Annotated in this window: 54 protein-coding genes and 1 pseudogene; 30 read left to right on the forward strand and 25 right to left on the reverse strand. The window is 66.2% G+C overall.

Annotation, left to right across the window (positions count from 1 at the left end):
- Positions 1-38: 38 nt before the first annotated feature.
- Positions 39-1217, reverse strand: a complete 1179-nt coding sequence (locus IRT45_RS37875) for an NAD(P)/FAD-dependent oxidoreductase (protein WP_194808918.1) — start codon at positions 1215-1217, stop codon at positions 39-41.
- A 485-nt stretch (positions 1218-1702) separates the two neighbouring features.
- Here IRT45_RS37875 and IRT45_RS28445 point away from each other — a divergent pair, with 485 nt between their 5' ends.
- Both IRT45_RS28445 and IRT45_RS28450 read left to right on the forward strand, forming a co-directional pair.
- Positions 1703-2020: a hypothetical protein gene (locus IRT45_RS28445; RefSeq protein ID WP_194808919.1), complete on the forward strand. Its 318-nt coding sequence runs from the start codon at positions 1703-1705 to the stop codon at positions 2018-2020.
- 365 nt (positions 2021-2385) lie between these two features.
- Positions 2386-2859 (forward strand): hypothetical protein, encoded by a 474-nt coding sequence (locus IRT45_RS28450; RefSeq protein ID WP_194808920.1) that lies wholly within the window; start codon positions 2386-2388, stop codon positions 2857-2859.
- Between the two features lie 15 nt (positions 2860-2874).
- Here the strand turns inward: IRT45_RS28450 and IRT45_RS28455 are convergent, their stop codons facing one another.
- Complete coding sequence (locus IRT45_RS28455) at positions 2875-3552, reverse strand: amidase family protein (protein WP_228535354.1); 678 nt, start codon at positions 3550-3552, stop codon at positions 2875-2877.
- 20 nt (positions 3553-3572) lie between these two features.
- Between IRT45_RS28455 and IRT45_RS37880 the strand changes: the two genes are divergently transcribed.
- The 3 genes from IRT45_RS37880 to IRT45_RS28460 all read left to right on the forward strand — a co-directional run bounded on the left by IRT45_RS37880 (position 3573) and on the right by IRT45_RS28460 (position 5695).
- Complete coding sequence (locus tag IRT45_RS37880) at positions 3573-3821, forward strand: LuxR C-terminal-related transcriptional regulator (protein WP_309241192.1); 249 nt, start codon at positions 3573-3575, stop codon at positions 3819-3821.
- A 1325-nt stretch (positions 3822-5146) separates the two neighbouring features.
- Positions 5147-5275 carry a hypothetical protein gene (locus tag IRT45_RS37585; RefSeq protein WP_255535620.1) on the forward strand — a complete coding sequence of 43 codons (129 nt, stop codon included), beginning with the start codon at positions 5147-5149 and terminating at the stop codon, positions 5273-5275.
- A 129-nt stretch (positions 5276-5404) separates the two neighbouring features.
- Positions 5405-5695, forward strand: coding sequence for an esterase-like activity of phytase family protein (locus tag IRT45_RS28460; protein ID WP_194808921.1), 291 nt, complete (start codon positions 5405-5407; stop codon positions 5693-5695).
- A 149-nt stretch (positions 5696-5844) separates the two neighbouring features.
- Here IRT45_RS28460 and IRT45_RS28465 read toward each other — a convergent pair whose 3' ends face one another.
- A complete protein-coding gene (locus IRT45_RS28465; protein ID WP_194808922.1) occupies positions 5845-6594 on the reverse strand; it encodes an OB-fold domain-containing protein in 750 nt (249 codons plus the stop codon).
- Between the two features lie 236 nt (positions 6595-6830).
- Here IRT45_RS28465 and IRT45_RS28470 point away from each other — a divergent pair, with 236 nt between their 5' ends.
- Entirely contained in the window at positions 6831-10115 is a 3285-nt protein-coding gene (locus IRT45_RS28470) for a protein kinase (protein ID WP_194808962.1), read from the forward strand.
- Between the two features lie 53 nt (positions 10116-10168).
- On the opposite strand, the gene IRT45_RS28475 is transcribed toward IRT45_RS28470, so the two are convergent.
- Positions 10169-10759, reverse strand: a complete 591-nt coding sequence (locus IRT45_RS28475) for a TetR-like C-terminal domain-containing protein (RefSeq protein WP_194808923.1) — start codon at positions 10757-10759, stop codon at positions 10169-10171.
- Between the two features lie 64 nt (positions 10760-10823).
- Here IRT45_RS28475 and IRT45_RS28480 point away from each other — a divergent pair, with 64 nt between their 5' ends.
- Complete coding sequence (locus IRT45_RS28480; RefSeq protein ID WP_194808924.1) at positions 10824-11360, forward strand: glutathione peroxidase; 537 nt, start codon at positions 10824-10826, stop codon at positions 11358-11360.
- A gap of 268 nt (positions 11361-11628) precedes the next feature.
- Here IRT45_RS28480 and IRT45_RS28485 read toward each other — a convergent pair whose 3' ends face one another.
- Entirely contained in the window at positions 11629-12195 is a 567-nt protein-coding gene (locus tag IRT45_RS28485; protein ID WP_194808925.1) for a hypothetical protein, read from the reverse strand.
- Positions 12192-12323 (reverse strand): hypothetical protein, encoded by a 132-nt coding sequence (locus IRT45_RS37590; RefSeq protein WP_255535624.1) that lies wholly within the window; start codon positions 12321-12323, stop codon positions 12192-12194. Before IRT45_RS37590 ends, IRT45_RS28485 begins: the two co-directional genes overlap by 4 nt.
- 46 nt (positions 12324-12369) lie before the next feature.
- On the opposite strand from IRT45_RS37590, the gene IRT45_RS28490 reads away from it, so the two are divergent.
- Positions 12370-12660, forward strand: coding sequence for a DUF427 domain-containing protein (locus IRT45_RS28490; RefSeq protein WP_194808926.1), 291 nt, complete (start codon positions 12370-12372; stop codon positions 12658-12660).
- 121 nt (positions 12661-12781) lie between these two features.
- On the opposite strand, the gene IRT45_RS28495 is transcribed toward IRT45_RS28490, so the two are convergent.
- Entirely contained in the window at positions 12782-13573 is a 792-nt protein-coding gene (locus IRT45_RS28495; RefSeq protein ID WP_194808927.1) for an alpha/beta fold hydrolase, read from the reverse strand.
- 313 nt (positions 13574-13886) lie between these two features.
- Between IRT45_RS28495 and IRT45_RS28500 the strand changes: the two genes are divergently transcribed.
- The 6 genes from IRT45_RS28500 (at position 13887) to xylB (ending at position 21226) form a co-directional block, all read left to right on the forward strand.
- Positions 13887-14747, forward strand: a complete 861-nt coding sequence (locus IRT45_RS28500) for a family 43 glycosylhydrolase (protein ID WP_194808928.1) — start codon at positions 13887-13889, stop codon at positions 14745-14747.
- Positions 14748-14799: 52 nt separating this feature from the next.
- Positions 14800-16212: an L-fucose/L-arabinose isomerase family protein gene (locus IRT45_RS28505; RefSeq protein WP_194808929.1), complete on the forward strand. Its 1413-nt coding sequence runs from the start codon at positions 14800-14802 to the stop codon at positions 16210-16212.
- Positions 16212-17693, forward strand: a complete 1482-nt coding sequence (locus IRT45_RS28510) for an FGGY-family carbohydrate kinase (protein ID WP_194808930.1) — start codon at positions 16212-16214, stop codon at positions 17691-17693. The genes IRT45_RS28505 and IRT45_RS28510 overlap by 1 nt, the downstream gene beginning before the upstream one ends.
- A gap of 149 nt (positions 17694-17842) precedes the next feature.
- Positions 17843-18850, forward strand: a complete 1008-nt coding sequence (locus tag IRT45_RS28515; protein WP_194808931.1) for a glycoside hydrolase family 172 protein — start codon at positions 17843-17845, stop codon at positions 18848-18850.
- Positions 18851-19831: a zinc-dependent alcohol dehydrogenase family protein gene (locus tag IRT45_RS28520; protein ID WP_194808932.1), complete on the forward strand. Its 981-nt coding sequence runs from the start codon at positions 18851-18853 to the stop codon at positions 19829-19831. It abuts the gene before it with no gap.
- Positions 19832-21226: a xylulokinase gene (xylB, locus tag IRT45_RS28525; protein WP_194808933.1), complete on the forward strand. Its 1395-nt coding sequence runs from the start codon at positions 19832-19834 to the stop codon at positions 21224-21226.
- A gap of 211 nt (positions 21227-21437) precedes the next feature.
- Here xylB and IRT45_RS28530 read toward each other — a convergent pair whose 3' ends face one another.
- Together IRT45_RS28530 and IRT45_RS28535 are read right to left on the reverse strand one after the other, a co-directional pair.
- The gene (locus tag IRT45_RS28530; protein ID WP_228535348.1) at positions 21438-22328 is read right to left on the reverse strand and encodes a phosphotransferase; all 891 of its coding nucleotides are present in this window, start codon (positions 22326-22328) and stop codon (positions 21438-21440) included.
- Positions 22325-23551, reverse strand: a complete 1227-nt coding sequence (locus IRT45_RS28535) for an XRE family transcriptional regulator (RefSeq protein ID WP_194808934.1) — start codon at positions 23549-23551, stop codon at positions 22325-22327. The genes IRT45_RS28530 and IRT45_RS28535 overlap by 4 nt, the downstream gene beginning before the upstream one ends.
- Before the next feature lie 250 nt (positions 23552-23801).
- Between IRT45_RS28535 and IRT45_RS28540 the strand changes: the two genes are divergently transcribed.
- Positions 23802-24134, forward strand: coding sequence for a hypothetical protein (locus tag IRT45_RS28540; RefSeq protein WP_194808935.1), 333 nt, complete (start codon positions 23802-23804; stop codon positions 24132-24134).
- Positions 24131-24796, forward strand: coding sequence for a hypothetical protein (locus IRT45_RS28545; RefSeq protein WP_194808936.1), 666 nt, complete (start codon positions 24131-24133; stop codon positions 24794-24796). Before IRT45_RS28540 ends, IRT45_RS28545 begins: the two co-directional genes overlap by 4 nt.
- 916 nt (positions 24797-25712) lie before the next feature.
- Here IRT45_RS28545 and IRT45_RS28550 read toward each other — a convergent pair.
- Together IRT45_RS28550 and IRT45_RS28555 are read right to left on the reverse strand one after the other, a co-directional pair.
- The gene (locus tag IRT45_RS28550) at positions 25713-25982 is read right to left on the reverse strand and encodes a hypothetical protein (protein ID WP_194808937.1); all 270 of its coding nucleotides are present in this window, start codon (positions 25980-25982) and stop codon (positions 25713-25715) included.
- A gap of 336 nt (positions 25983-26318) precedes the next feature.
- Positions 26319-27836 (reverse strand): MDR family MFS transporter, encoded by a 1518-nt coding sequence (locus IRT45_RS28555; protein WP_194808938.1) that lies wholly within the window; start codon positions 27834-27836, stop codon positions 26319-26321.
- A gap of 185 nt (positions 27837-28021) precedes the next feature.
- On the opposite strand from IRT45_RS28555, the gene IRT45_RS28560 reads away from it, so the two are divergent.
- Positions 28022-28264 carry a winged helix-turn-helix transcriptional regulator gene (locus IRT45_RS28560; protein ID WP_309241188.1) on the forward strand — a complete coding sequence of 81 codons (243 nt, stop codon included), beginning with the start codon at positions 28022-28024 and terminating at the stop codon, positions 28262-28264.
- Positions 28265-28303: 39 nt separating this feature from the next.
- Here IRT45_RS28560 and IRT45_RS28565 read toward each other — a convergent pair whose 3' ends face one another.
- Positions 28304-28711: a hypothetical protein gene (locus IRT45_RS28565; protein WP_194808939.1), complete on the reverse strand. Its 408-nt coding sequence runs from the start codon at positions 28709-28711 to the stop codon at positions 28304-28306.
- 225 nt (positions 28712-28936) lie between these two features.
- On the opposite strand from IRT45_RS28565, the gene arfB reads away from it, so the two are divergent.
- Positions 28937-29365, forward strand: a complete 429-nt coding sequence (gene arfB / locus IRT45_RS28570) for an alternative ribosome rescue aminoacyl-tRNA hydrolase ArfB (protein ID WP_194808940.1) — start codon at positions 28937-28939, stop codon at positions 29363-29365.
- Between the two features lie 182 nt (positions 29366-29547).
- On the opposite strand, the gene dhaL is transcribed toward arfB, so the two are convergent.
- Both dhaL and IRT45_RS28580 read right to left on the reverse strand, forming a co-directional pair.
- Positions 29548-30213 (reverse strand): dihydroxyacetone kinase subunit DhaL, encoded by a 666-nt coding sequence (gene dhaL, locus IRT45_RS28575; protein WP_228535350.1) that lies wholly within the window; start codon positions 30211-30213, stop codon positions 29548-29550.
- Entirely contained in the window at positions 30210-31214 is a 1005-nt protein-coding gene (locus IRT45_RS28580; protein ID WP_194808941.1) for a dihydroxyacetone kinase subunit DhaK, read from the reverse strand. The genes dhaL and IRT45_RS28580 overlap by 4 nt, the downstream gene beginning before the upstream one ends.
- A 153-nt stretch (positions 31215-31367) precedes the next feature.
- On the opposite strand from IRT45_RS28580, the gene IRT45_RS28585 reads away from it, so the two are divergent.
- Positions 31368-32132 (forward strand): group II truncated hemoglobin, encoded by a 765-nt coding sequence (locus IRT45_RS28585; RefSeq protein ID WP_194808942.1) that lies wholly within the window; start codon positions 31368-31370, stop codon positions 32130-32132.
- A gap of 424 nt (positions 32133-32556) precedes the next feature.
- On the opposite strand, the gene IRT45_RS28590 is transcribed toward IRT45_RS28585, so the two are convergent.
- Positions 32557-32856 (reverse strand): hypothetical protein, encoded by a 300-nt coding sequence (locus IRT45_RS28590; protein ID WP_194808943.1) that lies wholly within the window; start codon positions 32854-32856, stop codon positions 32557-32559.
- Between the two features lie 354 nt (positions 32857-33210).
- Here IRT45_RS28590 and IRT45_RS28595 point away from each other — a divergent pair, with 354 nt between their 5' ends.
- Entirely contained in the window at positions 33211-33465 is a 255-nt protein-coding gene (locus tag IRT45_RS28595) for a nickel-binding protein (RefSeq protein WP_194808944.1), read from the forward strand.
- Between the two features lie 54 nt (positions 33466-33519).
- A pseudogene (locus IRT45_RS28600) lies at positions 33520-33666 on the forward strand (isoprenylcysteine carboxylmethyltransferase family protein); the annotation flags it as partial.
- Positions 33667-33757: 91 nt separating this feature from the next.
- On the opposite strand, the gene IRT45_RS28605 reads toward IRT45_RS28600, so the two are convergent.
- Entirely contained in the window at positions 33758-34411 is a 654-nt protein-coding gene (locus IRT45_RS28605; protein ID WP_194808945.1) for a hypothetical protein, read from the reverse strand.
- A gap of 19 nt (positions 34412-34430) precedes the next feature.
- On the opposite strand from IRT45_RS28605, the gene IRT45_RS28610 reads away from it, so the two are divergent.
- On the forward strand, positions 34431-34601 hold the full coding sequence (locus IRT45_RS28610) for a hypothetical protein (protein ID WP_194808946.1): 171 nt from the start codon (positions 34431-34433) through the stop codon (positions 34599-34601).
- Positions 34602-34740: 139 nt separating this feature from the next.
- Here the strand turns inward: IRT45_RS28610 and IRT45_RS28615 are convergent, their stop codons facing one another.
- The 7 genes from IRT45_RS28615 to IRT45_RS28645 form a co-directional block, all read right to left on the reverse strand.
- The gene (locus IRT45_RS28615; protein WP_194808947.1) at positions 34741-35160 is read right to left on the reverse strand and encodes a type II toxin-antitoxin system VapC family toxin; all 420 of its coding nucleotides are present in this window, start codon (positions 35158-35160) and stop codon (positions 34741-34743) included.
- Positions 35153-35407: a type II toxin-antitoxin system Phd/YefM family antitoxin gene (locus IRT45_RS28620; RefSeq protein WP_194808948.1), complete on the reverse strand. Its 255-nt coding sequence runs from the start codon at positions 35405-35407 to the stop codon at positions 35153-35155. The genes IRT45_RS28615 and IRT45_RS28620 overlap by 8 nt, the downstream gene beginning before the upstream one ends.
- 281 nt (positions 35408-35688) lie before the next feature.
- Entirely contained in the window at positions 35689-35868 is a 180-nt protein-coding gene (locus IRT45_RS28625; RefSeq protein ID WP_063002072.1) for a hypothetical protein, read from the reverse strand.
- A gap of 100 nt (positions 35869-35968) precedes the next feature.
- The gene (locus IRT45_RS28630; RefSeq protein ID WP_228535369.1) at positions 35969-36577 is read right to left on the reverse strand and encodes a maleylpyruvate isomerase family mycothiol-dependent enzyme; all 609 of its coding nucleotides are present in this window, start codon (positions 36575-36577) and stop codon (positions 35969-35971) included.
- A 218-nt stretch (positions 36578-36795) separates the two neighbouring features.
- Positions 36796-37596, reverse strand: coding sequence for a carbohydrate ABC transporter permease (locus IRT45_RS28635; RefSeq protein ID WP_194808965.1), 801 nt, complete (start codon positions 37594-37596; stop codon positions 36796-36798).
- 51 nt (positions 37597-37647) lie between these two features.
- Positions 37648-38565, reverse strand: a complete 918-nt coding sequence (locus IRT45_RS28640) for a carbohydrate ABC transporter permease (protein ID WP_194808950.1) — start codon at positions 38563-38565, stop codon at positions 37648-37650.
- A 112-nt stretch (positions 38566-38677) separates the two neighbouring features.
- The gene (locus tag IRT45_RS28645) at positions 38678-40036 is read right to left on the reverse strand and encodes a sugar ABC transporter substrate-binding protein (RefSeq protein WP_194808951.1); all 1359 of its coding nucleotides are present in this window, start codon (positions 40034-40036) and stop codon (positions 38678-38680) included.
- A 239-nt stretch (positions 40037-40275) separates the two neighbouring features.
- Here IRT45_RS28645 and IRT45_RS28650 point away from each other — a divergent pair, with 239 nt between their 5' ends.
- Complete coding sequence (locus IRT45_RS28650) at positions 40276-40659, forward strand: hypothetical protein (protein ID WP_194808952.1); 384 nt, start codon at positions 40276-40278, stop codon at positions 40657-40659.
- A 181-nt stretch (positions 40660-40840) separates the two neighbouring features.
- Here IRT45_RS28650 and IRT45_RS28655 read toward each other — a convergent pair whose 3' ends face one another.
- Positions 40841-41839: an SRPBCC domain-containing protein gene (locus tag IRT45_RS28655; protein ID WP_194808953.1), complete on the reverse strand. Its 999-nt coding sequence runs from the start codon at positions 41837-41839 to the stop codon at positions 40841-40843.
- 23 nt (positions 41840-41862) lie between these two features.
- On the opposite strand from IRT45_RS28655, the gene IRT45_RS28660 reads away from it, so the two are divergent.
- Complete coding sequence (locus tag IRT45_RS28660; RefSeq protein WP_194808954.1) at positions 41863-42501, forward strand: metalloregulator ArsR/SmtB family transcription factor; 639 nt, start codon at positions 41863-41865, stop codon at positions 42499-42501.
- Here IRT45_RS28660 and IRT45_RS28665 read toward each other — a convergent pair.
- Entirely contained in the window at positions 42470-42931 is a 462-nt protein-coding gene (locus IRT45_RS28665) for an SRPBCC family protein (protein ID WP_194808955.1), read from the reverse strand. The genes IRT45_RS28660 and IRT45_RS28665 overlap by 32 nt on opposite strands.
- Positions 42932-43026: 95 nt before the next feature.
- Here IRT45_RS28665 and IRT45_RS28670 point away from each other — a divergent pair, with 95 nt between their 5' ends.
- The 6 genes from IRT45_RS28670 (at position 43027) to galE (ending at position 48976) form a co-directional block, all read left to right on the forward strand.
- A complete protein-coding gene (locus IRT45_RS28670) occupies positions 43027-43683 on the forward strand; it encodes a TetR/AcrR family transcriptional regulator (protein ID WP_194808956.1) in 657 nt (218 codons plus the stop codon).
- 193 nt (positions 43684-43876) lie between these two features.
- The gene (locus tag IRT45_RS28675) at positions 43877-45004 is read left to right on the forward strand and encodes a DegT/DnrJ/EryC1/StrS aminotransferase family protein (protein ID WP_194808957.1); all 1128 of its coding nucleotides are present in this window, start codon (positions 43877-43879) and stop codon (positions 45002-45004) included.
- A gap of 18 nt (positions 45005-45022) precedes the next feature.
- Positions 45023-45961: an NAD-dependent epimerase/dehydratase family protein gene (locus IRT45_RS28680; protein WP_309241190.1), complete on the forward strand. Its 939-nt coding sequence runs from the start codon at positions 45023-45025 to the stop codon at positions 45959-45961.
- A 2-nt stretch (positions 45962-45963) separates the two neighbouring features.
- Positions 45964-47079, forward strand: a complete 1116-nt coding sequence (locus IRT45_RS28685) for a hypothetical protein (RefSeq protein WP_309241191.1) — start codon at positions 45964-45966, stop codon at positions 47077-47079.
- Positions 47076-47993: a DMT family transporter gene (locus tag IRT45_RS28690; protein ID WP_194808960.1), complete on the forward strand. Its 918-nt coding sequence runs from the start codon at positions 47076-47078 to the stop codon at positions 47991-47993. The genes IRT45_RS28685 and IRT45_RS28690 overlap by 4 nt, the downstream gene beginning before the upstream one ends.
- The gene (gene galE / locus IRT45_RS28695; protein WP_194808961.1) at positions 47990-48976 is read left to right on the forward strand and encodes a UDP-glucose 4-epimerase GalE; all 987 of its coding nucleotides are present in this window, start codon (positions 47990-47992) and stop codon (positions 48974-48976) included. The genes IRT45_RS28690 and galE overlap by 4 nt, the downstream gene beginning before the upstream one ends.
- Positions 48977-49100: the final 124 nt, after the last annotated feature.

Raw genomic sequence — 49100 nt, forward strand, 5'->3', positions numbered from 1 at the left:
CACAATTTTTTGCCGCATCGCCTCCACTGCCGGTTGGGTCAGTGTTGGCCGACGCGTGCGCGGCCGACTCGTTGTGAGGCGGTGACCAGGGGTTGGGCGTAGGCGAGCATGCGTCGTTGGTAGTCGGTGACGGCGTCGTTGAGGCGCCGGCCGGTGGTGCGGGCGGTGGCGATGGCGGTGGTGAGTTCGCCGGCGTCGCGCAGGGCGGTGTTGGCGCCCATGGCCAGGACCGGGCTCATGGCGTGTATCGCGTCGCCGAGCAGGGTGACCGCGCTGCCGGACCACGGCTGTACCGGTGCGGCGGTGGAGATGCGCAGTGGGAACAGGGTGGTGGTGTCCCAGTGGTCCAGGATGCGGTACAGGTCGGGATGCCAGCTGTCGCCGATCAACCGGCGTGCGAGTTCGGCCAGCGCTCGGCTGTCGAGCCGGCGCAGTTCGGGGAACGGGGGCATCGCGGGATGGTCGATGCGGGCGCCGACCATCGTGGCCAGGTAGTCGGCGACCGGGGTGGGGCGGTCGGTGATAGCGGTGGTGCGGGAGTGGTCGAACAGGACCGGACCGAGGCCGATGTGGGTGCGCTCGGGTCCGGTGGCGACGGTAAACATGGTCTCGAATACCCAGTCGGGCAACAGGTTTCGGTCGGGCAGTGGGACGAGGCCGTAGATCAGGCGCAGTCCGGCGTCGTCGACGCGGGCATGGGGCAGCAGCGCCGCGCGCACAGCCGAGCCGACACCGTCGGCGCCGACGAGCAGGTCGGCGGTGTCGGTATGGCCGTCGGAGAATCGGACGGTGATTCTGCCGTCACCGTGTTCGTCGAAACCGGTGCATTCGCGGCCGAAATCGACTGCGGCGGGCAGGGTCGACAGCAGAATCTCACGCAGGGTGGCGCGGTGGAACGGGTACGCCTGGGTCTGCCGGTTGTAGGCCGCGGGTGCGCCCGCCTGTTCGGTGATGGGGCGTAGCCGGTGGTCGAGTACCCGCGGGGGCGCCAGAGGCGTGCCGGCGGTGGCCAGGCACAACTGCAGCACTTCCGGGGGCAGGCACTGACGGAGACCGATCAGGCCGGGGGGATCGAGCTGGATCCGGTAGCCCTGAGGGCGGGCGGTCGGTGACGGATCCCGTTCGTACACGGCAACTTCGGCGCCCAGCCGCGCCAGGCCGTGTGCGCAGGCCAGGCCACTGAGACCGGCACCGATGATGACAACACGAAAATTCACGGTTCACTGCCTTCGTCAAAGGTACGAAGGAAACACCGGAACCCATGGGTTGCACACGCGGGGAACGCGTGCTGCCGGGAACACCATCCTCGGCAGATTTTTCGTGTGTCCTACAACAACGACTGCGACCGTACCGCACAACCGGACGCTCCGGGAAATACCGTCCTCGTCCGCACGGTGGTAACTGGCGGCGGCGGTATGTAGCGAGGGAGGACCCGGCGGCTCGGACCGCCGGGGCCCTGTTGTCGACCGTAGAAGAAGGGCCTCGATCGTGTGGCCGAAACGGGGAGTTGTGTCGCCGGACCGTCACTGCAGGACCAGTCGTTGGCCGAGTCTCCGGCCGGCCCGTGGTGGTGAGGTTTCGCATCATTCAGCAGTACTCGAGCTACTGAGCAGCCACTGGAAGGGGCAGTGCGCGGGTGAATGTGAGTAACATCCGCGAATATTCAGCGATCTTCAAGGCAACAACGTCAGGGAGAGTCGACATGAAATCTGTGAAGCGATTGGCTGCGGGTGCCGTCATTGTTACTGCGACTGCTGCTGCCGCGCTGGCCGGTAGCGGTGTGGCCCAGGCTGATGTCCCGGTGTGGCAGGCCAACTGTCACGTCTACAACATATTCAACACCGGCGGTATGTCCAATTGCGAGTTGCCGACCTGGCAGCAAGTGAAACTGACGTGCGTCGCGTGGCCCGTTCCCTTCACCTATTGGAAGTACGGCCCGGTCCAATACGGGCAAAATCAGTCGTGGGCCAGTTGCGACTCGCCGGGTGCGCTGGTGCGCGTCGAGGTCATCCAGGCCTGAAAGCCGAAAGCGGCCGGGGCTTTTCGTAGTCTGCGTCTGTGGGGAGGACGTGTATGTCCGGTCGATGGTCTGTCTGACCAATGACAGCGTGCGCAGTCGTGCCGTCGCCGGACCGCCGCGATGTGGTGTCGGTGGAGGAGTTGATGCAGAGGCTCGCGCGGCCTACCCACGATGCTCGTCTACGAATGACCGCCGATCGGGGTCGCGCGAGTGGAGGCGGTCTGCCGGGATCGATCCGGCAACAACCCATCTCGGAGTGGACCGGTGAGGCACCTCGATCGTCGCTGGAACCGGTGACGAACACTGTCTCTCCAGCTCTCGCCACCGCGAGGTAGTCTCACCTGAAACGATGAGGGGGCGGTGGTGTGAGAGATTCGCAGGCCAATCCGGAGTCGTTCGGGCCACATGGTGCGACCGCCGTCACCGCAGCCGTCACAGCGCTGATCGCAGGACTGCTCAGCGGCATCGCCGGAATCCTGTGGCTTCTCTACGTGGTCGTCGGAATCGAGGATCAGGCCCGCGAATCACCAACCGAGATCAGCCGATTCTCGGACCTGATCGCCATGGGCATCGTCGCACCTGTCATCGGGCTGGCCTGGCTTGTCGGAGGATTCCTCCTGCTGATGTACATGAAGACGGGCCGCGTCCTGTTGATCCTCGCATCAGGAGTGGCGCTGGTCGCGAGCGTGGTGCAACTCGTCAACAGAGGCTTCGCCGTCTTGTACATTCCTCTCGCTGTGAGCCTGCTGATCCTCAGCCTGTGTGTGGTTCCGGCAACCGGTCGCTGGATCGGGTCCGAGCGATTGGAGCCGAATCCCGGTGTGGAACATGACGTATGACCCGCACGGTGATCCCTACCGCCCGGCGTGCACGGCCGGACGGCGGTCCGCCCACGGCATGGCGCGCTCGAGATCCCCGGCGAGCGCCAGCAGCGTGGCCTCGTCGCCGTGGCGTCCGGCGAACTGGATGCCGATGGGCAGCCCCGCCGCGGATTCGGCCGGCGGCAGGGAGATAGCGGGCATACCGGTGACGTTGAACAGCGCGGTGAAGCTGCCGTAGTCGAAGATCCGGTCGTACCACTCGCGGGCGCTCAGCGAGGCGTCGTCGGCGTCGAGGTGACCCAGCGGGATCGGTGGCGTGCTGGTCGTGGGCGTCAGCAGCACGTCGTAGCGGGTCAGGAAGCCCGCGACCGCGCGGGTGGTCTGGTTGAACACCCGGTCGGCGGCGTAGATGTCGAAGGCGGACAGTGTCTTTCCGTATTCGACGCACGCCAGGGTGGTCGCCTCCAGGTGCTCCCGGCTAGCCTGCACGCCCAGCTGCGCCGAGGCGCCCAGGACGGCGTCGGCGAGGAAACTGCACCACGCGTCGAGGTTGGCCTTGTCGAAGGCCGCCACATCGAGCTCGGGCGCGGCCTCCTCGACGATGTGCCCCATCTCGGCCAACCGCTCGGCCATGTGGTTCACCGCGGCCACGCACTCCGGGTCGACGGCGCGAACGGTGTCCATCGGGGTCGCGGTGACGGCGATCCGCAGGGTCGGGAACCGGCGGCGGCGTGCTCGGCGTAGCTGGGCACCGGGCCGGGCAGCAGGTAGCGGTCGCCGGGCTCGGCGCCGTGCACCGCGTCGAGCAGCCGCGCGGTGTCGCGCACGGTGCGGGTGACGGCGAGATCGCCCGCACCCTGCGGATCGGCGCGTCCACGGTCGCCACCCACGTGGAGGCGATCCTGCGCCGCAGGGGGCCGTCCAACCGGACCGCCGCGGCCGTCTACGCGACGCGCATCGGGCTGTGCCGGTCCGCGTGACGTCAACAGGCAAGTTTCCGCCTGCAGCGGTTGTAAGCGAATCCAATCGTTCGCGCTGCATCGAAATCTCGTCGAACCGCGGATTTTTTGCCCGATGAAACTGGGCTGAACGGGTTGAACGAGTAACTGCCCCAGCGTATTTGGGTATCGACCATATGGATCCGGCGCTACTGATGACCGGCCGGTTTGTCCGGTGAAGCGGCGTGACCAGTGGGTTGATCGCTATCGGTGAGTTGTCGCCGGTTGCTGTTTGTCAGCCTGCGACGTCCTGCCTGCTCACGAAACCGATGACGTGGCGAAATTTCCGCATCACAGGTTTGCTTGACTGCAGTGGAATCGGGCACCAGGCTTGAACGCAGAGTATATAATCCAGCGCTCTACTCGAGGAGACGATGGAGCTATGTCCAGCGAACATCTGTCCGAAGAGCCTCAATCGCAGCGAGGAGCCGAAGGCTCGCGAGACACCGGGTCGAATACAGCGGGCGGCGGCCCGACCGATCGCCCGGCCGGCACATTCGACCAGGAAGAAGTTACTTCAGCCCGGGATCAGAACCAATCCGAAGACGACGTCGCCACGACCGGGACGCTTCCACCCGCCGACGTCGAATCGGCCGTGCCGCCCTACGAAGGCCGGCGAACAAGCGCGGACGAGGTAGGCGGCACCACGGGAGAAGAGGGCGGCGCCAGAACAGCGGGCGCGACACATCCGGTGACCGATTCGGAATTCAAGTCTCCGCCCCCTGGCCAGACTCCCGGCGGGACCACCGCCTCCCCGGCCGAAGAGCAACCCGCGTCACAGGCGCCCGAAACCGAGGCCACCGACGAAGGAGCCGAGGGAGGGCATCACGGTGGCGTGCGCAGAGCCGAGGACCAGCCTCGGGAATCGCGGCCGCAGTAATCGCACTACGGCGAGTGCGCGAGACGACGACCCGACCGTGGCGAGCCGCTGAGTTCGGGTGAGTCGATGTAACAGGTGATGCGGGCGACGACGCGCTCCGCGCTGCCGGAACCTTGTCCGAAGCGCTGGAGACGATCGAACAGGCGCGTGGGAATCTGTATGCGTTTCACGTCTGACCGGTCGGGCCGGTCTGCTGTTGGACAGCGTTGCCGATCAGCTCGTCGTCGCGGGCCGCCCGCAGTTGGCCGAGCGAGTGCGAAGCGAGTTGATCGGTCGCAACGTCTTGCACCCACGGGCGGCCGGACCACACCGCGCGACCGTGACCGAAACGACGCGAACGCCAACTGCGGCTGCCGGGACATGTCACGCCGGCAGAGCGGAGTCAGGATGCTGAAAAAGGCCCGGTAGGGAGCGGAATGGTCCTGGCGTGAGAACAGCCTGGGACGATGCCGAGGCGTCGCCGATCAACACGTTCGGTACCGAGAGCCCTGGCGCGACGAAGCGACTCGGCGCGGGCGAATCCCGGAGAGGCACCCCGGCACTGTCCGGTGAGTGAGATGCGGTGCGGCCGTTGTCTGTTGCTCCGCTGATGCTGGCGACCGATACCCCTTCCGAGTGAGAGGTCGCCGGTTCGATGGCCTTGTTGCGGTCCGTGAGTGCTGTGTTGATGACGGACGGTGTTGCCGTGGTTTCGTTGCCGTCGTCGGTAGCGGGCACGGCGCGCGCCGATAACGCGCCGCTGGCGGTGCGTTATGTGAATTCGGTGATCGTGTCCGACGAGACGATGTTCGGTGGGCAGAAAGTCGGCGGGCTGTCGGGGATCGATTACGACAGCGCGAAGAAGTCCTCTGTGGCGATCAGCGACAATCGCGGGGAAGAAGGGCCGGTACGGGCCTACACCCTGCAACTGCCGATCGATGCGACCGGCAGGGTGGGGCAACCGCAGTTCGAGTTGCTGTCGGTCACCGGCCACTGAGCGGTGCGCCGCACGCACACGCCGGGCTCGTACCGATCAGGACAGTGCCGTGGCGCTCGTGTCCCAAATGTTCTCTCTCGACGTGAGTGGGTGGACGGCACTGCGTAGCCGCCGTGCCACCCACCGGCATATTCGATCGAAACCGGTTGCTACTGCGCCTCCTGCGGGTGATGTCCCACCTGCCATGCTCGGGTCAGAGCTTCGTGCAGGAGCTGCTTGCGGTGACGCACCACGACGCTGTCCGTCCGTCGCGGGCGTAGGGCTTCGGTCACCAGATGGAGAAATCTGCGCCGGTCGGTGCCGAATGCCACGAGCAACTCGTCCGCGCTGGAGCCGCCGAACGGCGCCCATCGAACGGCGAAGGCGACCAGTGTCTTCTCCGCAGGATCGAGCAGGCCCGCCCGCACCATGAGATCGCATTGGCGCAGCGCCGACCGCACCCAGGAAGCATCGCACTCTGTGGGAGGGTCGTCCCGATCGCTCGGCGGTACCGGCGATCGACGCACCCGGTGGGCGGGCGCGGCATCGATCGCGAAGACCGGGAAGCGGTCGTACTTCGGGCGAGCCTCGAAGCGCACCCGCACCGGGACGTCGGAGTACGGCGGGAGATCGCCTTCGACCGTGGCGTAGATGCGTGGTCCCTCGTCGAGTTCGACGATGGCGATCGTCAACGGGACGACCTCGGAATGTGGTCCGCCCATGCTCCGGTGCACGAGGCGGTAGGAGACGAGCGAGCCTCGGCCGGACGATGCCGTCCACTCCAGATTTCCGGTGCGGCACGTCGCGCATTCCGCGGTCGTCGGCGCGTGCAGACCATCGCACTGCCTACAGCGTCGGACCATCAGAGAGTTGCCGGACCGGGACTGGTGGTCGCCCGGTGTCTGTGTGTGCTGGACCATCGCAAACCTCGAAGGTGATATCGGATCCCGGTACTCACAGCTTCGTTCCGGAATCGGCGTCGGGCGACGGCGGAACTACCCGGGAGATACCTATTTGTCGCCTACCTACCGGCCTCCGCAGCGGGATGGCGGGAAGCGTGGGTCCGGTGGCTTTGCCGGGGATACGCTGGGGTGTCGGAAGGTGAGCGCATGGTGCCCGGTATACGTGCCCGTGCCCGGTGGTTCGCGAGCGACTGATGGTCGACGAGGATCCGCTGCGGACCAGCCGCGACGTGAACATCTCCGTGGCGGTGGAATTGAGCGCGTCCGGTTTCGAGGATGCCGAGGAGATCGGGCACGGGGGCTTCGGTGTGGTGTATCGCTGCACGCAGCCGGCGTTGGATCGCACGGTCGCGGTGAAGGTGCTGACCGCGGAGTTGGACGCCGATAATCAGGCTCGGTTCTTCCGCGAGCAGAAGGCGATGGGCCGGTTGACCGGACATCCGAATATCGTCACGGTGTTGCACGTGGGCGTGACCGCCGGTGGGCGTCCCTATCTGGTGATGCCGTATCACTCGCGGGATTCACTGGATGCGTGGATCCGCCGGGACGGTCCGGTGCCGGTCGAGACGGTGCTGTGGGTGGGGGTGAAGATCGCGGGTGCGCTGGAGACCGCGCATGGGGTGGGGATCCTGCATCGGGATGTGAAGCCGGGCAATATTCTGCTGAGCGAGTACGGGGAGCCGGCGTTGACCGACTTCGGAATAGCCCGGATCGCCGGGGGCTTCCACACTGCCACCGGGGTGGTGACCGCGTCGCCGGCCTTCACCGCGCCGGAGGTGCTCGCGGGGGAGGCGGCGACCTCGGCCGCGGATGTGTACGGGCTGGGTGCGACCCTGTTCGCGGCGTTGACGGGGCATGCCGCGTTCGAGCGGCGCAGTGGTGAGCAGGTCGTCGCCCAGTTCTTGCGGATCACCAGTGCGCCGCTGCCGGATCTGCGGGAAGGTGGCATTCCCGCGGACGTCGCGGCGGTGGTGGAGTCGGCGATGAATCGGGATCGGCAGGCGCGCCCCACCGCCGCGGAGCTGGGTGAGGCGCTGCGCGAGGTGCAGCGCCGTCACGGATACCGGGTCGGTGAGATGGCGCTGCGGGGACAGCCCGCCGCCACGCCAGTGCGCGGCGACGAGACGTCGCCTTACACTGAATCCGTTCCGCCGCAATCGTTTCCAGCATCCCGAACTGCCGAGCTACCACTCGAGCTGACCAGTTTCATCGACCGGCGGGCGGAGACGGCCGAGATCAAGAGCTTGCTGGCGGCGGTGCGGCTGGTGACGCTGACCGGAGTCGGCGGTGTCGGCAAGACACGGCTGGCGTTGCGTGCGCCGTCGACCGTACGCACCGATTTCGCCGATGGCGTATGGCTGATCGAACTCGCCGACGTGACCGACCCGGCACTGCTGATCGATGTGGTGGCGAGCGCACTCGGCTTGCGCGACGATTCGCCGTTGCCGATGCGCGAGGCACTGCTGGGCTTTCTGCGTTCGCGGCATGCGCTGCTGGTGCTGGACAACGGCGAACAGGTCGTGGACGCTCTGGCGGACCTGGTGGAAACGCTGTTGCTGGCCTGTGCGGACCTGCGGATTCTGGTGACCACCCGGGAGCCGCTGGATATCGCCGGAGAAGCCGTGCTGCGGGTGTCGCCGTTGACCGTCCCGAGCCACGACGACCGGCCCACACTGCGGGGACTGCCGCGATACGACGCGGTGGCGTTGTTCGCCGAGCGCGCCGCGGCGGTGGTGCCCGGATTCGAGGTGACCGAGAAGAATATGTCCGCCGTGGCGGGGATCTGCGCCCGCTTGGAGGGCCTGCCACTGGCGATCGAACTCGCTGCCGCCCGCATTCGCACGATGTCGCCCGAGCAGATCCTGGCTCGGTTGACCGACCGCTACGCACTGCTCACTCGTGGCAGCCGCACCGCGCCGCAGCGCCAGCAGACGCTGCGGTGGTGCATCGATTGGAGCTACCGATTGTGCACACCGGCCGAGCAGCGGCTGTGGGGCCGATTATCGGTATTCGCAGGCGGTTTCGAGATGGATGCGGTCGAGCAGGTCTGCGCCGGGGCGGGGCAGGGGAGTCTGCTGGACGAGTTGTCGTCGTTGGTGGACAAGTCGATCGTGATCCGGGAGGAGTTCGAGGGCGCTGTCCGGTTCCGGATGTTCGAGACCGTGCGCGACTATGGGCGTGAGCAGTTGCGGGAGGCCGGCGAGGAGACCACGGTGCGTGCGCGCCACCGCGATTGGTGCCGGCAGTTGACGGTGGACGCCGAAGCCGGGTGGATCAGCGAGCGGCAACCCGACTGGCTGGCGCGACTCGAACGCGAGCAACTGAACCTGCGCGAAGCGCTCGAGTTCTGCCTGTCCGACGACACCGCGGAATCGGGTGAGGCGGGACTGCGCACGGTGACCGCGCTGTGGCTGTTCTGGAGCTTTCGCGGTATGTACGGCGAGGGTCGGCGCTGGATCGACCGAGTTCTCGCCCACCCCGCCGCCCACGATTTACCCGCCCGGATCCGGGCACTGCACGTCGGCGCCGTGATGGCCGCCGAGCAACAGGATTTTCCGGCCGCGGAATCGCTGCTTGCTCAGGTCCGCGAACTCGCCGAGCGCGACCCGACTCCGCTGCACGATGGACTCGTCGCCTCCGCGGACGGCATTCTTGCGCTGTATCGAGGCGATCCCGCCCGCGCGGTCGCCTGTCTCGACGATGCGGTCGGGGTGGTCGCCTCGGATCCCGGCGGACATCTGCACATCGCGGCGTTGATGACGCTCGGCTGGGCACTGGCGGCGCAGGGCGATACCCGGCGGGCGATCGAGAATTACGAACGAGTCCTGGCGATCACCGAGGCGAGCGGCGAATCGCTGTTCCGGTCGAGCGCGTTGTGGGGGCTGGGAATCTACGCCTGGCAGCAGGGCGAACCTTCGCGCGCACGCGAGCTGCTGGGCCGATCGCTGCGGGTGAATCGACGGGTCCGCAGCCCTCTCGTCGCGGTGCTCGATCTCGAGGGATTGGCCTGGATCATCGCCGACGAGGACAGCGAGCGGGCGGCGGTACTGATGGGCGCCGCGGAAAGCCTGTTGCGGTCCGGTTCCGGTTTCTCGATCTTCTCCCCACAGCTGTCGCGGTCGCATGAGGAATGCGACCGCATCGTGCGCCAGTCGCTCGGCGGTCGGCGGTTCGATGCGGCGTTCCGGCGCGGGCGGGCGATGACGATGAACGCCGCGGTGGCCTACGCTCTCGGCAAGCAGCCGAGCGAGACGCCGCCCACCGCCGCCGGGCAGGTCCAGCTCACCAAGCGCGAGCGGCAGGTCGCGGAGCTGGTCGCGCGAGGACTCACCAACAAGCAGATCGCCGCGAATCTGGTGATCGCCCAGCGCACCGCCCAAGGCCACGTCGAACATATCCTGACCAAACTCGGGTTCACGTCCCGCGCCCAGATAGCGGCCTGGATGGTGGACCGGGCCCATCGGCAGAGCCGTGGGTGAGGGCGGAGCGCCGAATCACCTTGGCGCACAGTTCGTTGCGCGGCTGTTCGGTGTCAGTGTCCGCGCGGGGTCAGGCCGTTCAGCAGGAGGCGGATCAATTCCTCGCGTCGGTCGGCGGGCAGGACATTGCCGGGGTGTGTGGAGGCCCGGAACACGATGGCGCCGGTGATGGTGTCGGCCACGGTGCCAGGGTCGATGTCCGCGTCTATCTCGCCGCGGGTGACGGCGTCGTGTAGCGCGTCCTCGATCGCCGCCAGGCAGCGGTCGATCGAGTCGCGCTTGAAGACGGCGTACATGTCCGGGTAGTCGGCGATTTCCGCCGCGCAACGCTGCAGGATGCTCAGTCGCGGCTCGACGAATACGGCGGCGATCCGGTCGAGCAGGATGGTCAGATCATCGGCGATCGATCCGGTGTGCGGTGGAACCAATCCGGCGGCGAGAGTGGACATTCCGGCCAGGATGAGGTCTTCGCGGCGGGGCCAGCGCGCGTAGATGCTGCGCTTGGCGGCGCGGGCGCGGGCAGCGACAGAGGTGATGCTGAACTCGGCGATGCCCTTCTCCGCCAGTTCCTCGACCGCGGCGTCGAGGACGCGGTGGTCGACGGTGTCGTCGCGAGGTCGTCCACGTGGCCGGGGCGAGGTCATCCCGGCAGCATATATGGCACCGGACCCGTTGCATAAATAGGTGAACTGAAATACGCTCGGCCCTATGACAATTCACGATTTCTCCGTCACCACCGCCGACGGGGAAGACCGTTCGCTGGCGGACTACGCGGGCCGCGTGGTGCTGATCGTCAACGTGGCCAGCAAATGCGGCTTCACACCCCAGTACGAAGGTCTCGAGGCGCTGTACGAGAAGAACCGGGACCGTGGGCTGGAAATTCTCGGATTCCCGTGCAACCAGTTCGGCGATCAGGAACCGGGCGCGGACGCCGAAATCCAGGAGTTCTGCTCCACGAATTACGGTGTCACCTTCCCGGTTTACGGCAAGATCGAGGTCAACGGGCCCGGCGCCGATCCGCTGTACACCTATTTGCGCGCGGAGGCGCCCGGAGATTTCGGGCCCTCCGCCGGACCGCTCTACGACCACGTCAAGGCCACGCGTCCGGAAGCCATCGGCACCGATGAGGTGAAGTGGAATTTCACGAAATTCCTCATCGGCCGCGACGGCAAGGTGATCCGCCGCTTCGAGTCGACCGTGACCCCCGAGCAGATCGAAACCGAGATCGCCGGCCTGCTGGACTGATGTGGTGCCTGCGGGCTGTTCCGAGCGGCGCCCGGGCACCGGAGCAGCGGTGGCTCGAGAAGCTCTTTTCACCGAAACAAGTGACGCGCACCCTCGTTGTCGAGAGTGCGCGTCACTGCGTTCATCTATTCACCGCGTGTGCGCACCGGCAACATTTCCGGAATTCGTTTCAGTAGTTGGAGTTGGCGGCGCGGTCGCGTCGAGGAAGGGGTATCAGGACGGCCGGGGCATGTCGCCCGACCGTGACCGAACCGCCTCGGCGGCGTTCTCACGACATGAGTCTCAGCAGGCCCAGTTGTGGTTCCAGTGCGCCGTCCTGGCCGAGAGCGCGGAAATCGGCCGCCACGGCCCCGAGTTCGAGACGGCCCGCGCGCACCGCGCGGTAACGCAGGAACGACCAGACGAAGACGTCGAGATTGTCGAAGCGGGTGCCGCCCTCGAGAACCTCCTCCTCGTGAAACCACAGTGCCACTTGACCATTGGTGAGCACACAGAACAGGTTTCCGCCACCGTCGGCACCCACGGAGAAGACGTCGGCGTCGGTGAGTTCGGTGGTGTAGTCCGCGTCGAGGATGCCGCACTCGTTGCCGGCGAAGTCGAAGCCGTAGGACCAGTCGAAGATGTCGAGAAACTGCGGCATCACCCCCGAACGCACCCGGGCGTCCAGCGCGGCGAGTGCGGCCGCGTCCGCCGGGGCCAGCCGGGTGAGAAACGGTGTCGCCGAACGGGTCTGCTCGGGCACGACCACGGGTTCGGCGTCGGGAAACCAGCGGCCCAGATCGGCGTCGAGACCACTGTCGACGTAGCCGATCACATCGGCGGGGGAAAGCGTCACCAGGCGATGGTAAAGTGCGTCAACAGAATTGGCCATGTCGGCCGCCGCCCTGTGGACGAGTCCGCGCCGCCGGTGGACGTGCAGTCGTCGTTCGTCGGCAGCGTGGTCGTGCCGTCGGCATCGGTCACCTCTTCTCCGCTGGGACCCGCTCGCAGGCCGGGGCAGAATAGGAGCATGGCAAAGGCAACGGTCAACGGTGTCACCATCGCGGAGTCCGACCACTACGAAACGGTGGAGGGCAATATCTACTTCCCGCTGGAATCGATAAAGAAGGAGTACTTCACGCCCACCCAGACGCACACCATCTGCCCGTGGAAGGGGCGTGCGAGCTACTACACCGTGGATGTCGGTGACGGAAACCCTCTCGTTGACGCCGCATGGTATTACCCCGACGCGAAACGGGCAGCGGCCAACATCGAAGGCCACGTCGCGTTCTACAAGAACAAGGTCTCCATCCACGAATGACTCCGGCGCCCACCTGACGACAGAGCCCGGCGAACTGATCGATCCGGAATCGCCAGTCGCGTAGGGCCCTGTCACCAGGCGACGCGATGCCCGCAACGCTTCGGATTACCGGATGTCGAAATCAGCTCGGCAGCGATTGTGAGAGGAACTCGAGCAGATGCGGTTCCACGGCGTCCGCATCGGTGAGCGAAAGGAAGTGCGCGCCGCCGTCGATGATCACCGGCGGTGCGGCGTTCGGCAGTGCCGCGGCCAACTCGTAGGCCCGCTCGATCGGATAGGCGGCGTCTGCAGAACCGTGCAGGACCAAGGCGGGGCAGTCGATCGCGGATGCCCGGTCGAGGATGCTGTCCCGCTCGACCAGTGGGGTCAGGACGCGGTCGATGTGCTCTCCGGAAAGCGTGCGCCACTTGGCCTGCCACTCGGTTGCGTCGTGCCGGCCCAGGCAGATGGCGGCGTTCATGTCGAGCAGATCCTGCGTCGGACCGAGTTCCCGCCATGCGGTAGCCGCCTGCCGGTAGGCGTCGGCGACCTGCGGGTCCTCCGCGGCGCCCGACGTTCCGAGCAACACCAGCGCGGCCACCCGGTCAGGTGCCAGGAGGGCCATGCGCAGGCCGATGAATCCACCCTGACTCGTGCCCACTACCGCGCACCGGGCCACCCCGAGGTGGTCGAGCAATCCGAGTGCGTCGCGGGCCACATCCCAATAGGTGAAGGAGCCGCCGGCAGGCGTTTCGCCGTGGCCGCGTTCGTCCATGGCGATCAACCGGTAGGTCTGGCCGAGCGAACGCACTTGCGGGGCGAACATGTCCGCGTCCATGAGGTAGCTGTGCAACAGCAGTACAGCCGGGCCGGAACCGCCGTGGTCGATGTAACTGACGACTTGGCCGCTGTCGAGCGTCATCACTGTCCGCATGCGGCGCAGTCTATGCGGAAGCGGCGATACCGAGATTGTCCCCACCGATGGGGAATGTGTCGCCGAGTTCGCCTGCTCGCGGCGTCGTCTACCGTGTCATCGGATGCCCGATACGGATCCGGCCTACGCGGTGTGACGCCTGCCCGGATGGATCTCGTATCGGCCGGGTCCGCAGTAGGTGTCCCCGGCAGCTTCACACCCGGTACGGCGAACGCGACTGAGGAGAGCGGTGGCAGATGACCGAGCCCGTGATCGAACGTCGAAAAGGACCCCCACCGACCGGCCTGATCCTCGTGGACGATCGGCACGCCACATGGTGAGCGTCCGAGCCGGGCACTTCCACCCGATCTACGACCCGAGCGCCGGCGAGCCGCAGCCGTGGTACATCAACGACCACACCATCATTCGCGACGAATCCGGCCGCTGGCACCTGTTCGGCATCACCCATCCCGAACCCGCCGATCCGTTCGACGAGATCGAATTCGCCCACGCCAGCGCCGACGGCTTGCACGGCCCGTGGACCAAACACCCTTCCGCGCTGACCGTGGACCGCGATTACGGCGAGACGCACCTGTGGGCGCCATACGTGATCCGCGCCGACGGTCGCTATCACATGTTCTACGCGGGCGGCGGCGACGACCGCACGGCGGCGGCGATCTGCGTGGCCACCTCCGACGACCTGTTCGAGTGGACCCGCGAGCCGGCCGGGCCGGTGTTTCGCGACGGGTACGACGCCCGCGATCCCATGGTCGCGCGGATCGACGGCCGCTGGGTGATGTACTACGCCGCGACAAGCTCGCCGACCGGTGGCAACTATGTGGTCGCGTACCGGACGAGTACCGATCTGCGCACGTGGAGTGAGCGGCAGATCGCGTTCACCGACCCGACCTCGGGCACCGAGGCCGGCAATACCGAATCGCCATTCGTCTTGTCCGACAACGGTTCCTGGTATCTGTTGATCGGTCCGCGGCCCGATTACGTCGGAACCGACGTGTTCCGCAGCGACACCCCCTACCACTTTCGGATCGACGACCGTGTCGGACACATCGCCGCCCATGCCGCAGAGCTGGTCGACGACGGCGAGCTGTGGATCACCAGTTGCGGCTGGGGGCAGGGCGGAGTGTCGCTCGCATCCCTCGAGATCGGGAGAACTGCACCGGAAACCGCGCCCTGAGTGATATCTCTAGGCGAGTAGTCCGACCGTTCGTCTCTTGGAGGGATCCGGCGTGGCACGTATCGGTGTGATCAGCATTTCCGACGGACGCGACTATGTGCACGACGGCATAGCCGAGTTCATCCGTACCAACGAAGACCGGCTCGTCGCCGAATTGACCTCCGCCGGACACGAGGTGATTCGCGGCTCGGCGCCGGTCAGCACCAACACCCTCGCCGTCTCGGTGGCCCGCGAAGTCGCCTCGGCCGGAGTCGATCTCACGGTGCTGCACTACGCGGTATGGGCGTTCCCGCACTTCACCATGCTCGTCCAGGGAGCCACGCCGGGAGCGCTGCTGTTGCTGTCCAATATCGATCCGGTTCAGCCCGGAATGGTCGGGATGCTGGCGGCCGGGGGAGCACTGGATCAGATCGGCCGGACGCACACTCGGCTGTGGGGCGACCCGGCCGACCCGGACCTGATCGCGAAGATCGGTGTGCAGGCTTGCGCCGCCTCGGCGGTGTCGAGCCTGCGCGGCTCGACGTTCGGCAGGTTCGGCGGCCGGCCGATGGGGATGAACACCGCCGTCGCGAATACCGATCAGTGGCAACGCATTTTCGGCGTCGATGTCGAGGAGATCGACCAGTGGGAGATCGTGCGCCGCGCCGAACTCGCCGACGCCGCCGAGGTTTCCAAAGCCAGGGTTTGGCTGGAGGAAACCACCGCCGGCGTGCACTACGACGGCGACAAACTCACTCCCGAGCTGCTGGAGCGCCAGATCCGCTCCTACCTGGCGGTGCGCGAGCTGATCGACGAATGGAATATCGACTTCTCCGGCATCAAGGGTCAGCCCGAACTCACCCAGTACTTCGCCACGATGGACGTCACCGAGGCGTTCCTCAACGACCCGTACGACTGGAACGGTCCGAAACCCACCCATGTGTGCGCCACCGAGGCCGACATGGACGGCGCGCTGACCATGCAACTGCTCAAACAGATCTCGGGTACACCGGTGCTGTTCGCCGACGTCCGCCACTATCACGCCGACCGCGACATCTGGGATTTGTGCAACTCCGGCCAGCACGCCACCTGGTTCGCCGCCCGCAGTGACGATCCGGCGGAAAACCTGTCCCGGGTGCATCTGTTTCCCGAAGTGTTCTTCTTCCCCGCCGGTGGCGCGTCCGTCCATCATCTCGCCGCACCGGGGCAGATGACGCTGGGCCGGCTCACCCGCAACGACGGAAACTATCGCATGCAATTGATGCTCGGCGATTTCGAGAGCTACGACGAAGCCACCAACGACGAACTGATGCGCCAGTCGACCCGCGAATGGCCGCACGCCTTCGCGCGGCTGGACGCTCGCGCCGAGGATTTCCTGTCCCGGTTCGGTGCCAACCACATCCACGCCGTGCCCGGCGACCATCGGGCGACCGTGCGGGCCGCCTGCGATCTGCTGGGCGTCACCGTGGACGAATTCACGCGCTGATGTTCATCGGAATCGACATCGGCACGTCCGGTTCCAAGGGCGTGCTCACCGACGCCGACGGCACAATCCTCGCGCGGGCCGAGCGTCCGCACGAGGTGACGACGCCGCGACCGGGCTGGGTCGAGCACGACGCGGAATCCGTGTGGTGGGCGGACTTCGTCGCCATCGCCCGCGAACTGGTCGATGCCGCCGCGGGAGCGCGGCTGGACGGGCTCGGCATCAGCGGTATCGGCCCGTGCCTGCTGCCCGCCGACGCGCAGGGAATTCCGTTGCGCCCGGCGATCCTGTACGGCGTCGACACCAGGGCGGGAATCGAAATCGCCGAGCTGACAGACGAATTGGGCGCGGCGGCGGTACTCGAACGCGCCGGGTCTCCGCTGACCAGCCAGGCCGTCGGGCCGAAACTGCGGTGGCTGGCGCGACATGAGCCGCAGGTGTACGAGCGCACCCACATGCTGCTCATGGCGAGTTCCTTTCTCGTGCACCGGCTGACCGGGCGATACGTACTCGACCACCAGTCGGCGAGCCAGTGCGTGCCCATGTACGACCTGCGCAAACGAGAATGGGCTCATGACTGGGCGGAACACTGCGCTCCGGGCCTGGCGCTACCCGAACTCGCTTGGCCCACCGAGATAGCGGGCAGGGTGAGCGCGGAAGGGGCTGCGGCGACCGGTCTTCCGGAGGGGCTGCCGGTCACCACCGGCACCGTCGACGCCTGGGCCGAGGCCGCCAGCGTCGGCGTACGCGCTCCCGGTGATGCGATGGTCATGTACGGCACCACGATGTTCCTGGTCCAGATCCTCACCGAGCCGCGCCCACATCCCGGCCTGTGGGGCACCTGCGGCGCATGGCCCGAAACCTATTCTCTCGCAGCGGGAATGGCGACATCGGGCGCGGTCACCGATTGGCTGCGCCGCCTGGTCGGCGGAGATTTCGGTGACCTGGTCACCGACGCCGGCAAGGTTCCGGCGGGCAGCCGCGGGCTGCTGATGCTGCCCTATTTCGCCGGCGAACGAACACCGCTGTTCGATCCCGACGCGCGCGGCATGGTCGCCGGCCTCACCACGAGCCACGGCCGCGGTGAGCTGTATCGCGCCGCGCTGGAAGGAACCGCCTACGGGGTGCGACACAACCTGGAGGCCATGTCCGACGCCGGTGGCCGAGCCCGACGGCTGGTCGCGGTCGGCGGTGGCACCAAAGGCGGTCTGTGGACCCAGATCGTGTCCGACGTGACCGGTCTGCCGCAGGAGCTGCCGGCAGAGACTGTCGGGGCCTGCCTCGGTGATGCCCTGCTGGCCGCGGAAGCCGCTGGTGTCGACACGTCCCGGTGGAACCCGGTGACGTCGGTTATCGAGCCGGACTCGGAACGGCAAGCGATCTACGACCAGTACTACCGACGCTATCGCGAACTCTACGAATCGACTGCGGATATCGCGCATTTTCTCGCCGCGGAACAACATCGGACGGCGGACCATGGCTGAACCCTGGCGTTTCGACAGCGCGCGTACCCGCTCGATCAGCGCCGCGAAACAGTGTCCGTCGGGGCGAAGAGTGGTCGAACTCTGCCGTCTCGAAAGGTCGTGCAGTCGACCGGTCAGCACCGCCGTACGCCATCGGACGGGGGCCGACATTGTCTGAACTCTGGCGACTCGATCGGGCGCGCACCCGTTCGATCAGCCCCGAGAATCCGACCGGCGAGCCGGGCGCGGGCGCACGGGCGGAAACCGGCACGGGCGCGGGTGCGGCACGTGATCTCGGTGTCGGCTGGAAGGTTTCGCCGTCGATCGATCTGGCCGCCGGGTCCACCGCGACGCTGGCCGACGTGTCCGGACCGGGAGTGATCCGGCACTTCTGGCTGACCACCGACCGCACCGTGCTGCGCCGGTTGATCCTGAACTTCACCTGGGACGATGACTCGCAGCCGTCGATCGACGTGCCGCTGGGCGACTTCTTCTGCAACGGCTGGGAGGAACTGGCACTGGTGAGTTCGGAAATGGTGGTGGTCGCACCCGCCGGTGGCCTGAACAGCTACTGGCCCATGCCTTTTCGTGAGTGCGCCCGCGTCACCCTACATAACCCGACCGAGCGCTCGGTGCCGGTCTACTACCAACTCACCTACGACGAGACCGAGGTAGGCGAGGACGCCGGCTACTTGCATTGCCAACGCCGGCAAAGTAATCCGCTCGGAACACCGGCAGTCCACACCATTGTCGATGATGTTCGAGGCCGCGGACGCTATGTCGGCACCTATTTGGCGATCGCACCGAATGCGCCCGGTTGGTGGGGCGAGGGCGAAATCAAGTTCCATCTCGACGGGGACGACGAGTTTCCGACGATCTGCGGCACCGGCACCGAGGACTATTTCGGCGGCGCCTGGAACTTCGACCTCGACGGCGCCTACCGCGACTATTCCAGCCCGTACCTCGGCCTGCACCAAGTACTTCCGCACGACGAGATCTACACATCACAACAACGATTCGGCATGTATCGCTGGCATGTCCGCGACCCGATCCGCTTTCACGAGGAGTTGCGAGTCACGCTGCAAGCGCTGGGCTGGCAGGACGGCGGGCGGTATCTGCCGTTGGCCGACGCCGATGTCGCCACCACCGCATGGTGGTACCAGGAAAGGGGACTGTAGATGCGCGCGTTGGTGATCGAAAAGCCCGGCGAGTACTCGGTACAGACAATTCCCGACCCGGCCCCGGGACCGGGCGAGGTCGTTGTCGAGGTTGCCGCGGTAGGGATCTGCGGCACCGATATCCACATCGTCGAAGGCGAATTTCCGCCCACGCCGTATCCGATCGTCCCCGGTCACGAGTTCTGCGGCCAGATCGTCGAGGGCCCGAGGTCCGGCGAGAAGGTAGCCGTGGACCCGTCGCTGTTCTGCGGCGCCTGCCACTACTGCCGCATCGGTCGCGGCAACCTCTGCGAACGGTGGGGTGCGATCGGCGACACGGTGAACGGTGCGATGGCCGAATACGTCGCTGTGCCGGAGGCGAACTGCTTCACGTTGCCCGACGAGCTGCCCGCCTCGCACGGCGCGCTCGTCGAGCCGCTGTCGTGTGCCGTACACGGATTCGACGGGCTACCAAGGACGCTGGGCTCGCACTACCTGATCTACGGCGCCGGCACGATGGGCCTGATGATGCTGCAACTCGCGGTCGCCGCGGGCGCGGCCTCGATCTCGGTGGTCGACCTCAATACCGACCGCCTGCAGGTCGCCCGCACCCTCGGTGCGGACGCGGTCGCCACGAACGCCGACGAGTTCGACCGCCCGCACGGCTGGGAAGTCGTCATCGACTGCACCGGCGCGATCCCGGCGATCGAAGACGGCCTCACCCGAGTCCGCCGCGGCGGCACCTACCAGCAGTTCGGTGTCGCCCCCGGCGACGCCACGGCCTCCTTCTCACCCTTCCGCATCTACAACGACGAAATCACCGTCGTCGGTTCGATGGCAGTGGTCCACAGCTTCGGCCGCGCCGTCGACCTCATGTGCAAGGGCGCGATAGACGCGCAAACAATGGTCACCCACACGTTTGCCCTCGACCAGTTCTCGGAAGCGCTACAGGCATTCCGTGACGGCATCGGCCGCAAGATCCAGATCGCTCCGCGCGGATAAATGGCGACCGTCGCCGGAGTGGACAGCTCCACTCAATCCTGCAAGGTCGTCGTCTGCGACGCGGACACCGGTGAGGTGTTGGCTCGCGGCCGTGCCCCGCACCCCGAGGGTACCGAGGTCCCTCCCGAAGCATGGTGGACCGCATTACAGCAGGCGGGGGAGGGGTTGCTCGACAAGGTCGACGCGATATCGATCGCCGGCCAGCAGCACGGTCTGGTAGCACTCGACGACTCGAACCGGCCTGTGCGAGATGCCTTGCTGTGGAACGACGTCCGCTCGGCCGAGGCAGCCGACGACCTTGTTGTGGAACTGGGCGGACCGCAGGCGTGGCTGGACGCCGTCGGCAGCGTCCCGGTCGCCGCGTTCACCGTGGCGAAACTGCGCTGGATGGCCGACCACGAGCCCGATCTCGCCGACCGAGTCACCGGAGTGATGCTGCCGCACGACTTCCTCACCTGGCGGTTGCGCGGCGGTGGCGACGCGGAACCCACCACCGATCGCAGCGATGCTTCGGGGACCGGGTATTGGTCCGCGGCGCAGGGACAGTACCGAGAAGACTTGCTAGCTCTTGCCTTTCGAGGCCGCCGCCCGCAGTTCCCCAAGGTACTGGCTCCGTCCGAGAGTGCCGGACGGACCGCATCGGGCGCACTCGCCGCCGCAGGCGCGGGAGACAACGCGGCAGCGGCACTCGGCCTCGGGATCGGCGACGGCGACGTGGTGATCTCCCTGGGCACCAGCGGCACCGCATTCGCACGCACCTCACAGCTGCACACCGACCCGTTCGTCAACGGATTCGCAGACGCTACAGGACAATTCCTGCCGCTGGTGTGCACACTCAACGCCGCCCGGGTACTCGAGGCAACAGCCACCGCCCTCGGAATCCCGCTCGCCGAACTCGATGCGCTGGCCCGCCAGGCCCCACCAGGCGCCGACGGCCTCGTCCTACTGCCATACCTGTCCGGCGAACGCACCCCGAACCTCCCACACGCGACGGGCAGCCTGCACGGATTGCGTTTGGAGACAATGCGTCCCGCCCACCTGGCTCGCGCCGCCGTCGAAGGAATGCTCTGCAATATGGCCGACGCTCTCGACCGCCTCCGTGCGGCCGGCGCGACACCCCGGCGCGTGCTGCTGATCGGCGGCGCTTCACGTTCGGCGTTCGTCGCCCAAATCGCCGCACAGATCTTCGGGGCCGCTGTCACCGTTCCGGAGCCGGAGGAGTACGTCGCTTTGGGCGCGGCGCGACAGGCCGCGTGGGCGTTGCGCGGTGGTGCTGAACCGCCGCAGTGGACTGCTACCGGGACTGTCGAGATTGCGGCACCTGGCGACAGTGCTCTGGGGACGCGGATCCGTCAGGCCTATCGGCGGGCGCGAGAATCGTTGTACGGCAGCTGAACCCGTATCACTGTCCGGCGACTCGCACACCGTGATGTCCTAATCGCCAACCGGGGCAGCGTCTGACCGCGAATCCCTACACCGCCGACCCGCTGATTCGTTCATCACCGAGACAGTGAACTACCCAACATCGACAATAGGGCCGGTGCGCCATCACCAGTAGATGGAGATACGTTCGGATTTCCGGGATCGTTCAGCGGCCGCTGGTTGATCAGAATGCCTGCCATGTCCAGGGTTTGTCGATGCGGCCGCGTAGGCAAGCAATGCGATGGGCGGCTTCGGTTTCGGCCCCCGGGTTCCGGGTGCTGAGAGTTATCGCGAAGGCAGTCCAACGGAGTTCTTGGATGTCGGCGAATATACGAAAATCTGGGGTCGCAGTCATATCTGTTCCGCCGTAGGCCGTTACAAAGGATTGGTAGTCGGCAGTGGTGAGGCGGTTGAAGTCGCTGTGGTCGACCGCGAGTTGGATCAGATCCCATTCGGGGCGCCCTGTGGAGATTTTGTCCAGGTCGAGGAATGTAGGTGGCCCGTCGGGGGGCACGACGAGGTTGCCTTGCCACGCGTCCCCATGGATCACGCAGTGGCGGCGAGGAGCCGGCAAACGCTGGTAGCGGCTTCGTAGTTGTTGTTCATGCTGAGTGAGCCATCCGCGATCTCCATCGTCGAGAGTTGTTGCAAACTCGATCGTTTCGAGCAGTCCACTGAATGGATCGTATTCCGGCAAGGTGAAAGTGGTTGGAGCGGCGACGGAGTGCAGGCGCTGTAGAGCCTCGCCGAGTTCTGCCGGGGTGGCCGGTCGGTGGTCCGGGATGAGCTGCCACCAGGTGACCGGGCGGTCGTCGACGACTATCGGCTGGTCCAGTGAGGAGGCCGCCTCGACCGTGTCGATACCGGATTCGTTGAGCCATCGAGAGACCCATAATTCTCGCCTAGCGGCATCCATGCTGCCCGGCTTGCCAATTCGAGCGATGATTCCGCAGCGCAATTTGTAGATTGCATGGGCGCCTGTGCGGATTGGTACCGCCCCAGTTGCGTCGGCCCCGGCTACTGCGGCTGCCTGGGTCAAGATTTCTTCTACTGAAGTCGACCCTGGTGAATTCATGACTTCACCTGATGGTTCCCGGTGGAGGCGATGACGTTGGTGAGTTCGGCGACTTCGGTGATCCGGCGGTACGGCGCGGCCGCGTCGGCCAGGGTTGTGAGCTCGTCTCGGATCCGTTGTGAATCGAACTGGGCGGCTTCGGTGGCCGCTCGCATGCCGAGAGCTGCTGCCTCGCGCGGTTCGCCGATCGTCATGGTCAAAGTGGCGAGCCGGGTGAGTGAGAAGGTTCGGGATCGCGGATAGTCCGGGCCCTGCAACTCGATGGCCTTACGGATCCGAGGGGCGGCCAGATCAATTCGTTTACGATGCACGGCGACGGGCAGTAGGGCCTTGCCGGTACTGCCGAGATGTTCGGCTTCGTCGTAGTAGCACATCCAGGGCCTGTCGTATTCGGGCGCTCGGGCAGCAAAGTGTTCGTCCGCGCGCGAGACCTCGGCCAGTGCTTCGTCCGTGCGGCCGAGCGTCGACAGAAATTGGGCGCGCATGCTGCACAGCATGGCACGGGTGGTGTGCGCGAGACGGTCGGACCGGACCTGCGCCAGTTCGATGAGCGACAAGGCTCCGTCGGCGTTGCCGATGTATGCCGCCTTGCGGGCCATATCGGCCAAGGTCGCTGCTCGGAGTTCCCACGACCCCGCTGCGTCCGCGCACCACAGGGCGAAGCGGAACTGCCGCTCGGCGGCGGTGTAATCGGCGATGTCGAATGCGGAGTATGCGCCGATACCGGCTAGGTTGCCGATCGCCTCGAGCAGAGCTTGGCGGGTCGCCGGGGCTGCAGCCCCCTGGAGAAGAGGAGTGAGGGCGCGTAGGTGCCGGGTGGTGGTATCGGATGCAGGGCCGCCCCCATGAACGTTGTCCAAAGATGCCGCGTTGCGGGCGATCTCTCGAATCTTCTCGACGTCGGACCGTCCCACGCGCACCGAAGTTGTCGGCACGGGCAGGTAATCGTCCGGAATGGTGTCCGGATCGAATGGGCTGATCAGATTGACCGCGAGAACATCGCGTTGGGCGCCCGCCTGGATTCGCTGCCTGTTGGCGACGAAGCCGAGCTCTGCGACGGTGGCGCCGAGTATTGCGGAGAGCGCGGTGCGGTACTCCTTACCAGGCCAGCGCACCACGCCGCGTTCGTAGCGCGCGATCGTGTGGGCATCGATCTCGCGGCGTATTCCTTGGGTGCGCCACAGGAAGGAGTTGACCGCCTCAGCCAATTCCCGACGGCTCATCGAACGTCCTGGGACAGACGGTGAGGCAGTGGCTTCCCGGCGCTGCTGCAGTTTGAGATTCGGGCTCGGCATACGGCCACCCCCCTTCGGTCGACTGATTCAAGACAACCACTGCGATGTCGATCGCGGAACCGCTCGCCGCAATCTGCCCGGCAATCTGCCCTCTGGGAATCCTCGCTCGCGGTCGAGGCTGGATGAGTCCATCGAGCCGATTCGCAGACCGGACTACCCGGTTGGAGGGGAAGGGAAAATGTACGGCTATCTCTGGTTGGACGTGGCCGTTGAGCGCGTCGGCGAGTGCGACCGGCGGATCCGATCACTCGCTGCCCCCGAGGACTACGACCTGGGCATGGTTTTCCACGAACGTCGCTGTGGAAGAGCGGCATTGGACGCTCTGACCGCCGAGGTGCGGCGCGCTGAATGCCGCAATGTTGCCGTGCCGTCTGTTGAGCATCCGACGGCACCTGCTGCGCTCGAGGAAGCAGTCGAGGCGAGGCTGCGGTGCTCGGCCGGTGCGGAGGTGCTCCTCGCCGCGGCTGCGGCGAGGGGCGACGAGGATGGTCGAATTGGGGACAGGGCATGAACGCCGACACACGGAATGTGCGGCGCCCCATCGCAATCGGCCTGCTTCGCGCCGAGGTATCGGGAATGCGAGCGCCGGAGCACGCTGAGCAGATCCGTCGCCATGCCGAGCGCATGGGCTACGTCTACGCCTATACGGTGGAGCCACCAGCAGGTGACGCCGATCCGGTCGGGTACGCGCTCGGTCTCGCCGCAGGCCTGGGTGTCGACGCGATGATCGTCTTCGACCTGGAAACGGTTGGGCACACCCCGAGCCGGGTGTGCGAACTGTTCGATCTGGAGACGGTCTGTCCTTCGGTGACATGGGCCGCAACGGTGCCGAGCCCGGACGACGCCGCTCATGCGCACCCGGAGCAGCCGCTCACGGTGGTCTCGGCTCAGCGAATCATGCAGCAGCACTTGAAGTGCCACGCGGTTTCGTGCGCCCGGAAATCGAGCGCGTACAGCTTTCTCGTGCGCGAGGGCAAGATCATCCCGCCCGTCGATAGCCCGCGCGAGCGCGCCGCTGCCCGCGGCATAGCCTTTCGGCCGCGATCCGACAGCGACGCCCCGCTACCGGAGGGCGTGAACTTGGAAACGCTACTCGAAATTCTCGCCGGCCTGGCCGATTACTCCACGGGGGGAAGAAGTAGGGGACTCGATGAGCTTCGTCGATCCCACTGAAGCTCAACATGAATCGCCGCTGCCGGACGAACCGGATATCGGTCTCTGCGTCCTGATCACGGTCCCTAGTGAGCATGAACTGAGGTTCATTGCGTGCGTATCGGCCGCGATGCGATTCGTCATGCAATGCTCCGCTGATTACCCGGCCGTGAGCGTGACCTTCGAAGTGCCGGCCCAGGATTGGCGCCGACTGCCGTGTGAGCGGCTGCGGGCTCGTCCATGATCGGCGGCCGAATCTCTCTCGCGGCCACCGCCATTCTCAGAAAGATACGGATCAAATTGCACGGTGGGGGAACCGTCCTGGTCGTCACCGCGTCATAACAGCGAGCAACGCAGACGCCTGGGGGGTCACATTGTGGAGCACTCGTTTCACGCCCCTGCGTTGTTGGGGAGGCAATATGTCTATAAAAAGAGCTGTCGCAGCAGTAGTTCTCCTGCTGGTGGGTTTGTCCGTGGGGGTGGCTGTACCGGCATCGGCGCAGCCGATTCCCGCATCTCATCAGTTCACACCCAATGACCCGTCGTGGGTCCGGGAGAACAATGTCGCGCGGTTCACGGGTCAGGTGGCCTATTCGAGCATGACGTTTGCCTGGTCCCTCCGACTATGTCCTTCGGTTCAGGCGATCGTCTTGGGGCCGATGACTTGTTGGACCACGATCAGCGGAGTTTCGGGATATTCCGACAATCATGCGGATATCCCGGCGGACTACCTGCTGCATTCGAGTGTGACGATCCGGGGAGGGATGAATTACAGCCTTCGCAGTCGGTGTGACTTCAAGGTGATGACGGATACTGGGCCCACGCCCTCGAATGTTGTGACGGCGATCGATTTCAGTGCCTGATTGCCAGTGGCTACGGATTAGGGGCTCTGCTCGCACCATGGTTCGAGCAGAGCCCCTGCTTATCGTGGCGAGGTTCAGGGCCAAGTAACTTTGACGGCACGAAGATCGTGTGAATCCTGTTGAGCTGCCTCATATTCCACTTCAACCGAGTCATCGAGGGCAACGTCACCGAAATTCTTGTGCTCTCCCAGCGAGTCGAGGCCGAACCAGACATGCGAGCCGTCTTCGGTCTCGATTATTCCGGTGGCGCGCTTCTCGTTCCAGCGCCAGACTTTCCCCTTGGCGCGCTGTACCTCTCGCTCGTTTTCCACGCGCTCGACTATACCTACGGCGGCGTCGATCATGTGCTCCTGCGACGGGCGCTCGCGGATCATGTCAGACCGGGCGAGCAGTAGTTGCTGACGAGGCTATTCAGGTAAACCTCGCAGCGTCTACGCAGTGCGATCGGTAGGCATGGATGGAGGACGACTTGGCGTCCGTGGGACGCCACATTGTCACCCTGCGGTAGTCGATCATGTGATCGGGCAACTCCATGGCTGTAACCAATTGCAGTAACGGTCACCGACGCCGCCTGGAAGACCCCTATCCACTACGTCGACCGCGAATGACGCTGAGGCGCGGGGGACTGCCTGAGCAGACGGAAGGTCTGTGGCACCGGTGACTTTCGCGATCGGACTCGATCAGATGCCCGGCGCTACAGGTGTCTCCTCCGGCTCCCGCGCAGCATGTCGGGGCAGGAACATAGCCGGGACGATGATCACCGCGGTGAGCCCGAACGCCACCCAGAACGCGAAGCCGAAGGAGTCGGCGAGCAACGGTCCGACCACTGGCATGAGTTGGGGCGGGACGGAGCTGATCTGACCGGAACCGCCGCTGCCGGAAGGGATTCCGTGCTCGGTCAGCTGGCGGGAGAGGTGCTGCGTCAGCGCCGTCACCAGCAAGGCGCTGCCGAGCGACGCGCCGACCTGCTGAATGGCCGAGAGCGTGGGTGCCGCGCGTGTCACGGCGTCCTTGCCCAGTTCCGTGTAGGCAGCCGAGATGGTCGGCATCATCACCGCACCGAGGCCCATACCGCGCACGAACAGGGCCACACAGAGCCAGACGTAGGAGGTGTCGGTGCCCACGTGCGTGTACGGGAGGGTGCCGATGAGGCCGAGCACGACGCCGACGGGTACGACGTAGCCGGCGCCGATGCGGTCGGTGAGCCGGCCACCGATCACCACCGCCACGATCGCGCCCAACCCCTGGGGTGCGAGCAGCAGGCCGGCGTCGAGCGGGCCATGTCCGCGCACGGTCTGGTAGTACAGCGGGAGCAGCAGCATGCCGCCGAACAATCCGATGGCGACGAGGAATACCGCGATGGTTCCGCTGGCGAAGAGGCGGTTGGTGAGCAGGCGGACGTCGACGATCGAGTCGGCTCCCTTGCGGAGGCTGTGCCAGGTGTAGAGGGCCAGGCCCGCGACGCCGCCGATGAGCCAGCCGAGCACGCCCCACTCGGTGAATCCGCCGTGTGAACTGGCCTCGGAAAGGCCGTAGAGAAGGCACACGAGGCTACCGGAGAGCAGGATCAGCCCCAGCAGGTCGAGCCGGCCGTGCTCGGGCAGGGTGTCACCGTGCGGGAGCTTCCAGGCCGCGAGCGTGAGGGCGAGGGCGCCGACGGGGACGTTGACGAGGAAGATCCAGTGCCAGCTCGTGTACTGGACCAGCAGGCCGCCGATCACCGGACCGAATACCGGTCCCAGCAGCATGGGGACACCGAGGATGGCCATCGCCCGCCCGAGGCGTTGCGGGCCCGCGGCCCGGGTGATGATCGCCTGCCCGGCGGGCAACAGCATCCCGCCGCCGAGTCCCTGCAGGATGCGGAAGGCGATGAGGCTGTCGATCGACCAGGCGGCCGCGCACAGAGCCGAGCCCGCCACGAACAGACTCACCGCGGTGAGCCAGACCGGTCTGGGCCCGAAACGATCCATCGCCCACCCGGTCACCGGGATGACCAGCGCCACCGCCAGCAGATAACCGGTCACCACCCACTGGGTGGTGGACAGGGTCGCGCCGAGTTCGGTGCTCAAGGAGTTCAGGGCGACGTTCACGATGGTGGTGTCGAGAACCACCATGATCATGCCGGACACGACGACGAGTCCTGTGACGATGACGCTGCGGTCGAGCTTGCCCGACTGCTGCGCGGTGGTGGATGCCATATCAGCTCCCTCGTTGAAGGTGCCAGGACTCGACCGGGCGACAACACCCTGCGACTACCCGTCGTGAGGCCGATCATCGCGACGCTGTCATTCCCCAGCGTGTCACGGACATTGCCGCCGAGGGCGAGATCGGACGAGTCAGGCGCGGCTGACGGAGGCTCGCTGTTCGAACTGCTCGAGCGCCGGTGGGTACTGCGGGTGATCTGGGAACTCGATCAGGCCCGGGCCCGCTCACCTTCGGTGAGCTGCGCACCGCATGCGGCGACGTCTCCTCGAGCGTGCTGACCCGGCGGCTGGCCGAACTCACCGAGGCGCGCCTCGTCGAGTGCGAGGAGGGGTACCGGCTGACTCGCGCAGGGCACACACTCGTCGAGCGGCTCGCGCCTCTGACGCGCTGGGCGGCGGAGTGGCACAACGATAGTGGATGAGTCGCCGCCCGGCGGCCGAGAGCGCAGGAACCCGCGGCGTCAGGTGTGATCGTGGCCGGAGCGGCGTTCGTGGTCGATTTCGGCGTCGCGTTCGCGGTCGCGCTCATGGTCGGATTGGGCATTCACATTCCATGAGATCGGGTGTGCGCCGGGGCCGCAATCCTGACTCAACCGGATTGTCGATTCGGGGCGGATCCGTACCTCCTGGACGAGTGGGCGGAGGTCGCTGCACATGACGAAGATTCCGGCGGTCGCCGGGCCCACATCGGTATTCGTACATTCGATGTCGACGCGGCTGTCGACCGGAACCGATGAGCAGAACGCTTCGCGGGGCCGCGACGCCTGAGCAGATCCCGCGCCGACGGTCGTCGATACCGTCACGACCGCGAGACCGGATATCACCGCGCCCACGATCGATCGCCGGGCAGTTCTCTTGGGGATGGACACCGAACTTCTCACTTTCACTGCACGACAGAACAATTCCCGAAATCGTAGGCACGCCGGAGCATATTTCCCAATGGAAGGAATTCTCGACACAGTTGACTGCCTCGGACGGCATGCTGGTCACACATCGATGAGGTCGTCGCTATCGTGAACGACAAGTTTGCTGTTCAGCCGTAACGACCGACGTGGCTCAATCGTTTCGGGGATGGAAAGGCGCGGTGTCGGATCATGGCTGAGGACCTGACCGTGACTGGGACGCTGGTGATACCCGCGGCCGAGTTGCGCGAGCGGTTCTCGCGATCGTCCGGTCCAGGAGGGCAGCACGTCAACACCACCGACAGCCGGGTAGAGCTGTCTTTCGACCTCGCCGGCTCGCCCTCGGTGCCGGAGTGGCTGCGCACCCGGATGCTCGACCGCCTGGCCACCCGCCTGGTCGACGGGGTGCTTACAGTCGCCGCATCCGAGGAACGGGCGCAGTTGCAGAACCGCGCTACCGCCCGCGAACGCCTGGCCTCGTTACTGCGTGACGCCGCTGCCGCCCCGCCACCGGTTCGCCGCGCCACCAAGCCGTCGCGCGGCGCCAAGGAACGCCGCATCGCCGCGAAGAAGCGGCGCGGCATCACCAAACGCAACCGCCGAATCTCCCCGGACGACTAGCGCCGCTTCCGAAAAGGCTGGTGCCGCATCTCTGGGCCAGCTGAGCACCGCCGGCGTGCGGACCGGGATGTGCTGGTCTCCGGACCGGGCCGTGACGGTGAACTAATGGTGCAAACCTCGCCGTTATTTGCGGTTTCCCGAATTCTCGCTCAGCTTTGCACGAAAAGTTCAATGCATCCGCGTCATTCATCGTTCGATGTCGAGCCGGATACCGATTCGAGCAGACGCGCGCGCTCCCTGTCGGATACCTCCGTTCCGGATACCGGCTCCGCGAGCACGCACAGCAGCAGCGCCACGCCTACCGCACCCGGGTCCGGGTGGCCGACGGCGCGTTCGCCGAGGTAACTGGCGCGACCGCGACGTGCCCGCAGGGCCGCGGTGGACAGCGCTCCATCCACTGCGGCGCTCACCATCGCGGCGACATCGCGGCCACCGAGAGCCTCGACGGCCGGAGCGAGCGCATCGACCATGGTGCGGTCGCCGACTTCCGCCTCGCCGACGCGCTGGATGGCGGCCAGACCATCGCTGATGCCGAACCTGAAGGCGTCGATATAGGAATCCGACCGTGCCGCCCGGGTGCCGAGTGATTGGAACAGCAGGCCGAACAGGGGGCCGCTCGTGCCGCCGACCTCGTCGAGGAAGACCGCTCGCAACGTATCCCACGGTGCGGGGCAGTCCGGTGCGGCAAGGCGGTCGGCGACCTCGGAGAGACCCTCGCGCAGATTGACGCCGAAATCTCCGTCACCGGTGATCTCGTCCAACTTCGTCAGCGTGGGCTCGGCCGCGAAGAACACCTCCCGCAGTCGGGGGACGGTGCTGTCGAGCGTGGTCATCGCCGCGCTGGTCATCGTGCGGCCTCCTTCCATGCGGGTGCGCCGGTCGGGGCGTGCCAGAGATCGAGCCAGCCGTCGGCGAGTTGGGTGAGGGTGATCGAGAAGCCGCTCATATTCAGTGCGGCAACGAATGTGCCGACCTGGACCGCCGCGATGTCGCGGCCCTGGTCGGTGAGTGCGCGCGCCGCGAGTTCGAGGACTGTGCAGAGCTCGAGTTCCGTCGTCGCGCCGAGTCCATTGATCAACAGCAACAACGGTTTTCGATCATCCCCGGGCAGCGATGTGAGGATATCGGTGAGCATCCGGTCGACAAGTTCGGCGAGTGGTGGCCTGGTGATCGAGGTCGAGGCGCGTTCGCCGTGAATTCCCACCCCGTATTCGAGCTGATCGGGTTCGAGTTCGAAGGCCCGCGCCCCGGTATTCGGTGACGTGAGCGCCTCGGTCGCCACCGCGATACTGCGACTGTGCTCGGCCACCTCGCGGCCGAGCGCGGCCAGCGAGGTGAGGGTGTCACCGCGGTCCGCGGCGGCGCCGAGGATCTTTTCGACGACGATCGTCGCGGCTGTCCCACGCCGTCCCGTCGCCGTCTCGTCGGATTCGGTGGCCACGTCGTCGTCGACGAGTACCCGCTCGACCTCGATACCATCGGCGGCGAGTCGTTCTGCGGCGATGCCGAAATTGATCTTGTCTCCGGTGTAGTTCTTGACGATGTGCAGCACCCCACCGTCACGAGCGACGGCCTTGCTCGCCTCGTAGACCTGGCGATTGTGCGGTGAGGCGAAGATCTTCCCCGGTACGGCAGCGTCGAGCATCCCCATGCCGACGAATCCGACATGCATCGGCTCGTGACCGGAACCGCCGCCGGAGACGAGGGCGACCCGTCGTGTCGGCGCACCGCGATCGTGGTGCACGAACAGTGGGTCGGTAGTCAGCCGGACCCACGGGTGTCGGCGCACGAAACCTCGCAGTGACACCTCGGGGCCCTGGCCTGGTTCGAGCAAGAACAGTGCCGGCACGGATATCCTCCTCGTCGATCGACTGCGTGCTGTCCAGTATCACGGAGCCGGGACGCTGCCCCAGGGTGGATTCCCGATCGTGCTGGGTCGCAAGTCTTTCCGCTTCGCGGAGAGCGGAATCTGCGACGATGTTCGCCGATTACAGTGGCGCCCATGACAATCGAATATGTCCGATACCGGATTGCCGAGCACGACGCGGCCGAATTCGAGGCCGCCTACGGTCGTGCCGCACGGTCGCTGGCGGCGTCCCCGCACTGTGTCGACTACGAGTTGTCACGGTGCGTCGACGAACCCGAGTGCTACGTCCTGCGCATCTCCTGGACCTCTGCCGAGGACCATCTGCGGGGCTTCCGCGGCGGTAAGCATTTCGCGGCATTCTTCGCCGAGATCGGACCGTATGTGCAGCGTATCGAGGAGATGCGCCATTACGAACGCACCGCTGTCCGAGGTTCCGGATCCTCGGTGCCGAGTATGTACGACTGGCTCGGTGGTATCGAGGCGCTGGAGCGGCTCACGAAGGTCTTCTACACCCACGTACTGGCCGACGACCTGATCGGGCCGTTGTTCGCCGGGATGGATCCGGGCCATCCGCACTATGTGGGCATGTGGCTCGCCGAGGTATTCGGTGGCCCCTCCCGCTACACCGACGAGCGCGGCGGTTACGACCACATGCTGGCGCACCATCTGGGCAAAGCCATCTCCGAGCCGCAGCGTCGGCGCTGGGTGTCGCTGCTGCTGGATGCCGCCGATGAGGCCGGCCTGCCCGGCGATCCGGAGTTCCGGGCCGCGTTCGTCGGCTACATCGAATGGGGCACCCGCATCGCGCTGGGCAACTCACAGCTCGACGCCGACCCGCCGCGGCATCTCCCGGTACCTCATTGGGGCTGGGGTGTCGCCCCGCCGTACACCCCCGCCTGATCGAGACCCGTACCGAACGAGGCGGGCGTCGCGCCGCCCGAACCGGACCGCGTGATGCAACAGATCTGGGCGAGCGCGGCCTATTGCAGCGTTCCGTCGTCGGCGCGGTTGAATGCCTGTACGGTGCCACTCGCCGCCGGTCGGCTCCGTATGGTCGAGTCCCGATCTACGAGAACAATCTCTTCGTGTGGCCGCTTCGGCGAGGCCGATTACCCCCCTGGCATATCAGTCGGCACCGGTACGCACAGTGGAAGGTGAGAAATTCTCGAAGATGATCGTGGGGAGCACATTGCCCCCCGGAGACCGATGGGAGCGAATTCGGCGAATTCATGGCAATGGTTCCTCATCAAGCGCCGACGGTGCGACGCGAAACGAAGATCGGACTGCGGTCGCCGAGAGCGGAATCGGTCTCTGGCGGAACGGATCAGGAGGCCGACTTGGGCTGGGACAGGTCCCTGATACCGGTGATCGCGGTGATGATGTTGTCGATAGTGGAGGTGCCGCCGTCGAGGGCCGAGCTACCGGAGTCGAGCATGGCCGAGCCCGACGATGATCCCGCGGAACCGGAGGATGAGCCGCTGTCGGCCGATCCCGTGCTCAGCTGCGCGGGGGCGGTAGTGCCCGAGTCGGCGGAGGGGGCGGCCGCGGAGGCCATCGCGGCCGGGCCGAGGAACAGGGCTGCGGCGGAGAGGGTGGCGGCGGCGAGGACCTTGCGAGAAACCATGTACGGGGATTTCCTTTCACAGATGGATAACGACGCCATCACGGCGCGTAACCCAATATATGAAGGAGAAATCTGTGAGGCCACTTTCGTTACTGTGTTAATGGTCACGGTTAACAACTGGCGAACTATGCATTTTGCCGAGGTGACACGATGTGATCTTGTATTTCTCTTGATAATTGAATGATCGGACGTCCAGCTTGGCGTCGGTGTCTCGAATCGTGTACTCGCCCTGGTAGACGGGGGCTCGTCCGGCGTAATCTACGCATAGGTGCGGGGCCGGCCGATCGAGAATATTTCGCCCGCCGTAACTCACCTGGTCCGCTCGAACATCGCCCCCTCGAACAAGGACTCGTGATGGTTCTCTTCATCGACGTGCACGAACATCTGCCCGAAGGCACGACGGCGCAGGACGTGGCCGCCGCCCACGCCGCCGACCTGGCGATCCAGGGAGATTACGGCGTGACCTACCAGCGCTACTGGGTCGACGAATCGAGCCACACGGCGTTCTGCCTGGTCGATGCCCCAGACGCGGACACCGCGATCAGCGTGCACCGCGAGGCGCACGGCCTCGTCCCCGACAGGATCTACCCGGTGGTCGAGGGCACCTGATAAGCCGCTCGAAACCTTCGCCACCTGCGCGCACAGCGCGATGCCCGCCCGGATTTGATCGCCTTCTGGGCGGCTCCGACGACGAGCGCCGGTCGACTGCTGTTCGTGGCCGTCACCACCGGCTACATCCTCATCGCCATCCGCTTCGAGGAACACGGCCTCGTCGGCGTCTTCGGTGATCGCTACCGCAACTACCGGTGACAGGTCCCGATGCTCGTCCCGCATCCGCATCGGAGCCGCGTGCATCCGGTCGATCTGTGACGCGGCCCGCCTGCGGACATATCTCCGTGCGTCAGCGCCCGAACACGTTCACCGCGATTTCCCCGCCGAGGTGATAGTCGGACGACAAATGCAAGTTGTCGCCGCTCCAAAATCTGCCCGGGTCGTACCAGTTCGGACGCTTCTCCGGCAGCAATCCCATCGCCTGGTAGGTCATGGCGACGATCTCCGCGCAGTAGGCGTTCTCCAGACCCGCTTCGGTTTCATCGGTTTTCGAACGCTTCGGCAGCGGTATGCGGCCCCGGAACCACCGGCCCGCCAGCGCGCTGGTCGAGGGGAAGGGCATGCCGTCCAGCCGCGCGACCGTCCGCAGCGCCGCGTCCTCCATCTCGCGTGTCACCGGGCGATCCAGCTGACGCAGCCACGCTTGCTGCCCGTACTCGTTGGTCCAGCGCAGCACCGCGGCTTGGAGGTCGTGCAGCTGGGCGCCGCGATGGTGGTTGCCCGACCAGACATCCGGCAGCGCGCGTCCGAGTTCGGCATGCCAGATCAGGGCCGGCAGGTCATCGACGACCACCGCCATACCGACGTGGTTGACCGGGCTGTTGGTCAGCCCCCGGATCGCGCGGTCGGCGCCGGAATGTCCACGGAACAGCCACAAGTCGCCCGTCCGCGTGAGTTCGACCGCTTCATCCAAACCGATACTCGAGGGCGCTTCGCGTGGCACGACGACTAGCCTAAGCCGTATGCGGTGGTGGAAAGTACTCGGCTTGGCAGGAGCCGCGGGTGTCGCGGCGACCGGAGCGGTAATCGTGCGGTCCGAGCGTAAACGCCGCGCCTATACGCCGGATCAGGTTCGGGACCGGCTGCACGCCCGCCTCGGCGAGCAGTCCGAGCCCATCGGCGAGGAGCGCTGATCCGGGACGGGAAGCGTTGGCCCACAACAGCTTCGGTGAGTTTTGGTGACTGCTGCCGGTGCGGTGCGCACTCACATGCGGCCATCATCCGGACGAATTCGGCCGTCGGTCGAACCGCTGATGCCCACACAGCCGCTTTTCAGACGGCGACCACGGTCAGCAATGCCTCGAGCCCCTTGAAATCGTCCGGGTTGCGGGTGAACAGGGGGAGATCGTTCGCCGAAGCGATAGCCGCGATCATCAGGTCCATTCGGCGTGGCTTCGGGTTGCGTCTCGCTGCGACAACCAGTTTCGACATGGACGTGAACCGCCGGGCGGCGGTGGAGCAGAACGGCAGTGCGTCGAAAATGTGCTCGAATTCCAGCAGGCGTTCGGTGCGAATCGCCAACTCCTCCGCGGTCGCCGCCATGGCTGTGCCCAGTCCGAGTTCGGCGAGTGTGACTGTGCTGATTCGAAGCTCGATGGGTAGTGCGGCCTCATCGATCAGCGGCAGGTCGATGCACACGCAGGTATCCAGCAGTCCGGCCTGATGGCGAAAGCTGTCGTCCGGCTCAGTCATCGAGCCGGTCTTCGCCGAATTCGGCGTCTACTTGCGCTCGTTCCGTTGCGCTGTCGGCGTAGGCGGCGAATCGAGCGAATCGTTGCTTGGCCACGGCCGCTGTGACGGTCCGGTGTGTGGTGACAGGCCGGAGTTCGCCCACGGGCCGGCCGTTGCGGGTGATGACGAAATCGTCCCCGGCCTCCAATGCGTCCATGATCCCGGCACTACCGTTGCGCAGTTCGGCTTGGGTAATGGTCCTGGTCATGGCTTTACTATAGCAACGGATGCTATGTGATGCTATATCCAGACTTCTCTGGCCCGCGCAGTTCCGCCGAGCAGTTGGATGATGCCATCGAAGGCGTGATCTGGATCTCGGACCGAGGACATCGCCAATTTCGCACGAGGAAAGCGCGGATGGTCGAACTTTGGAGCTCTTCGTCGGTTTGCGGGTCATACCGGCTCCACCGACCCATGGCGCCGCCCGCCCGCTACGTCAAGGAAACCCGCGGGCCCGTACTTATCCGAAGGGAAGACCCGGAGTGTTCGTCAGTAGTTTCCGCCGGGCGGATATTCGGAGAAGAACTGCTGTAACAGCGGAGTGGCGGCGTCGAGCCCCCACCGTACGACGCCGAGTATGGCATTGCCCGTATTGATGACCACGAATCCGATGACATCGCGATTCTGTTCGGCGAGTTGCTGGAGTGGCTCGATGATATTCGTGAACATGATGTGTCCTTCGCATCCGGGCGGATGGATACGTTCAAGGCTGCCACAACGGTCGATCGGTGACCATCCCTCATCGCTGAAGGCCGCGACGGCACCGCGCTCACGGCACCGCCCGTTCGCGCAGGGCCGGCACGCCAGGCCCGGTCAGATCATCGAGGTACGCGGTGCGACCGGCCATGGCCATGGTCAACGCGATCGTCGTTCCGGTGACCAGAGGACCGGTTCCGGCGGTGAACGGGCCGTCGGTCGCTTCGAGGCGGAGCCCCTCGACCATGCTCCGGCTGGGAACCGCGAAGTTGCGGCTCGCGTAGAACTTCGCGACTTCGGCGGCGGCCTCGACGGATGGTTCGCGCAGTATCCCCAGCGGACGTCGGATGTCCTGAGCGTGGACGATCACCTCCCCGAGCCATGCCGCGGTGTGTCCGGATGCGGCAGTGGTGCTGGTGACGATTCTCCGGAACCGCTCCAAAGTCTCGGCTGTGGTGCTGCCGCGATGCTCGGCCAGCCGCCGAGTGTTGTGTTCGTCGAAGTCGAAGCGGGCCCCGACGACACTGACCAGCCAGCGCAACCGCCCGGTGCTCGCGGCCGCGGTCAGGTGTGCGACGACCTCCTCGACCGTCCAGCGACCGCACAGCGATTGCCGGGCCCACTGGTGATCGTCGAGCTCGGCGAGATCGTCCGCCAGAGCCGCACGTTCGACATGGGCCATGGCCCAGAGGGCGTCGCGAGAAATGACATCCGACACCGGAAACCTCCATTCGAGCCCAGCCGGGCACGTCGATGACGTAGCTGCACAGGCCAGGGCACTGCCACAGCACATTCGTCGGTCCACAGTGCAGACGGCGACGGTCCCGCGAATTAACCGGTCGCCCGGGAACGCGCTCAGCGCGGGGCATGGAACCAGTGATTCCGGCAGCCGACCCCGCCTCACCGACCACCCATCCCGGACATCGCGATCCCGCGAACGAACGACTTCTGCGCGAACGCGTAGATCACCAGCATCGGCGCCACCATCAGGATGGAGGTCGCCATGAGGATCGGCCAGTTGGTTTCGTACTGGCCCTGCAGACGCACCAAACCTAGTGTCAGCGTGGAGATCTCGTCGCGCTGGATCATCACCAAGGGCCACAGGAAATCGTTCCAGACCGTCACCCAGGTGAGTACCGCGAGCACCATCACCGCCGGTCGGGCGTGTGGCAGCAGCACCCGCCAGTAGGTCTGCCAGACCGAGCAACCGTCGAGGATGGCCGCCTCCTCCAATTCGGCCGGCAGAGTGATGAAGAACTGGCGCATCAGGTAGGTGCCGAACGCACTGCCGAACAGACCCGGCACGATCATGGCCAAGGGACTGTCCACCCAGCCGAAGGTGCGCATGAGGATGAACTGGGGGATGACCGTGACGGTCGTCGGCACCATGAGGGTGGCGAGGTAGGCGACGAACAGGACGTCGCGACCCTTGAACGGCAAGCGAGCGAAGGCATATCCGGCCAGCGAACAGAAGAACACCTGGCCCGCCGTCACGCAGCCCGCGTAGAGGACGGTGTTGAAGAAGATCCGGCCGAACGGCATCAGGTCGAAGATGTCGCGGTAGTTCGCCCATGCAGGGTGGGCCGGGACGATGCTGGTGTCGGAGATGTTGCCCTGTTTCTTCAGCGAACTCGACAATGCCCACAGCAGCGGGAACAGTGCGCACCACGCCATCACGACGAGCGCCAGGTACAGCAGCATGCCGCGCCCGGTACGGCGGACAACGGCACGATTCGCGGTCGCTGTCGCCACCTAGGCCTCGCTCTCGTAGGCATTGCCGCGGGTGAGTCGCAATTGCAGCAGCGTCAGCACCAGCAGGATCGCGAAGATCACCCAGGCGAGTGCGCAGGCATAACCGATGTCGTCGAAGGAGAAGGCGTTCTGGTACAGCATGATTCCGAGCACGTAGGTGCCGGTTTCGGGACCGCCCTTGCCGCCCGTGAGGACGTAGGCCTGATCGAACACCTGGAACGAGTTGATGAACGTGATGACGAAGGAGAACACCAGCGCGGGCCGGATCAGCGGCACGGTGATCGAGCCGAACCTGCGCAGCGCTGCGGCGCCGTCGATGCGGGCGGCCTCGTAGACGTCGGCCGGGATGCCCTGCATGGCGGCGAGCAGGACGATGGTGGCGAAGGGGACGCTTTTCCACACACTGACCAGGCACAGCGAGAACATCGACCAACGGGGGTCGGTGAGCCACGGGACCGGTCCGATGCCGATCCAGCCGAGGGCCGTGTTGAGCACGCCGTAATCGGTGCTGAAGGTGAGCCGCCACACCACCGCCATCGCCACGGTCGAGGCAACCAGCGGCATGAACATGATGCTGCGAAAGATGCCGATACCCTTCAGTTTCCGGTTCAAGGCCGCCGCGACGACGAGACCGATGACGATCGTCGGGATCAGCGTGCCGGCGGTGAAGATCACCGTATTGCGCAGGGCCACCCAGAACAGCGGGTCGTGCGCGAAGAGCCGGCGGAAATTGTTGAAGCCGATGAACGTCGGCGAACTGAACAGATCCCATCGGTGCAGGCTCAAATACAGCGTGAACACCAACGGGAACGCCATGAACACCGCCACCGCGATCAGGTTGGGCGCGATGAACATTCGGCCGGCGGCAGCCTTACGCCGGCGCAGCGCGGAACGTCGTGGTCTGCCGAGTGTCGTCATAGCGGCACCCGGTCGACACAGCGAGCCGCTGCGCGATTGTCGCTCACTGTGCCCGGTGATATGCGGGACACCCGCACCCGGTCGGCACAGCGAGCCGCTGCGCGATTGTCGCTCACTGCGCCTCCAAGAGATCGTTGATCTGTCCGGCGAGGCCGTGCTTGAACCATTCCGCGGAGGCGGCGCCGCGGAATACGTGGTCGTATCCCTGTTCGATGACCGCGTCGACGCGGGGCCACGCGGGCGTGACCGGCAGGTTGTTGGCGTGATCGCCGCCGTGGAACACCTCGAGGTTGTGCACTCTTTCGTGCGCCTGTGCGAACCCGTCGGAGGCGAGGGCCGATTTCAACGCGGGGACGAACAGTCCCGACTTCGCGATGACCGCCTGACCGACGGGCCCGGTGGCGAATTTGACGAATTCCCAGGCCTGTTCCTTGCGCGGGCTGTCGGCCGCGATGGACAGGCCGGTGGTGCCGATATCGGAGCGAGCCGCGGTACCGCGCGGGCCGACAGGCAGCACTGTGACGTCGAAGTCGAGGTCTTGCCGACCGGTGTAGGCGCTGTACATCCAATGCCCGGACAATGCCATCGCGGCCTTGCCCTGGGCGAACATATCCGACGACGAAAGTGATTGCTGGAATTCGATTTTCGGCATGACCCGGTGCCGGGTGGACAGGTCGGTGTAGAACTGGACGCCCTCGATGAAGGCGTCGTGGTCGATATTGGTGCGGGTCGGGTCGATGGATGGGGTGAACCATTCCACGCCGTTGTTCATGCCGAAACAACTGGCGGAGTAGTAGACGGTCCAGGGATCCACGAATCCCCATTGGGTGACGTCGCCGGAGCTGTCGCGTTTGGTCAGCGCCTGTGCGGCGTCGAGGAATTCATCGAAAGTCCAGGCGTCCTCCCAGCGTGCGGGCGGCGGTGGGAGCTTGGCGTCGGCGAAGAGTTTCTTGTTGTAGTACAGGAAGATCCCGGCCCACTGCTCGGGCAGTGCGTGCTGAGCGTTCTTGTAGCGGAAGGTGTTGTACAGCGCCGTCGAGCTGTCCTTCTTCAGTTCGGCCGCGTACGCCGGGTCCTTGTCGAGAATCGTGTCGAGGTTTTCGAAGATGCCGCGTTCGGCGAGGAAGGAATAGGACAGGTCCCACGACATCAGCACGTCCGGACACTTGCCGCCCGCGCAGTAGGTGAGGATCTGGGTCTGCGGATCGGGGCCGGACATCTGAGTCCGGATTTTGATGTCCGGATGCAGTTTGCGGAACTCGTCGATGATCGTCAGCCGGACCTTCGCCTCATCGGGTTTGGCCTGGAAAAAGAAGGTGAGCGCATCGTCGTCGTGGTCACCGCAGCCGGTCATCGAGGAGGCGGCCGCTGCCGCCCCGGCCGCCGCCGCACCGCGCAGGAGTGTGCGCCGGTCGAACCTCCGAGACCATGCCACCCGTGCCCCCGTTCGGCTACCGCAAGCGAACTTCATTGCAGAAGAACGTAATACCGCCGTGGCGGATTCGTCTGGAAAATACGCACGAGACCGGCCGAACGCACGCCGACCGAGTCGGAGCCACCGGCGGCGGTGAACTCGCGCGGCCGCCTCACGGATGTCGGTGCCGGGCTACCCCGCCGACCACCCGCAGGGCGAATACCGATCAACCCTCTCGTTCCCTCCGCGCGGCATACTGGAGACACAGCGCCGACTTCGTCCTCGGGAGGATCGAGATGGCAACAAACGGGCCTTTCGGGATCGATCCGGAAGAATTCGAGCGCGCCCTGCGCGAGGCCGAAATCGAGGTTCGCGACCTGCTCGGAAAGGCCGCCGGATACCTCGACCGCACCACCGCGAATTCGCTGACGTCGCTGTTCGGGCAGTTCGTGCAGCCGGAGCGGACACGATCGCCGGAACCGGACGACGCGACGACCGGGGAGACCGGTAGCGGGGTGTGGGCCGTCTACAGCGTCGACGACGCCGGCGAGGCCCGGGTCGAGCAGGTCTTCCCGACCGAACTCGAGGCCTTGCGCGCGCACCGCGACAACACCGACGAACGCCGTAAGGTGCGATTCCTGCCCTACGGCGTCCCCACGAGCGTGCTCGACCAGACCTGAGGGCGCCGACCCGGAGAGATATCGCGGTTCGCGCACTATGCGGACGCGATGAATGCTCAGTTGTGGAATCAACCGGATAAGTCTCCGGTACCCGGCTGTCGAAAAATAGGTACGAGCATAGGTAGATCTCCCGTCGCTGATCGTGCGCTGCCGAAGCAGGCTGTGGGGGACAGATCGCACACTATTGCTCGGGGCCAGCATGAATCCACAGCAGCGACAGAGAAGTCGTTCCGGCGCGATCCGCGGTGCACGAGGGGCACACTCGCCGCGACCGCGGGCGACGGACGAGCCGAATTCGCCGCCGAAGGTCGTTTACGATTCCTTCTGGGTTCGCTCGGCGCTGAGTCAGCTGGAGTTTCTCGTGTCCGGCAGGTCGATCGGTGCGGAAACGCAGTCGATGGTCGAATTCGCGGTCCGGTGGGCGCCGTTCGGCGGTGCGGGTTCGGGGGATCTGCTCGTGACCTTCGGTGTCGAACGGCGGCGGTTCCTCGAGTTGCTCGCCGAAGGGCTGCGGGCCCGGCGATCCGACAACTCGGAGGAGCGCTGGCTCAAGCGGAGGCTGGCAGACGCGTTGACGGCGGCGTGGTGCGTCGATGGCGCCGCCCCGGCCAGAGCCCGGCAGTGCTGACCCTCGCCGAGCGCGCTCGGCTGTGAATCGACGAGCCACGTCGCACCGGAACGGCATCGTCAGTGTGGTGTCGCTGCCACATCGTCGTTCGCCAGGGCCCCGGGCTTGGGGATCCTCGTCGGGTTGGCCGGTGCCGGTGGCGATCAGGTCGCGCAGGCTTTTGTCGATGTAGATTGACCAGCCCTTGCGGCAGGCGTCGAAGCATTCGAACGCGGGGGTCAGGCCGACATGGGTGAAGTGGAGTTCGGTGGTATCGGCGCCGGGGGTGATCTCGAAACGGATTTCGGTGCCGTTCCACTCGGTCTGGTCGCCGACGAGGGTGAGCCGGGCGTTGAGGACGCGCCAGACGACGCGTTCGTGGGGGACGACCTCGGTGACCTCGATGGTGGCGCGATGGACGCCCGGGACCTCGTACGTGAAGACGTCTCCGGGCTTTTCGCTGTGTCCCGTGAGCGTTTTCGACCACCAGCCGCGCACGTCCAGCACGGCGTCGAAGAGGGTTTCGGGGGTCCGGTCGACGGCGAAGGTCGTCGGGAAATTCTGCTCGGTCATGGGTTCTCCCTGAAGAGCTCGACATGGTCTTCCATGCGCTGTCGGACTCCACGCGCCGCTCGATGCTGCGCACCCTGGCGCGGCGCCAGTGCAGCGTGGGTGAGCTCGCCGCTCCGTTCGACATCTCGCTCGCGGCCGCGTCCAAGCACATCAAGGTGCTCGAGCGGGCCGGGCTGGTGCGGCGCAGCGTGCGCGGGCGCACACATCTGTGCCGGCTCGATCCGCGTCCGCTGCGAGAGTGCGCCGAATGGGTGAACTTCTACGAGCGCTCCTGGGGCGAGCCGGGCACGGTTCGGATCGAACGATTATTGCCCGGACCGATCGACCGGGTGTGGGCCTACCTGACCGACGTCGACAAGCGTGCGACCTGGCTGGCCGGCGGACTGCTCGAACAGGCCACCGGCGGCCGGGTCGAACACATCTTCCGGATAGTTCAACTCACCGGTGAGGGCGATCCCACCGAGGTGGCCGATCGCAGGCACGGTGAGGTGCTCGAATGGGAGCCCCCGATGTGTTCTGGCCGAAGTTCAATTCCCTTCGCGCAGAATACGAATCACTCCTTGCTCCGGAATCGTCGGATCATGGCTGATCTCGGCGCTCCGGCCGGGGCCCGGGCGTGGGTCGCGCTGTTCACCGAGGGAGGGGTTCGGCTGCCGCGGTGAGGAGGTTCTCAGCCAGATCTCCGAGGAATCGGAGCAGGAACCGCTTCCACAGCCATCCGGTGCCGGGAATGCGTTCGATGAACCCGCCCGACCATCGCACGGTCGTGGTGCCGTCGTCGTGGGCGGTGAACTCGACCCGGGCGTGGTAGTCGCGGACCGGCCAGCGGGTGAGTATTCGGTAGGCGTGGACGCGGGGGCGATCGTCGACGGTGATCTGTTCGGGGGTCTGGAAACGCGGTGTGCCCATCAGTCGCACCCGCCCGACGATGTCGTCGCCGACGCCGGTTGTTCCGTCGCGCCAGGTCGCGTAGGTGATCAGCGGGCCGGCCCATCGGGGCCAGCCCTCGGCATCGCGGATCAGGTCGAACATCGCCTCGGGCGCGGCGGGCCCGCGGCGGTCCAGCTGGTAGGTGAACGTGCGGCCGAACATGCCGGCTCCTCTCGGTGTAAGCCGACCGAAATATAACAGAAGGATGTTCTATTATTGGCGCATTCGGATCGCTCGGTACGGGTAGAAGAGGTGCGATGACGGGTGAGAGCTTTCAGCGGGCGCGTACCGCTGCGCAGCGTGCCGAGCGGGTGCAGGCCGTCTTGGCGGCCACGCGAGCGTTGCTGGCAACTGTCGACGTGACATCGCTGTCGTTGGGGGCGATCTCGCGCGAGGCGAACTTGGCGAGCTCGAATGTGTTGCGCTACTTCGGTTCTCGCGAAGCGTTGCTGCTCGACCTCATGGACATGGAGTACCGCACGTGGACCCCGCATCTGGAAACGACAGTGCGAGAGCATCGGGGACCGCTCGACGTCGATCAGGTGGCGGCGACCGTCGCCGGCGAACTCGCCGAGCGTCCCATCCTCACGCGGCTCATCGCCGCCTCGGGGGAATTGTTGCAGTATCCGATGCCGCAGGCGGCGCGCGAGCGGTGCCGCGAGCAGGGGCGTCACAACCAGGCCGAGCTGGCTCGCATCCTCACCGCCGCCCTCGGCGTCGAGCTGCGAGTCCGTGACCAGGCATATCTGGTCGCGGGATTCCATGCCGTCGTCACCGCGGTATCGGCATGGTCGAAGCAGCCGACGTTCCCCGTCGAGACCGCCAGCGCGGTCCGTGAATTGCTGGCCATCCAACTGCAGGGCCTGATCTGCCGCCGCGCGGGCGGGCATCACGCGCACGATCGCCGTCGATGACGTCCGGCACAGGTGGGTCGATTCGCGAAGTCGCTCCGGCGACCCGCGCGGCGGCGGCCGGAACCGTTCGAATAATCGCAGGTAGAGGCGCTGTCCATGTAGGATGGCGTACTGATTGGTCGATATGTGTGGTGCCGCGGCCGGAGTCCGGCCGTGCAGACGACGGATATTTCGCTGACGAGGGAAGGCTCGCATGCAGATACCGGCCGCGCGAATCCTGTTCACCGACGATGACCGAGACGAAATCGCCCGTCGCGTCTCCACGGCGCTGAGCACCGGCGCACTGACCCTCGGGCCCAATACGAGAGAGTTCGAATCCGATTTCGCCGCTGCGCACGGTGCGCCCTACGCCGTCGCCGTGAGCAGCGGAACCGCCGCGCTGGAGATCATCCTTCGCAGTATCGATGTGGCCGGGCGAGACGTCGTCGTGCCGGCGAATACTTTCGCGGCCACGGGATTTTCGGTGCTGCGCGCCGGTGGCAACCCGGTCTTCGCCGACGTCGACCGCGATACCTTCGCACTGTCGCCCGAGACCGTGGCGGCCGCCCTGAGCCCCGACACCGCGGCCGTCGTGCTCGTCCATATCGGTGGACTGGTCTCGCCCGACGCGGCGGCACTGCGGGCGCTGTGTGACGAACGCGGAATCGCCCTCGTCGAGGACGCGGCGCATGCGCACGGCTGCGACTACGGCGGCCGGTTCGCCGGTTCGTTCGGCGTGGCGGGCGCGTTCTCGTTCTACCCGACCAAGGTGCTCACCAGTGGCGAGGGCGGCATGATCGTGACCGGGGACGAGCGTATCCGCGACGAAGCGGTGATCCACCGGGATCAGGGGAAGGCCGGCTTTCTCGGGAACGTCCACATCCGCGAGGGATATGCCTGGCGGATGAGCGAGCTCCACGCCGCGGTCGGTCTGGTCCACCTGCGTCACCTTCCCGACTTTCTGAGGGTGCGTCGCGCCGCGGCGCGGCGCTACGACGCGGCAATCGACGCCATGGACGGATTCGAGCGGCTCGTCGTCGGCTCGGAAGGGCGCAGCAACTATTACAAGTACATCGTGCTGCCCACCGACGACATCGACCGGGCGCAGTTCAAGAAGGCGGTCAAGGAGCGGTTCGAGGTGTCGCTGAGCGGTGAGGTGTACGAGGCGCCGCTGCACCGGCAACCGGTGTTCGAGCGCTTCGCCCGCCGCCGGCTCGAGGTCGCCGACGACATCTGTGCCCGCCACATCTGCCTGCCGCTGCATTCGGACATGACTGATGCCGAGGTCGACCATGTGCTGGCGGCGCTGCGCGAGGTCCGAGACACGTTGACGGGAGGCTGAACACTTATGCGGATCGGAGTGACAGGCGGCTCCGGCTTCATCGGAGCCCACGTGGTTCGCCGGCTCGCCGAGTCCGGCCACACCGTGTACGCCCTGGATACGGTGGCCCCGTCGAGACCGGACCCGCGCGCGAGGTTCCGCTGGCTGGACGTCCTCGACCCGGCTGCCGTACTCGACGCGTCGTCGGATCTCGAGGTGATCTTCCATTTGGCTGGGATGTCGAATGTCGATGTCGCGCAACATGATCCGCTGCGGACGGTCCGGTTGAACGTGGACGGCACCGCCCATGTTCTGGAAGCGGTGCGTGTCCACGGCCTGCGCCGCATGGTGTTCGCGAGCACGGTCTGGGTGTACGGCGCCGCCTGCGACATCTCCGGCGGGACCGAGCCGCTGACGGAGGCAGCGCCGATGGTGCTGGCCAAGGCCGGCCACATCTACACCTCGACGAAGATCGCGGCGGAAATGCTGATCCACAGCTACGCCGAGACCTACGAGGTGCCGTTCACGATCCTGCGCTACGGCGTGCCGTACGGGCCTGGCATGCGAGACGAACTCGTACTGGCCCGCTTCGTCCGCAAAGCCCTCGCGGGTGAACCCCTGACCATCGCCGGGGACGGCAAACAGTTCCGCAACTACGTGTTCGTCGAGGATCTCGCCGACGCGCATGCGCTGGTGCTCGACGAGGCTGCCGAGAACCAGGTGATAGCGCTCGAAGGAAACGAGCGCGTGAGTGTCCTCGACATGGCGGAGGCGGTCCAGGCGCGTTTCCCCGGTACCACGATCGACCATGTCCCGGCGCGGCCCGGCGACTTCCGGGGCATCGATGTGTCGAACGCACTGGCGCGGAAACTGGTCGGATGGCGGCCCACGACCTCGTTCCAGGACGGTGTCCGCCGCTACGTCGAGTGGTATCTGGCGGAGCATCCCGACACGGCAGCCGCACCCGGAAACGGGTAGCCGTGGCGACGCCCTCCGCGCTGCTGCTGTCCGGCTCGCTCGGCATGGGACACGACGTGATGGCCGAGGCGTGCGCGGTGTCGCTGCGCCGGCGTGGCTGGACGACCGACACCGTCGACAGCATGCGCCTGATGGGGCACCGCCGAGGTGGGCTGGGGGAAGTGGTGTTTCGTGGCATGCTCGCCGTGCCGGGCCTCTACGACGCCTTCCACTTCGGGCAACTGCGCTCCGGAGGCCGGCTGGCGCGGTTCGTCGACGCGGCATCCTGCCGTTACCTCGTGCCCGCCCTCGACGAACGGCTGCGTGACCGGCCGGTCGAGTTGCTGGTGTCGGTGTTCGCGACCGGCGCCGCCGCTGCCAGCCGCATCAAGGAGCGCCATCCCGATGTCGTGAACGCGGTGTTCTGCACCGACACCTGTCCCCACCGCTTGTGGGTGCACCCCCACACCGATCTGTACCTGGTCACCTCGGATCCGGCGGCCCGCTACATCCGGCGCTTCGACCCGGACGCGGAGATCGCGGTGGTGCCCGCGCCGGTGCGCCCGCAGTTCTACCGGGCGCCGACGCAGGCCGCGGCGCGGGAGGCGCTGGGCGTGCCTCCGGACGCGAAGTGCGTACTGCTCATCTCGGGTGCCTGGGGTCTCGGCCCGCTGGTCGAGGCGGCCGAGCTGATCGCGCGCGCAGGCGTCCACGTGCTGGCGGTGGCGGGCCGCAATGCCGGACTGGAATCCCGGTTGCGATCGCTGGCCGCGGCGACGGACCGGGTCGTCCCGTTCGGGTTCACCGACGAGATCCCCACGCTGATGGCCGCTGCCGATCTCGTCGTCACCTCGTCGGGCGACACCTGCGCGGAGGCGAGAGTCATCGGCCGGGACCTGCTGCTGCTCGACGTCGTGCCCGGACACGGGCGAGAAAACCTTCACCAGGAGCTCGTGCGCGGCGGCGCCGCGGTCACGTCCGCGCAGCCGGAGGCGATCCGACGTTCCGTTTCGGCGTGTCTGCAACGGGTGGAACCATCGTCGGCTCGGGTCGCCGTCGAGCCCACGGCGTGGGAGGAAGCGTTCGGCGCCATGCTGGAACGGGTCGGGCCGGCCGGTTGGGCGGCGCCCGCGCCGTGAATCAGTCGCTGACCCACGGATTGCCCGCGGTGGTCGTGGCCGCGGCACTGTACGGTTGCGCGCCGGTGGTGCAGGCCGCGGCGGCGCGGCGGACCGCCCCGGGCGGCGGCCTGGGGCTCGCGCTGTTGGCCCGGCTCGCCGTCCGGCCTCTCTGGCTGCTCGGATTGAGTTGTGAGATAGGCGGTTTCGCGGCCGAGGCATACGCGTTCTCGATCGCGCCGGCGACGCTGGTCGCGCCCTTGCTGACCCTGGATATGGTGTTCCTGGTCGTGCTGGCCCGGCGCGGGCTCGGTGAGCGGCTGGCGGCCGTGGGCCGGTACGGGATCGTCGCGATGGTGCTCGGCACCGGCCTGATGGCGTATGCGTTCGCCGGCGAATCATCCCTCGGTTCCCCGGCTTCGGACGGACAGATGGTGCTGTTCGCCGTCGTGGGCGCGGTGGCCGCGGGAGCCGGAGCGGTCGCCGGGGATCTCGGGTCGAGAACCGGCCGGGCATGGGTCGCCGCGCTCGGTTTCGGCGCCGCGGCGGGAATCGCCTACGGCATCGCGACGGTCGCGACACGACAGTTCGGATTGACCTTCGATGCCCACAACCCCTGGCGGCTGCTCGCCACCCCGACACCGTATGTGCTGGCAGTGTGCTCGCTGCTCGCGATCAGCTTGCTCCAGCGCGGACTGCAGGCGGGCGCCGCCGTGTTCACCTTCCCGGTCACCAGCGTCGTGTCCTCGCTCGTTCCCGTCGTGCTCGGGATCATCGTGCTCGGCGACGAGGTACCGGGTGGCCGCGCGGGTGCCGCCTTCGCGGTCGCGTTGGTGGCGATATCCGTCGGTGTGACATGTCTCGGTCGCGACCGCGCCGCGGCCGCGCACGGGATCGAGGCGGACACCGACCTGACCATGAGGAGTACCGGGTGACCTGGCTCGTGACCGGCGGCGGCGGGTATATCGGATCGCATGTGGTGCGCGCTCTGCTCGCGGCCGGACGGCCCGTAGTCGTCCTCGACGACTTCTCGACCGGCCGCCGTGCCGTGATCCCCAACGACGTCGCGACGGTCGCGGCGTCGATCACCGACTTCGCGGCCGTAACCGCCGCCCTGCGCGACTACGAGATCACCGGTGTCGCCCACCTCGCCGGCCGGAAGTCCGCGGTGGATTCGGTGACCCATCCGCTCGAGTACTACGAGCAGAACACGGGCGGAACGCGCACCTTACTCGCCGCGATGCACGCCGCCGGCGTCGAACATCTCGTATTCTCCTCGAGCGCAGCGGTATACGGTTCGCAGACCGGTGAGGGATCGGTAGGCGAACACGCACCGCCGCGCCCGATCAACCCGTACGGGCGCAGCAAACTCGCCTGCGAGTGGATCGTCGCCGACGCCGCCGCGGAATTCGACCGCCTGAACTCGACCGTTCTGCGCTATTTCAACGTCGCCGGGGCGGGCGGTCCCGGGCTCGGTGACCGGAATGCGACAGGGTTGGTACCCAATGTCCTGCAAGCGATTTCGTCCGGTCACCCCCCGGTGGTCTTCGGTGCCGACTACCCGACGCCGGACGGATCCTGTGTCCGCGACTTCGTGCACGTGCTCGACGTAGCGAACGCACACGTCAGTGCGGCCGAACGGCTCGAGTGCGGGCAGCCGGGTACTTCGGTCTACAACGTCGGAACCGGGCGCGGGTACTCGGTATTCGAAATTCTCGATGCCGCCCGCGCGGTGACCGGCGAACGGTTCCGCCATCTCGTCGGCGACCGACGGCCGGGGGATCCGCCCCGTGTGATCGCCGACATCGCAAGGATCGGCGACGAACTGGGGTGGCGGGCCCAGCTGGGACTGGCGGAGATGCTGGGCAGTGAATGGGAAGCCCGGTGCGGTGTGCGAGGCGGGCTGACGGGCGCATGAAATCGGCTGTCGTGCACGGGGCGACCGCCGGTGCCGGTGCGGTCCTGCTGAATGCCCTCCCATCGGTCACAGCGATCTCCACGGTTCGCACCCGCCTGACCCCCGGCCTGTCCGGATACTCGGA

This window comes from Nocardia sp. BSTN01 (genome assembly GCF_015354405.1).
In the GTDB taxonomy this organism is placed as follows: domain Bacteria; phylum Actinomycetota; class Actinomycetes; order Mycobacteriales; family Mycobacteriaceae; genus Nocardia.

Coding starts and splice junctions, on each gene's coding strand:
- IRT45_RS28625 (WP_063002072.1), bottom strand. CDS start 35,868: ATGTTCACGAATATCATCGAGCCACTCCAGCAACTCGCCGAACAGAAT.
- IRT45_RS28445 (WP_194808919.1), top strand. CDS start 1,703: ATGAAATCTGTGAAGCGATTGGCTGCGGGTGCCGTCATTGTTACTGCG.
- IRT45_RS28585 (WP_194808942.1), top strand. CDS start 31,368: ATGACAATCGAATATGTCCGATACCGGATTGCCGAGCACGACGCGGCC.
- IRT45_RS28675 (WP_194808957.1), top strand. CDS start 43,877: ATGCAGATACCGGCCGCGCGAATCCTGTTCACCGACGATGACCGAGAC.
- IRT45_RS28665 (WP_194808955.1), bottom strand. CDS start 42,931: ATGTTCGGCCGCACGTTCACCTACCAGCTGGACCGCCGCGGGCCCGCC.
- IRT45_RS28510 (WP_194808930.1), top strand. CDS start 16,212: ATGTTCATCGGAATCGACATCGGCACGTCCGGTTCCAAGGGCGTGCTC.
- IRT45_RS28655 (WP_194808953.1), bottom strand. CDS start 41,839: ATGACCGAGCAGAATTTCCCGACGACCTTCGCCGTCGACCGGACCCCC.
- IRT45_RS28530 (WP_228535348.1), bottom strand. CDS start 22,328: ATGAATTCACCAGGGTCGACTTCAGTAGAAGAAATCTTGACCCAGGCA.
- IRT45_RS28620 (WP_194808948.1), bottom strand. CDS start 35,407: ATGACCAGGACCATTACCCAAGCCGAACTGCGCAACGGTAGTGCCGGG.
- IRT45_RS28660 (WP_194808954.1), top strand. CDS start 41,863: ATGGTCTTCCATGCGCTGTCGGACTCCACGCGCCGCTCGATGCTGCGC.
- IRT45_RS28645 (WP_194808951.1), bottom strand. CDS start 40,036: ATGAAGTTCGCTTGCGGTAGCCGAACGGGGGCACGGGTGGCATGGTCT.
- IRT45_RS28640 (WP_194808950.1), bottom strand. CDS start 38,565: ATGACGACACTCGGCAGACCACGACGTTCCGCGCTGCGCCGGCGTAAG.
- IRT45_RS28595 (WP_194808944.1), top strand. CDS start 33,211: ATGGTTCTCTTCATCGACGTGCACGAACATCTGCCCGAAGGCACGACG.
- IRT45_RS28650 (WP_194808952.1), top strand. CDS start 40,276: ATGGCAACAAACGGGCCTTTCGGGATCGATCCGGAAGAATTCGAGCGC.
- IRT45_RS28480 (WP_194808924.1), top strand. CDS start 10,824: ATGACAATTCACGATTTCTCCGTCACCACCGCCGACGGGGAAGACCGT.
- IRT45_RS28500 (WP_194808928.1), top strand. CDS start 13,887: ATGGTGAGCGTCCGAGCCGGGCACTTCCACCCGATCTACGACCCGAGC.
- IRT45_RS28550 (WP_194808937.1), bottom strand. CDS start 25,982: ATGATCGACGCCGCCGTAGGTATAGTCGAGCGCGTGGAAAACGAGCGA.
- IRT45_RS28495 (WP_194808927.1), bottom strand. CDS start 13,573: ATGCGGACAGTGATGACGCTCGACAGCGGCCAAGTCGTCAGTTACATC.
- IRT45_RS28610 (WP_194808946.1), top strand. CDS start 34,431: ATGCGGTGGTGGAAAGTACTCGGCTTGGCAGGAGCCGCGGGTGTCGCG.
- dhaL (WP_228535350.1), bottom strand. CDS start 30,213: ATGACCAGCGCGGCGATGACCACGCTCGACAGCACCGTCCCCCGACTG.
- IRT45_RS28470 (WP_194808962.1), top strand. CDS start 6,831: ATGGTCGACGAGGATCCGCTGCGGACCAGCCGCGACGTGAACATCTCC.
- IRT45_RS28615 (WP_194808947.1), bottom strand. CDS start 35,160: ATGACTGAGCCGGACGACAGCTTTCGCCATCAGGCCGGACTGCTGGAT.
- IRT45_RS28465 (WP_194808922.1), bottom strand. CDS start 6,594: ATGGTCCAGCACACACAGACACCGGGCGACCACCAGTCCCGGTCCGGC.
- IRT45_RS28630 (WP_228535369.1), bottom strand. CDS start 36,577: ATGGCCCATGTCGAACGTGCGGCTCTGGCGGACGATCTCGCCGAGCTC.
- IRT45_RS28475 (WP_194808923.1), bottom strand. CDS start 10,759: ATGACCTCGCCCCGGCCACGTGGACGACCTCGCGACGACACCGTCGAC.
- IRT45_RS28670 (WP_194808956.1), top strand. CDS start 43,027: ATGACGGGTGAGAGCTTTCAGCGGGCGCGTACCGCTGCGCAGCGTGCC.
- xylB (WP_194808933.1), top strand. CDS start 19,832: ATGGCGACCGTCGCCGGAGTGGACAGCTCCACTCAATCCTGCAAGGTC.
- IRT45_RS28535 (WP_194808934.1), bottom strand. CDS start 23,551: ATGAGCCGTCGGGAATTGGCTGAGGCGGTCAACTCCTTCCTGTGGCGC.
- IRT45_RS28520 (WP_194808932.1), top strand. CDS start 18,851: ATGCGCGCGTTGGTGATCGAAAAGCCCGGCGAGTACTCGGTACAGACA.
- IRT45_RS28555 (WP_194808938.1), bottom strand. CDS start 27,836: ATGGCATCCACCACCGCGCAGCAGTCGGGCAAGCTCGACCGCAGCGTC.
- IRT45_RS28490 (WP_194808926.1), top strand. CDS start 12,370: ATGGCAAAGGCAACGGTCAACGGTGTCACCATCGCGGAGTCCGACCAC.
- IRT45_RS28540 (WP_194808935.1), top strand. CDS start 23,802: ATGTACGGCTATCTCTGGTTGGACGTGGCCGTTGAGCGCGTCGGCGAG.
- IRT45_RS28545 (WP_194808936.1), top strand. CDS start 24,131: ATGAACGCCGACACACGGAATGTGCGGCGCCCCATCGCAATCGGCCTG.
- IRT45_RS28635 (WP_194808965.1), bottom strand. CDS start 37,596: ATGCTGCTGTACCTGGCGCTCGTCGTGATGGCGTGGTGCGCACTGTTC.
- IRT45_RS28590 (WP_194808943.1), bottom strand. CDS start 32,856: ATGGTTTCTCGCAAGGTCCTCGCCGCCGCCACCCTCTCCGCCGCAGCC.
- arfB (WP_194808940.1), top strand. CDS start 28,937: ATGGCTGAGGACCTGACCGTGACTGGGACGCTGGTGATACCCGCGGCC.